The sequence below is a fragment of the Candidatus Amarolinea dominans genome, from assembly GCF_016704685.1.
In the GTDB taxonomy this organism is placed as follows: Bacteria; Chloroflexota; Anaerolineae; order SSC4; family Amarolineaceae; genus Amarolinea; species Amarolinea dominans.
In genome coordinates, this window is the sequence record NZ_JADIZS010000018.1 from 115,344 (window position 1) to 156,896 (window position 41,553).

The following is a 41,553-nucleotide window of genomic DNA, read 5'->3' on the forward strand; positions in this document are numbered from 1 at the left end:
TAGCGCAATTGGCGTTCGGCCAGTTTGCCCTGGTCGGTTAATTGCTGGCGCCGCGCCAGCGCGTAGTTGAACCAGCGTTCGGCCTCCTGCAGACGGCCGCGCTTGAACAGGAGTTGCCCCAGGGCCACCGCGCTGTTGGCATCGTCTGGGCTATCGTCCAGCGCCGCGTGCAGCTTTTTTTCCTCCGTGGTGTAATCCGGTTTGAGGCCGAAGCCAATATCGAACACCTGGTCAGGGTCGTAGCGTTCCGCCTTGTGACGGATGAGGGCGCGGGCACGCGGGATGATAAAGTCGAGTTGGCGCACGATCTTGATGTTCAGCTCGATGTCGGCGCCGGCCAGGGCGGGCGGCAGTTCCAGGGCCAGGTCTTCATCGGCATCGAGCACTGCGTTGATGGACATCTCCTGCTCGGCGGCGGTGACAGTTTGCAGCAGCAGGGAGTTCTTGCCGGCGTTAGCCAGGTAGAGCGATTTGCCGCTGCGATTGACGCGCAGGAAGGGCGTTTCCAGCCCGGCGCCAGGTGCAGCCATCGGGTGCTTTTGCGTGATGGGGAAATGAATATCCAGCATCTCCAGGAAATCGGCCGTGTAGTCGCGCAGAATACCGACATGTTCGTAGACGGTATCGCCTTCGGTCAGCTCGACGACGACCTTGACGCCCACGTAGTGCTCCAGCAGCGAGTCGTACTCCGTACCGGCGTAACCGATCAGGTTGCTGCCCAGGCTGGTGAAGTATTCCTGGCTCTCTTCGGTCACGAACTTCGATCCTCGGGCCTTGCTGCTGCCCACAATGACGCCGATGGCCTGAGCGAGAGAATCGGACGCGAGGCTGATGAAGTTGCGCAGACGCCGGCGCAGGCGCGCGCCAGGCCGCGGATGAAAGACTTTGTCAATCATCGCCTGACGCCGCTGCAGCTCATCTTCATCCATGTCGTCACAGTAGCGATAGATCGCCTGAATCTGCGGGAATTCATCCTTGTAGAGGAGATAGGTCGTTTCGATATGCTCTTGCACATCGCGATGATCGCTGGCATAGATCAACTCGATGCCGGTAGGCTCCACGTGCAGGCGGCCCCAAATCTGGCGGCCGCCGAGCAGTTCGACGTTGACCGGGTCGCGCTCGAAGTGCGCCAGGCAGCGGTCGCGGCGCTTGCCGTTGAGATACGCGCCCACCAGCGCGCTCAAGATGACAATGATGAGCGTAATGAGGAGGGTTGGATCTGCCATGATGATGTCCTGATGAAGTGAAATGGAATACGTGCGGCCCATTGTAATCGAAAGCGTCCGGCCAGACAACATTCGATCGTATCTGGGCGCGGATTGCCGGGCCGGTTGCTGCGACTCACCATTTATGGGAGACCAGCTGTGATCATCGTCCGAAAGGCGGCCTGCAAACGGCGGGTGAGCGGGCCAGGCTCTCCGCGGCCAATGGGCTGACCATCGTACCAGGTGAGCGGCGCCAGTTCGATCAGGGAGTTGGTCAGGAAGGCTTCTGCGGCCTGCAGAAGCTGTGCGCGGGGAAACGCGCCTTCGACCACCGGTAGTTGCAGGCCGGCGGCCAGGGCCAGGACGAACGCACGCGTCACGCCGGGCAGCGGCCCACAGGCCAACGCCGGGGTGAAGAGAGCGCCGTCGCTGACCCAGAAGAGGTTGCTGGCGCAGCCTTCCACCAGGTGACCGGCATGGTTGAGGAAGATGCCTTCCGTAGCCCCGGCGGCGTGAGCGGCCTGGCGTCCCAAAATCTGCGGCAGGTAGTTGAGGGTTTTCAGCCCGGCCAGCGGGGAAGCCGCGTCCCAACGAAAGGGGACGCTGATCGCGGTCTGCGCGGCGGGGGCTGCCGCGGCCCAGGGTGCGGCGGTGATGACCACCGTGGGTGTGGGCTGCGCTGGAGGTAACAAGCCGCGCGGGCCAGCGCCACGCGAGACAGTCAGGCGCAGCATCGCGTCCTGGGCCTGCAGGCCGTTGGCCGCCAGGGTGTGCCGCGCGGCGGCGGCCAGTTCCGCGGCGGGCGGTGGGTCGAAGCCCAGGACGTTGGCCCCATGCTGCAGCCGGGTCAGGTGTTGATCCAGGCCCAGGATGCGGCCGCGATACGCGACCAGCGTCTCGAAGAGGCCGTCGCCGAGCAGGAAACCCCGATCACGCGCCGATACCTGGGCGCTCTGCGCGGGTTGCATTTGCCCGTTGACATAAACAAGAGACATCCTTGAGCCTCCTAGGGCAAAGTCAGGCCGGCCAGCAGCCCGGCTGCCTTGTGCAAGGTTTCGGCATACTCGGCTCGCGGGTCGCTGTCGGCCACGATGCCGCCGCCGACGCCAAAGCTGAGTTCATGCGCGCTGGCCACCGCGGTGCGGATGGCGATGCTGCTATCGAACGCGCCGTCGAAGCCGAGGTAGCCCAGCGCGCCGCAGTAGACGCCGCGGTCGGTTGGCTCCAGTGCGGCGATGATCTGCATGGCCCGTACTTTGGGCGCGCCGGTGATCGAGCCGCCGGGAAAACAGGCGCGCAGCAGGTCTACCGCATCCAGACCAGGGCGCAGGCGACCGATCACGGTGGAGACCAGGTGATGCACGGTGGCGTACGACTCGATGGCGAACAGTTCGGGCGTCTGCACACTGAAGGGCCGGCACACTTTGGAAAGATCGTGACGCAGGAGGTCAACGATCATGACGTTTTCGGCCTGGTCCTTGGCGCTGGCGATCAACTCAGCCCGCAGCGCGGCATCCGAGGCGGCCGTGCGTCCGCGCGGCCGCGTCCCTTTGATGGGCCGCGTTTCAACCTGACCCTCCTGCACGCGCAGGAAGCGCTCCGGCGAGGCGCTGAGGATGGCGCCGCCCGCGTGCGGCAGGGCGAAGTACGCGGCGAAGGGCGCCGGGTTGATCTGGCGCAGGCGTTGGTAGTACACCCACGGATGCGCGGTCAGGGGCAGGTGCAGGCGCTGCGTCAGGTTGACCTGGTAGACGTCGCCGGCGCTGATGTGAGCCAGCACGCGTTGCACGGCCTGCAGGTAGCTGGGCCGGCGAAACGTGGAGGTGACGCCGGGATGGCCGGGCACAGGGAAGCGGGGCGTCTGCTGGTACGAATCTGCGACCGGCAATTCCCACGAAACCACCCAGGGCGGCAGGGGCGGGGCTGGCTGGGCGATGAGGGCCAAGATCTGTTCGGCGCGGCGCTGTGCGTGCAACCGGCGGGCAGACGCCTCGCCAGCCGGCCAGCCGCGGCAGATCAGCCAGCAGCGGCCGCCCGCGCGATGGTTTTTTGCGAAAACGCCGGCGGGCAGATGATCCCAGGCCAGCACCCAGTCGTAAAAGCCCAGAGCCATGTCAGGAAGGGAAGAAGGTGCAGGGGCGATTCCTCGCGGTCGTTCAGCGGCGGGGCGAGTCTCCGCGCGAACCCCGGCAAACGGACTCTTTTCCAGGCGATGCGCCAGCTCGTAGCCCCAGTAGCCGGCCACACCGCCCTGGAATGGCGGCAGGCCGCTGTGGGTTGGCTGCGCAAACCGGCGCCAAGTCTCTTGCAGCAGGGTGAACGGGTCCTCGGTACTGACGGTGGTCAGGCCGCTGTCGGTCTGTGTGAACCCGGTGCGCTCGCCGTGGCTGACCAGGGTGGCGAACGGGTACGCGGTGATGAATGAGTAACGTCCCAGGGGAGCGATGGGAGCCTGGTCATGGGCGGCCGGTGGGCGCGCGCTTTGCTGCGCAAAGGCCGGCGTTAGAAGGGCGCTGTCAAGAAACAAGGCAAAGGGGTCATGCGCCAGGTGTTGAAATACCGCCACTGGATCGGGCGGCGGGTCAAGCTCCAGAAGCCACGGCCACTCGCTCATGAATGTTGCCTAGTCCTCCACGTCCCACGCGCGGGCGCGGCTGATGGCGCGCTGCCAGCGCGCGAAGCCGGTCTCGCGTTGATCGTCGGTCAGTCGCGGCTCGAAGCGCGTAGCCCCCTCCGGCAGGGGCGGCAGATGATCGGGCGATTTCCAGGCGCCGCTGCCGATCCCCGCCAGCATGGCGGCCGCGCGCGCGGTGGTCTCGGTGAAGTGTGGGCGGATGGTGGGGATGCCGATGAGGTCGGCCTGAATCTGGCAGGCTTCATCGCTGGCCGAAACGCCGCCCCCCAGGTGCAACCGGTCCACATGCAGGCCGGTTTCGGTCTGGATCGTCTCCAGGATCGCGCGCACCTGGTAACCCAGGGCTTCGAGGAAGGCGCGCACGATGTGGGCGCGCGTGCTGCCCAACGTCAGACCCAGGATGGTGCCACGCGCGCGGTGATCGTTGTACGGCACGTTGAGGCCGGTGAAGGCGGGGACGAAGACGACGCCGCCGGCGTCGGGCACAGAGGCGGCCAGCGGGCCGACTTCATCGTCACGATCGAACAGCCGCGCGTTCTCGCGCATCCAACGGATGGCCGCGCCGGTGACGGCCGTGTCGGCTTCCAGGCAGTAGGTGAAGGCCGGGTCAGGGTCAACGCCGTTAGCCAACGCCCACGCCACGTAGACGTTGATTTTCTCCTGGTCAGGGGCATGGTTGCCCAGGCAGACGTCCACGAAGGAGGCGGTGCCGTGCGTACATTCGGCATCACCGGGGCGGCGGCAGTCATAGCCAAACAGAGCTGCCTGCTGATCGCCGATCATCGCCAGAACCGGTACGGCCGCGCTCGCGCCGTCGGGCGCATGGACGCGCAGGTTGCCGAACTCATGCACGGTGGGCATGGCCGCCGGCAGCGGGTCCTCGGGCACCCCCAGGCGCTCCAGCCAGGCTTGCCAATACTGGCGCGCGCGGAAATCGTAAAGCCCCATGGCCTGTACCAGGGAAAAGTCCATGGCGTGCTGCGCCGGCTGCCCCAGGGCCACCAGCAACCAGGCGGCGGACAGACCCAGGCGGAGGTTTCCGGCTGCGGCCGCGTCAATCAGGGTTTGGTCGGAGCGCAGACGCCAGGCGAGGTGCAGCGCCGAGCTGTAAGGGCCGGGGGAATAGCCCAAGCGGCGGCGGCTCTGCGGAAACAGTTCCCACGACCGCAGTTCATCGAGCAGGGGCAGGGTGCGCAAATCTTGCCAGGTGATGGCGGGGGCCAGAGCCTGACCGCTGGCCGCGTGCCAGGCAAAATCGGTGTTGCGTTGGCAGGCGATGCCGCAGGCGGCGATCTCGGCCGGATGACAGCCGGCGCGCCCAATGGCCTCGGTGATGGCGGCAGCCAACGTTGCGGCGACGGCCAGCGGGTCTTGTTCGACCCAGCCGGCCTGCGGATAGATGCGCGGCAGGGGCTGGTAGCCGTAGCCATGCACCTGCCCCTGGTCATCCAGGATCAGGGCACGACTGCCACTGGTGCCCTGGTCGAGTCCGAGCAAAAAAGGTTTGGTTGGCATAGGTTTCAGATCGCGCCCGGCAGAAGATCGGCCAACTGGTGCAGGACGAAGGTGGGGCGCAGGGGCGAGGCGTCCAGCATGGCAGCGGAGGTGGCGCCGGTCAAGGTCAGCGCGGCTGCCATACCGGCATCAAGCCCCATTTTTACGTCGGTTTCCAGGCGGTCGCCGGTCATGATACACCGATCGGGCGGCAGCGTCAAGACGCGCAGAGCCGCAGCGGCCATGTGCTGAGACGGTTTGCCCACGACTACCTCGACACGGGTGTTGGTGCAGGCTTCGATGGCGGCGATGATCGCGGCCGCGTCGGGCTGACCGCCGCCGGGCACCGGGCAGTAGCGGTCGGCGTTGGTGGCGAAGAAGCGCGCGCCGGCGCGGATGGCGTCGAAGGCGACCTGCAGCTTGCGGTAGACGAGGGTGCGGTCGAAGCTGGCGATGACGGCATCGGTGCGGGATGGGTCATCTATCAGCTCGAAACCGGCCGCTTCCAGGTCATGGCAGAGCGGCGCTTCGCCCAGCACAAAGAGGCGGGCGCCGGGCAAATGCTGTTGCAGGAAATCCACCATGACCATCGAGGAGTTGATGATGTCTGACAGGGGGGTGGGCAGGCCCAGGCGCGCCAGGCGGGCGGCGTAGTCCTGCTGGGAGTGGGTGGGGTTATTGGACAGGAAGATGGTGCGCTTGCCCAGGCCGCGCAGACGGGTGATGGTTTCGCCGGCGCTGGGCAAGAGCGCATCGCCCAGATAGACGGTGCCATCCAGGTCGAAGATGTACGCGTCATACAACTGCGTTGGGGTAGGGTAGTTTGTCATCGTGTCAACTTCCGGGCGGCGCGCAGAGCGGGCGCCATTGCCATGCACAGAAAAGGCGGCCAGGCCAGCGGCTGCGCAAGGCAAGCCGGCAGCCTGGTCGGCTGCTATTTGAGACCGGTGGTGGCGATGCCTTCGACAAAGTAGCGCTGGGCTAAAATGTAGACAAGCACCGTGGGCAAGATGGCGAGCGTGGCGCCGGCCATGATGTAGGGCACGTTGGCGTGGTAGCCACCCTGCAGGTCGGCCAGACCCTGGGTGACGACGTACATCTCCTTGTTGTGGATGACCACCAGCGGCCAGATGAAGCTGTTCCACGCGTACAGGAAGCTGATGGTGGCCAGGGTGGCGATGGCGGGCAGTGAGAGCGGCACGAAGATACGCCACAGGATCGTAAATCGGTTGGCGCCATCAATCACCGCGGCCTCTTCCAACTCATTGGGAATGTTGCGGAAGAACTGACGCATCAGGAAAGTGCCGTAGGCCGTAAAGAGCCACGGAATGATGAGTGACTCATAGCGGTCAACCCAATTGAAAAGCAGCATGAGCTTGTAGGTGGGGATCAGGATGACCATGAACGGGATCATGATCGTGCCGAGGTAGGCGCGGAAGAGCGCCTCGCGGCCGGGAAATTTGATGCGGGCAAAGGCATAGCCGCCCATGACCGAGGTGAAAATCTGGCCGATGACCACGCAGATGGTGATAAAGGCCGTGTTGAGCATGTAGCGCCCCATGTTGATGGTGCTCAAGACGGCCCGGTAGTTGGCCCATTCGAGGGAAGGGCCAAACGGGGCCAGGATGTTGGCGAAGGCGGACTGGTTGTCCTTGAGCGAGGTGGTGACCATGAAAAAGAAGGGGTAGGCCATCACCGCGCCGACGATCGCCAGGAAGGCGTAGAGCAGGAAACGCTGCACCAGCGACATGTTTTGATTGCGACCAAGCATAGATGGGTCTCCCTTCTAGTCTTCGACAACCCAGCGTTGTGACATGCGGAACTGAATGCTGGTGATGATAAAGATGATGGCGAACGACAGCCAGGCCAGGGCGCTGCCGTAGCCCATCTGGAAGCGCTGGAACCCTTTCTGGTACAGGTACATGACGATGGTCAGGGTCGAGTTGGCCGGACCGCCGCGCGTCATGATGTACGGCTCGGCAAAGATCTGCAGCACTTCGATGAGATTGGTGACGAGAATGAAAAAGATGGTGGGGGTGATGAGCGGAATGATGATCTTGCGCAAGATGGTGCCGCGGGTGGCGCCATCTACCAGGGCGGCTTCGGTCAGGCTGTGGGGCACCCCCTGCAGCGCAGCCAGGAAGATCACCATGTCGTAGCCCACCGTGCGCCAGGCGCTCATCAGAATCAGTGAGAAGAGCGCCCAGTCAGGGTCATTCAGCCAACCGATCAGCGGCTTTGCCAGGTTGGCGCCCACGAGCCGATTGATCAGGGTGGTGATGGCGCCCAAGACAAAGTTGATGGCGCCGCTTTGGCGATCGAACACCCACAGATAGACCAGTGAGATGCCAACGACGGATGCCACCACCGGCAGGTAGTAAAGTCCCCGGAAGAAGGTCATGCCGCGCAGTTTGGAGTTGAGCAGATAGGCCAGAAAGAAGGCGGGTAGCACGGATAGGATCAACACCCCGCCGGCGTAGACAAACGTGTTGCGCAGCGCGACCCAGAAGATGGGGTCATTCGCGACGATCAGTTTACCCAGGGCGCCGAGGAAGCCTGCTCCCTGTTCCAGCGCGACCTGATAGGCCTCTGGCTTGAGCTGGAAGCCAAGCGCCTGCACGAAGTTGTCAAGCCAGATGAATTTGGGCGTTGTGAATAGATCCCAGTTTGTCAGGCTGTAATACAAGGATAACACCAGGGGGCCGGCAAAGAAGATCAGGAATCCCAGGATGTTGGGCAGCAGAAAGAGAAACCCTTCCAGGGCCTCGCGCCGCTGCCGAGATGCCGCCGTGGACGTTGGAACCGTGGCCGAAGCTGTCATGGACTTGCCTCCTGGATGAGAGAGATCAGGGATCGGAGATCAGAGATCAGAGATCAGGGATCAGGGACTTCGGGAGTCCGGCGGCGCAGGGCGGGGGGGGGGGCGCCGCGGGGGTGGGACTCCCGAAGTCGGGTCGGTCGGGTTACTTCTTGAACAGAGGGTTGGCGGCTGCGCAGGCTTCTTTGGCGATTTCTTCTGCGGTTGCCTTGCCATTCAGCAGCTTGTCCACGTTGGGCTGGTAGATGGCATCCACGATGTCACCCCAGTTGCCGGTCCACAGCGGAATTTCGGCCACGGCATAGTCCGCGCCCTTGATGAAGGCGGAGTTGTCTGCCGGCGGCTTGGAATCGAGGAACGCCTGCTTGGCGCTGGCGGCCTTGTTGGACGGGATGTTGCTGCCGAGCGCCGCAACCTTCGCCTGCACTTCGGGGCTGGTCAGTTCTTTGATGACCTGCCAGGCCGCATCGGCGTTCGCTGTCTTGCCGCTGACAACGTATGGGCCCCAGAAGAGCCAGGTTTTCTTGCCGCCCGGCCCTTCGGGCATTTCCACCACGCCCCAGTTGAACTTGGCGTTCTGGCGCATGCCAGGGGTCATCCAACGGCCGTTGGGGAACATACCCACCTTGCCGGCCAGGAAGTCGGTCTCGCCGACGCCACCTTCGGCGCCCGGAGGCGGTGCAACTTTGTACTTGTTGAACAGGTCGGACATGAACTGCAGGCCGGTGATGGAGCCAGGCTGATCCAGGCCACAGGCGGTGCGATCGGCATTGAACAGGCTGCCGCCGCCGCTGTAGGCGAAGAAGCCCCACAGACCCCACCAGTTGCTGAAACTGAAGCCGTAGGTGCCGGCGCTCTCATCGCGGATGGCCTGGGCCGCCTTCAGGAAGTTGTCCCAATTCCATTCGCCCTTCGCGGCCTGCTCGGCCGGGTCGGGCAAGCCCTTCGCCTTGAAGAGGTCCATGTTGTAGTAGATGACCATCGTGGAGATGTCGCGCGGCAGGCCCCACAGTTTGCCATCGTGCTGAAGTTCGGCCATCGGTGCATCGTAGTAATCGGTCAGCTTGAACGCGCTGTCCTTGCTGGCCATGGGCATGAGGTCGAGCAAAACACCCTTGCTGGCCAGGTCCGCCGTGCTGGCGCCGGGAATCCAGGTGATGTCCGGGGCGGTGCCGGCGGATAGTTCCGTGGTCAGCTTGTCCATGTAACCCTGAACCGGGGCCGGGTCATAGACCAGCTTGACGTTCGCCAACTTGGCGTCAATTTCGTCGCTGATCTTCTGGTAGACGTTCTGCTCTTCCTGGTTGTCGGGGCGGGTACGCCAGCGGATCGTAACTTCCGCGGCTGGTTGATTGGGCGTTGTGGTGGGCTGTGCCGCGCCGCCACAGGCAGTCAATAAGGTGGCAGCGATGACTAATAGTACGAGCAACTTCTTCATGATGGTAGACGCTCTCTTTCTTGCAGACGCAAACATAAACATGACGTAGCGGTGATTGCTGAGACCACAGATGGTGTCCGCTTCGGCGCAGACATCTGGGGAGTCAGTCGAATCGTTCTCTCTTCTCGCCTGGCATGGTGCCTGGTGTGGGTAATTTTTGCTCCCGGTCAGCCTCCTTTCGTTGTCAAGAGTCAGGTAAAGATCGTAACTTGCCTGGGCGAACGGGGCGTTGTCCAGCGGGCAAGCGGTCTATATCAACGGTAAATGCAGCCTGGCCAGCGGCACGCCCGCGGGCCAGCGCTTGCCTTATGCCAGCGCACGCGTCGAGTTGCGCGGCACAAAGGTGGTGGCCAATACCAGTGGTTCGAAACGCTCTTGGGTCCGTTGCACCAGGTCCAACAGGCGCTCGCCAGCCATGCGCCCCATGGCCAGCGACGGCTGGCACACGGTGGTCAGGCTGGGATGCGAGAAGGCCGCGGCCGGAATGTCGTCGAAACCAACGATGGACAGATCGGTGGGAATCGTCAAACCAGAGGCCTGGGCGTAGGCCATGAAACCGAGCGCCATACGGTCGTTGACCGAAAAGATGGCGGTTGGTCGTGCTGGCTGCGCCAGGATGGACGCGGCCGCGGCAAAGCCGCTCTCCTGCGTAAAGTCGCCGGCGGCGCGCAGGTCGGGCGCGAGGCTCAGTCCATGCTCGGTCAGGGCATCGGTAAACCCCTGGATGCGCCGGCCCACCGCAGTGATCTCCAGCGGGCCGCCGATGAGGCCGATACGACGATGACCGAGGGCCAGCAAGTGTTCAGCCGCGAGACGGCCGCCCAGGTAGTCATCCGCATGAATGGTGTTGTACACACCCAGGGGTGAATGATAGCCCAGGGCCACGGTTGGGTAGGTGCGGTGCCGCAGCTCGGCCGTGATGGGCTGCACGCTCTCCATGCCGACCACGATGGCGCCATCCACATAACGGGTGTGCAGCAGGCGACGTAACCCACCCGCAGCGTCAGCCGCGCCCGCAGTCATCAGAAGGATGCTGTAGTCATGCGTGGTGGCGATGTTTTCCACCCCGCGTAAGAACAGCATCAGGTGGGGGTCTTCGAAAAGATAGTCGGACGCATAGGGAAAGGCCAGCCCGATGATCCCGGTGCGGACCTGATTCAGGCTGCGAGCCGCAAGATTGGGCACAAAATCGAGGTCCGAGACGACGGCCAGCACTTTGGCACGCGTCTTTTCACTGACGTAGGGCGTGTTCGACAGCACCTTGGAGACGGTTGCGGTCGAAACATCGGCTTGCCTGGCTACATCGTAGATCGTCACCGACACGGTTGCGCTCCTGCTGCGTAGCAAACTGCGGCCAGGGCGTCCAACGTGGCGACGCACCCTGGTCATTCCAGTTCGACGCCTGGGCACACGGGCACAGGCGTCGTGGGTTCGTTAAGCGGTTTACTATCGTGTGGAGAAAAGAGCGGCCCTTTCGGAAACCGCTTAACTACGAACAGTTTAGCACACGCAACGCGGTTTGTCAAGACCCAAAAATGAGGAAATTCGACAGCTCACATGGCGCGAAACGCCTATTCATAGCGCAGTGCGTCAATCGGGTTGAGGCGGGCGGCGCGGTTGGCGGGGTAGAGGCCGAAGAAGATGCCGATGCCCAGGGAGACGGTTAGGGCCAGGATGATGCTCTGCGGCGTGACGAGGGCGCGGCTACCCCCCAGCAAGGGTGTGATGATCTGGGCGCCGCCCACACCGAGCAGTACGCCGATGATCCCTCCTGTACTGCTGAGGACGACGGCTTCGGTCAGGAATTGCAGCAGGATGTCGCTGCGTTTGGCGCCGACCGCCTTGCGCAGCCCCACCTCACGCGTGCGCTCGGTCACGCTGACGAGCATGATATTCATGATGCCGATGCCGCCCACGAGCAGCGAGATCGCGGCGATACTGCCCAGCAAGGTGGTGAAGGTACCGCTGGTCTGCGCCACGCTGTCGAGGATGTCGGCCTGGTTCTGCACCGTGAAATCGTTCTCCGCGCCGGTCTGCAGCCCGTGCAGGGCGCGCAGAATCGCGGTAACCTGCGCCTGCGCCAGGTCCATCTCCTCGGCGGTGCGCACCTGCAGGCTGATGGAACGCACTTGCGTGGTGCCGGCGCCGCCCAATTTGACCTGCGCGGTGCGCAGCGGCATGAAGACGGTGTTGTCCTGGTTGTTGAATCCGCTCTGCCCCTTGCTCTTGAGCACGCCAATCACCTCATAGGGCTGCCGGTTGATACGCACCACCTCGCCTACCGGGTTGACTAACGCGCTGCCGAAGAGGTCTTCGACCACGGTCTGCCCCAGAACAACCACCAGCGCCAGGTTGCTGGTGTCCTGCGCGCTGACGAAGCGCCCGCGATCCACGCTCCAGTTGCGTACCGTGGCATAGTCGGCCGTCACGCCGCTGATGCTGGTGTTGGTGGTCTTGCCCTGGTAGACGACGGTGGCATTGGCGCTGTAGTCGGGCGCCACCAGCTTGACGGCGGTAGCCAGGGCACGGATGGCCTCCACATCCTTGTCGGTCAGCGGCCGCGTGTTTTGCTGCAGGCCGCTGCGCGAAAAGCCGAAGTTGGTGCCGGCGCTGACGGTCAGCAGGTTGGAGCCAAGCGCCTGAAACTGGTTGATGATCTGCGCCTGCGCGCCTTGCCCCACGGCCACCAACGCAATCACCGCGGCCACGCCGATCACGACACCGAGCATGGTCAGGATGGAGCGCATCTTATGCACGGTCAGCGCGGTCACGGCCACGCGCAACCCCATCAATAGTTTTCTCATGACGATCTGCTCCTCTCAGCGGCCGATGGGCTGGTTGCGGGAACCGCCGACGTTGCTGCCCTGGCCAGGGCCAACAAGGATGCCGCCGGCTCCGCGCACGCCGAAGGGGTTGGTGGATTGGGTGGCGGCGATCTGGATGACGACCTTGTCACCGGGGTTGAGGCCGCGCACGATCTGGGTGTTGACGCCATCGCTGAGGCCGATTTCGACGGGGACGGCCTGCGGTTCGGCGGTCGGATCGTTGGGGTTGGGGACCAGTACCTGCACCAGGCCGCCGCTGCGTTGCAGGGCCATGGTGGGAACCAGCAGGGCGTTGGTCGCCTGACCGAGTTCCACCTTGACGTTGGCGGTCATGCCGACCAGCAGGGGCAGGTCAACCGCGCCGGTGAGGGTGATGGGAACCGAATAGACCATGACATCGCCCTGCAGCGCGCCTTGTAAGGGCACGGAGGCAACCTGGCCGCGCAAGGTGCGACCGGGGAAGGCGTCGAAGGTGACCTGGGCGGTCTGGCTGGCGGCAACCTGGCGGATGGTGGTCTCGTCCACGGCGGCGACGATCTGCAGCGTCTGCAGGTTGGCGACGGTCAGGATGCGGGTGTTGGCGGCGACGAGATCGCCTGGCTCAACGTGGGTCTGCAGGATGGTGCCGGCGAAGGGGGCCATGATCTGGGTGGCGGCGAGCGCGGCCTCGGCATCCGTCACGGCCAGGCGCTTTTTGTCCAGGTCGGCCTGCGCGGTTGCCAGTTTGACCGTGTCCGGCCCTGCGTCCAGTTGACTGCGGTTCTCCTGCGCCTCGGCCTGGGCGACCTGCGCCTGCTGCACGGCCAGGCGGGCCTTGGCCAGGGTCAGCTTGTCGCCTCCGGCTTGCGCCTCGGCCTGCGCTTCCTGCGCATCCGCCAGGCTGGCCTGGGCCTTGACCACGGCCGCCGCGACCGCCTGTTGATTGAGCTGGCGCTGCGCCTGCACGTGCGCCAGGTCGGCTTGCGCGTCGCCCAGCGCGGTCCGCTCGTCGCTCAACTGCTCGATCTGCTCGGCGTTGGCCTTGCCATTGGCCACCAACGCCATCAGGTCTGTGATACGGCGCTCATGCCAGTTGACGGCGTACTGCAGGTCGCGCTCGCTCTTGGCCGCGGCGTCATGATCGGTCAGGGTTTGCTGCGTTTGCGCCAGGGCGAGGGTGTCCTGCGCATCCTGGACCACGCCGCGCAAGCGCGCCAGGTCGGGCGTCTGCGCCGATTTCAAATCTTCCGCGGCCTGTTGTTGATCGTAGTCCGCTTTCGCCACGGCCAGGTCGGCCCTGGCGCGGGCAAGGTCGGTAACTGGCGCCTGGAGATCGGTCAGGCGTTCCGCGGCCGCCTGCAGATCGCTGCGCGCCTGATCGAGCGCTTGTTGATAGGGCGCGGGGTCAATCGCAGCCAGCACTTGTCCGTTCGTCACGGTGTTGCCCGCGGCCACGGCCAGGGTCAGCAGCTTGGTCGTGCCGCTGAGCCGGGTGAAGGTCAAATTAGCCTGCTGCACCGCCTCCACCTGACCGACGACGCTCAGGCTGGCGCTGAGGTCGCCCACCTGCACATCTACCACTTGCGTGTAACCGCTGCTGGCGGTGGTGGCCCCCCCCTCCCCCCCAGTTTGGGGGGTGCGGCTGCGGATGAATAGAAAGCTGCCCACGGCTACAACAGCCAGCAGGACCAACACCCACGGCCAGAATCGTTTGGATTGTTGCATATGTGCGATTCTCCTGTCAGCGGCCGATGGGCTGAATGCGCGGAGCGTCGCCGCCGACGCCGCGGAAGTTGAAGGGGTTGGTGGATTGGGTGGCGGCGATCTGGACGACGACCTTGTCACCGGGGTTGAGGCCGCGCACGATCTGGGTGTTGATGCCATCGCTGAGGCCGATTTCGACGGGGACGGCCTGCGGCTCGGCGCTGGGATCGTTGGGGTTGGGAACCAGCACCTGCACCAGGCCGCCGCTGCGTTGCAGGGCCATGGTCGGGAACCAGCAGGGCGTTGGTCGCCTGACCGAGTTCCACCTTGACGTTGGCGGTCATGCCGACCAGCAGGGGCAGGTCAACCGCGCCGGTGAGGGTGATGGGAACCGAATAGACCATGACATCGCCCTGCAGCGTGCCTTGTAAGGGCACGGAGGCAACCTGGCCACGCAAGGTGCGACCGAGGAAGGCGTCGAAGGTGACTTGGGCGGCCTGGCCGGCGGCAATCTGGCGGATGGTGGTCTCGTCCACGGCGGCGACGATCTGCAGCGTCTGCAGGTTGGCGACGGTCAGGATGCGGGTGTTGGCGGTGACGAGATCGCCTGGCTCAACGTGGGTCTGCAGGATGGTGCCGGCGAAGGGGGCCATGATCTGGGTGGCGGCGAGCGCGGCCTCGGCATCCGTCACGGCCAGGCGTTTCTTGTCCAGGTCGGCCTGCGCGGTTGCCAGTTTGACCGTGTCCGGCCCTTCATCCAGTTGACTGCGGTTCTCCTGCGCCTCGGCTTGGGCGACCTGCGCCTGCTGCACGGCCAGGCGGGCCTTGGCCAGGGTCAGCTTGTCGCCTCCGGCTTGCGCCTCGGCCAGCACTTCCTGCGCATCCGCCAGGCTGGTTTGCGCCTTGCGCAGTTGGCTCTGGGCCTTGAGCAGGTCGGCCTGCTGTTGCAGCTCGGCGGTGATGCGTGCATCGCGGGCATTCATCATGGTATTGAAAGCCACGCGCAGCCGGTCCTGGTGAAAGGTATCGTTATAGGTTTCGGCCGCCAGGCGCGCGCGCTCGGCCGCGGTCGTGGCCTCGGTCTCGCGCAACTTGTCCAGGCGAGTGGCAGCCGTCCTATCGGATTGCAGTGACGCCAGGCTGGCCTGGGCTTCGTTCAGCGTACGTTGGGCGTCGGTGACCTTGATCGTCAGACTGGCGATATCCGGGTGCAGCAGGTCCGTCAGCGTGTCTTGTGCGGTCTGGTTTTGGAGGTTGGCCTGCGCCACGGCCAGATCGGCCTGGGCGCGGGCGAGGTCGGTCACCGGCGTCTGCAGATCGGCCAGGGTTTCCTCGGCCGCTTGCAGGCTGCTCTTGGCTTGATCCAGGGCCTGCTGATAGGCCGCGGGGTCAATCGTGGCTAACACCTGGCCGGCGGTCACGGTGTGGCCCGCGGCCACAGCCAGTGTCAGCAGCTTGGTGGTGCCGTTGAGGCGGGTAAAGGTCAGGTCTTCCTGCTGTTCCGCTTCCACCTGGCCAACCACACTCAGACTGGCGCTGAGATTGCCCACCTGTACGTCCACAATCTGCGTGTACCCGCTGCTGGCGGCCCCCCCCCCCTCCCCCCCAGTTGGGGGGGTGCGGCTGCGGATGAAAAAGAATCCGCCCGCGGCCACGGCCAGCAAAATGAGCGCCAACGCCCCGTAGCGCGCTGTTTTCATGTCAACTCCCGGCTTTCTGCTGCGCCTGGTCGTCTATTGGCCGATGGGAACAACGAAGTCCCCGCCGCCAGGGCCGAAGCGACCGGCGGGCGCCACCTGCACCGAGCGTGCGGTGATGCTGCCGTCACTGCCCGGCGTACCTGAGACGATGACCGTCTCGCCGGTGGTCAGCTCAGCCACCGTGACCGAGGCATTCTTCTCGATCAACGTTGTTTCGGTAACCTTCACTTGCGTCTGCTTGCCGTCGCTGTCGGTGATGACCAGGACGCCTTCGCCGATCTCAGTAATCTGGCCGAACAGGGAGCCGGCCTGGGCATTACCGCGGCGCTGGCTTCCGGCCTGATTGGGGTCCACGGGGAGACCGCCCACGCCGCCGGGTACGGCGCCAGTGCGGCGGGCGAGGAAATTCGCCTGCGCCTGCCCCTGACCGTAGAGCATGCCGCCATAAAAGCTGCCCCCGGCCACCGCCAACAGGAGAACAACACCCAGGGTGATCTGCAGCGTACGATTCATTGTTTACTTGCTCCTCTGAAAATTGGCGCCCGCTGACGCGGGCAATGCCAACCCTGATTTTAGCATCTCGATGTTAAGATTAGATGAAGATGGTGTTTTTAGAATTGACAACTTTCGGGTCAGAGGGGATTGCACGGCCCATTTGCATCTCTCTCCGATCAGTCTATAATAGCGCCCTGACCGCGAGACACCAACCTTGCGCCGCGTGCATGGGGGTGGTGTCTTTTTTTGGGGAAGGCACCTTATGCTTGTGGCAGAATCCATCAATAGTTTTGGCGCTATGCTCAAATACCTGCGGCGCAGCGCTCAACCAACGCCCTGCACTGCTCTGCTTCGACGATGTTCACCTGGCTCTCGCCGACGCGACCATCATGAGCGTCCTGCGTTTTCTCAGCGCCTCCACACCGGCCACCCTCCTGCTCACCAGCCGCGAAGATGTGATGCTGCCCGCGCTCGCGCAGGTCAACCTGGCAGGGCTGGAACCGGAGGAAGCACAGGAGTTGGTCAGCCGCCTTGATCTGCAGGCGGCTCCGCCGTTGCGCCAGCGCCTGTTGGCCAAGACCGGCCGCAGCCCCATGCTCCTGCGCCTGGCAGCCGGGGGGCTGTTGGGACAGGAAACCAACGCCGCCGACTTCATCGAACACTTGCAGACGCAGCCGCAGGTCTCCGCCTACATCCTCGACACGATGCTGCGCGATCTTTCCCCGGCCGCCGCCTGGCTGGCAGGGCTGATCGCCGTCTTCCGCCAGCCCGTTGACCTCTTCGATGAAACCCTGGGCGACCTGCTGCGCCTGACGCTGCGCATTGGCGAGGCCGAGTCCAGCTATCGCGAGGCGCTGACCCTGGCCGGCCGCCGCGCGTCCGTGCGCGCCGACATTGCCGCACGTTTGGCGCAGAGCCTGCTCCTGCGCGGGCAGGCCGAGGAGGCCCTGCGCTGTTGTCAGACCGCCGCCGCCGATCTGCCGCCCGCGGATGTCGTGCTGCTGTCACCGGCTATCAACTCTACGTTGTGATGGCCGCGCGTTTGCGCCTCGGCCTGACTAATCGGCTGGCGCCGGCCGCGCTGGTGCGCTGTTTGGCGGGGGAGAGTGGCCTCACCTCACCCCCTGGCCCCCTCTCCTCTCCAAGTATGGAGAGGAGAGGGGGAGGAGAGAGTGATTACTTGGTGGGCGGTAGGGCGATTGGGCCGCGTGTGGCTACATCGGCGATGAGGTCGAGTGTTTGTTCGAGATCGCTCTCGACTTGTTTGTTACGCAGGCGCAGGACGATTAGTCCGCGTGCTTCGATTTCTTGCTGTCGGATTTGATCGTAGGCCTGCTGGTCGGGGTGATGATGAACGGAGCCATCCAGTTCGATTACAAGGCGTTTTTCGGCGCAGTAAAAATCAGCGATGTAGCGGCCCAGGGGATGCTGTCGCCTGAATTTCAGGCCGTTCAACATGCGGTTGCGCAGGCACATCCACAGGAGTTCTTCGGCACGTGTTTGCTGCTGGCGCAGCTTGCGTGCCAGTACGACAACATGGCTGGGGACCTTCGCGTGGAGAAGTTTGGCCCACAACTCTGTCTCCGCGCTACTGAGAGTAGGCGCCTCGCCTGCTCCTTCCTCTTCTCTTCGAACTCCGGAATCGGCAAAATCCGTTGTGCTCAATCTTCCCTCTTTTCTCCGAAAGCCCGTTTCGGCAAAACCCATCGCGTCCACACCCCCCTCTCCTCTCCATACCTGGAGAGGAGGAGGAACCGGCGGAGCGGAGAGGCCCCTCACTCCCCTCTCCTCTCCATACCTGGAGAGGAGGAGGAACCGGCGGAGCGGAGAGGCCCCTCACTCCCCTCTCCTCTCCATACCTGGAGAGGAGGAGGAACCGGCGGAGCGGAGAGGCCCCTCACTCCCCTCTCCTCTCCATACCTGGAGAGGAGGGGGGGGGCCCTCCTCCCCTCTGGGGGGGCCCCTCTCCTCTCCAACCTGGAGAGGAGGGGGGAGGGAGGCCCCTCACTCCCCTCTCCTCTCCATACTTGGAGAGGAGAGGGGCCGGGGGTGAGGAGAGGACAAGCCTCTCTACTCCCCTCTCCCCGCCTTCGCGTCCTCGATCCACTTTTGCCATTTCGTATTGTCCGCACCCAACTGGAAGTGGGCTGCGGCCACGCTGGCTCCGTCGAAGGTCACGTCCAGGTGTTCGCCTAAACCGAGGAAGCCCATGTCGCGCGGGGTGATCGTGCCTACCTGCGTCAGCGGCACGTCCAGCAGCAGCTTGTGAAGTTCCTCTGAGGCGGTGGTGATGAAGAGGAACTTCTTGGTCGCCACCTTCTCGTTCTGCTCGAACAACAGCCGCCGCGTGGTCAGGAAGATGAAACCGTCGGGGTCATCGTCGGCCTTCTTGTCGCCATGGCGGAACCAGGAGGCGCGCTCCACCGCCACCGGCGATTCGCCCGGATGCAACTTGAAGGTCGCCTCGCCAAACAGCTTGAGCATGTCAGTGATGTCATCGAGCTGATCTGTGAGCGCCTTGACCTTGTCCGCCGGCGCCTTGAGCAGAGCGGCGATGCTCTCCTCCAGCGCCTTCAGTCGGCCTTCCACCGCCTGCAGCGTGGTCTTGACCACTGCCACCATCGGCTGCGCCACGGTCGGGTTGGTGGACGCGGCCACCATCATCAACATGCGGTTTTCCAGCGGCTGCAAGCTCGACGCCAGGGCAGGCGCCTGCTCGTCCAGTTGTTTGCCGACTGCGCTCTGTGTCTGCGCCCACTCGCTGCTCAAACTGCGCACGCTGACATCGAGAGCCTTGTTCAGCGTATAACCGCGTCCACGCGCGGCGGCCAGCGTGTCAGCCACGCCCTTGACCTGGCCTGCAGTCTGACTGACCTGGCCGCGCAGGTGGTTCAATTTGACCTTGTTCTGCAAGTCCTCATAGCGCGCCTGCAAGTCGTTGATGTCTTTGGCCAGTTGCTCCATCGGGCTGAGGGTGGACGCCGGTGCAGGGGTCTGCGGATTACCTGTTTCAGTTGACATAATGCGATTTACTCCTATGGTTTCTCATCCAGCCAGGGCACCCTGGCCTGATCTTCGACCACAGTATACCGTATCAGCGTAAAGAAATCGTAAAAACGATCAGGCAACCACACGACCGCGCGGGTCTGGGCTTTGTTTTGTTTTGAGTTTGCCGGAGTCAGGGAATGATGAGCAGCGTCACTGATTCAGCGGGCAAGAGGAGCGGTGCATCGAGAGGGGTGTCTGCGATCTGCGTGCTGTTGTGTTGACGATCCAGGCGCCAGGTAGCCGCGGCTGCAGTGGCCGGGTGACCGGCCAGAACGAGCGGGGCGCTGACATCGTGCGGGCTGCGGTTGACCAGGATCAGCGTCAGCGCGCCATCGGCCCGACGCGCGGCCACGGCCAGGACCTGGGGGGCGCGGGTTTCCGCGTAGATTTGTTCTTCGCCCAGGCGGGCATAGAGTGGATAGACGTAGTAGATCGGGCGCGGTGCATCACGGGCCAGCAAGCCAATTTCGCCGCTGCCCGGCAGGGTGGTGAGGCAAAATTGCGCCACGATGGTCGTTTGCTGGCGGATCAGGCGCCCCAGCGCGTCGGCCCACCAGAGCGCGTTGTAGAAGGTTTCGGGAGTCGCCTCACCGCCACTCACATTGGCCCAGTTCGAGTTGATCTCGGTCACGGCTACGGGCAGCTCACGCCCGGTGGTGGCGCGTACCAGTTGTTTGAGCGCGGGAATGAGACGATCGTACTCCTCGCTGCTTGCTAACAGCTCGGCCGCGCCGGGCAGCGCGCGCTGATCGCCGCCTTTGGGGAATGGATAGCGATGCACCGCGACGATCCCCACCAGGTCGCCGTTGGCCTGTAGGAATGAGGTCAGCCAATCGGCGCCGGTGGCGTCTTTGGGATTCGAGGCCAAATCGGCCGTAAACTGATGCGTGTCCGGCCCCACGAAGACGATCTGGTCGTCCACCGCGGCCATGGCCAGGGCTACGGCGCGCCACTCACGGTTGAAGCGGGCCGTGTCGTAGTCCTTGTACAGACTCGGTTCGTTGCCGATGCTCCAGTAGCGGATGGCATAGCCCTTGTCCACGTTGGCATAGCGCACCAGGGCGGCCGCCTGCTCTGGCGAACCGCCGCGCAGGCGCACACTGACGGCCGGCTCGGCCCCGAGCTGGCGCGCCAGGGCCACGAACTGATCGAGCTGCCAGGTCTCGATGTCGTTCAGGTCGCCCCAATTGCCGCCCGGAAAGCGCAGGTAGCCCAAGCCGGCGGCCGCAGCCAATGGCTGCACCTGCGGGTTCAGGAAAGTCCAGGGGCCGTGGTTGCTGCCCAGAACCCAGGGACTGATCGCGCCCAGGCTGCGGCTGGCATCCACAAGGATGGCATTGGCGGGCAGCACCGTGGCGGTTGGCGCTGCGGGAGGAGCTGAGCAGGCCCCCAGCAGCAGCGCCAGGATCAGCAGGGTCAGTAATTTTGCCATGACGTACCCGGCCCTACTTGTCTACGCCGGTGATGACGATGCCCTGCATGAACTGTCGCTGGGCGAGAAAGAAAATGACGACCGGCAGGGCAATCGCCATGATGGCCGCGGCCATCAGCATACCGGGCTGCGTGGCGTAGATGTTGTTGAACTGGGTCAGGGCCACCGAGATGGGATACAGCTCCTCGCGTCCCTGCAGATAAACCAGCGGCTTGAAGAAATCGTTCCAGGCAAAGAAGAAGTGGAACATGGCCACTGCGGTCAGGGCCGGCCACGACTGTGGGATGATGACGTTGAGCAGGATGCGCAGAGGGCTGGCGCCATCAATGGCCGCGGCCTCATCCAGGTCCTTGGGAATGCCCCTGAAATACTGGCGTAACAAGAACACATTGTAGGCGTTGGCGAAGAAGTGCGGAATGATCAGGGGCCACCAGGTGCCGCCCCAACCGATCAGCCGAAAGAAGACGTAGGTGGGGATCAACGTCACTTCGCTGGGCAGAATGATCGTCGCCATCAGGACCAGGAAGATCACATTGATGCCTGGGATCCGAAAGCGAGCGAAGCCGTAGGCCACGACGATGGATGAGAGCAGGGTTCCGATGGTGCCGGAGATGGCGATGATGAAGGTGTTGCGAAACAACAGGCCAAATTTGATCTGGTTCCAGGCCAACGGGAAATTATCGTAGGTCGGATCCGTCTTGTAAACCGCCTCCAGGACGCGCCAGCGCCCAACCCATTGAATCGGTTCGGCCTCCAGGTTGGCGGGGTCAAGGAATTGGCTATCCTCTCGTCCTGCGGTGAGCAGTGCCAACTGGCGGACGCTGCCGTCCGGCATAGGCACATTGAGCAACGGCAGCTGCTTGCCCGCGTAGTCCACCGTCACCGGGCTGGAGGGCAGGAACTGCGAATGAGGGTCCTGAATCTGCTTGAGGCTCTTGAGCGAGGTGACTGACATGTAACCGAGGGGCAGCAGAAACGCCAGCAAAATGAGCAGGCCGAACAGGGTGACGGACCCGGCGCCTGTGAGCTTGCGCAGTTGATGGGCCGGTGTGGCCAGGGAGCGCGAGCGGGTGATGGGTTGAATCTTGGTAGACATGGCCTAATCATTGCCTCCAGCGTAATAAACCCAGCGGTTCTGGGTCTTGAACAGCAGCACGGTGAGTAGGAGGACGACGATGAACATCATCCAGGCCAGCGTGGCGCCATAGCCCATGTCCAGAAAGGCAAAGGCGGTCTTGTACAAATAGAGGTTGTAGAACATGGTGGCGCCGTTCGGGTCGCCGCGCCCGTTGCTGATGATGTAGGCCTGGGTGAAATACTGAAAGGTGCCGATCAGTGAAAGCGTCAGGTTGTAGAAGATGATCGGGGAGATCATGGGCACCGTGATGGAGAGGAACATGCGCGGCGCGGTGGCGCCATCTACCTTGGCCGCTTCGTACAGTTCGGTCGGTACATTCTGCAGGCCGGCCAGCATGATCAGCATGGTGTTGCCGACACCCCAGAACCCCATGATAGCCAGGGCGGTCAGAACCCAATTTTCGTCTTGCAGCCATTGCGGGCCTTGCACCCCGAAAGCCCATTGCAGAAAGCGATTGAGCCAGCCCGAATCACTGTTGAGAATGCCTCCCCAGACCATGACGCCGGCCACAACCGGGATCATGTAGGGCATGTAAAACAGTGTACGGAAGACGTTCTTACCCAAGAGCTGTTTGGCGTTGACGAGCAGGGCGAGACCGAGGGGGAGAATGATACTGAGCGGGACTGAGATCAGCACAAACCGCAGCGTGACGCCGACGGCATTGAACACCTGCGGATCGTCGAAGATGCGACCGTAGTTCTGGAAGGCGACAAAGCGGGTCGCGTCTGCCTGAATCGGGTTGTAATTGGTGAACGACATGACCAGCGAGACAACCATCGGAATGGCTGTGAAGATCAGGAAGCCCACGATCCAGGGGCTGAGGAAGATCAACCCCCAGTTGATCTCACGTCGCTGCCCTGGGGTCAGCGGGCGTTTTGCCGGCGCGGCAGGCTTCGGTTTCGTCAGAATGTTCATGCCTGGCTCCTCCTCAGACAAGAAAGAGAGGCGGGCGGGTCCCTGTGTTTCGCCCGCCTCTCCTCAGCTCAACCACGAAGCGGGATCAGGGTTTTTCCTTGAGCACCTTGTCAAGTTCGGTCTTGAACGTCGCGATGCGCTCGTCGAATTTCAGGTCGGGATTGCTGCGGAAGTCGCTACCGAGCGAACTGAACAGATCGAAGGTCTTGGCATAGTTCGGAGTGCCCAGTTCATGGTTGGGTACGTCCATGAAGGGGATGCTGTCCAGCGCCACTTGCCAGTTGGCTTTCACTGGCGCAAACTTCTCGTCCAGGCTGGCGAAGAAGTCGGTTTGCTGACTCTTGCGGGCCGGCAGACCACCGTAGATCTTGTACAGGTCGGCCGAGCCGGTGGTCAGCATGTAGGTGTAGACCTTGAAGGCTTCCTTCGGGTGCTTGGTGCCGCCCAGAATGGCGAAGGTGTCGCCGTGCATCTTGGAGGTGACCTTGCCGTTGTAGGATGGCATCACGGCGACGTTCCAACTGGGCACGGTGGCCTTGTCAATACAGCAGGTGTACCACAGGTGGGTGGTGGCCATGGCGACCTTGCCGGAGCTGAAGGCGTTGCCCTTGAGCAGATCGCTGTCAATCGCGGCCTGGTTCGGCTGGAAGGGCTGCTTGCCCCACATGCTGTCGTAGTACCACTTCCATGCCGCCACGGTCGTGTCAGGAATGGAGCCGTTGCCGCTGCTGTCCACTGGATAGAAGGCGCCGAACAGCGAACCGGTGGCGCGCGGATGCTCGGACCACTGCGTGATATAGCCGTACTGCACGATGTTCTTGGCGTCGAAGCCGGCCTGGGTGGCGTCATTGCCCTGCGCATCCACGGTCAGGCGCTTGGCTACTTCGGCCACAGTGTCGAAGTTCCAATCCACCTCTTTGCCGTCCAGCGTATACTTATCGCCATACTTCTGGGGCGGATAGGCCAGCTTGGCCTCGTCGAACAGGGCCTGGTTGTAGTAGACGAACTCAGGGAAGATGGCAAACGGCAGTCCGACCAGTTTGCCTTCATCTTTGTAGAACTGCAGGAAGGCCGGGTCAATGTCGCTCGTATCGTAATTCGCTTCTTTGATCAGCGGCTCGATATCGAGGAAGGCGCCGGGGAAAGCGGCGCGGCCGGCCGTGCCCACCGGGCCAACGACGTCGGGCGCGTTGCCGGCGGCAATCTGCGCGGTCAGGTTGTCGCGCGCGTACTTGTTGTCCACGATGATCGGGATGAGCTGAATTTCGTTCTGGGACTTGTTGAACTTCTCGACGAAGTCCTTCTCCAGTGGGATTTGCGCAGGCTGCGCACCCGCGCCCAGGCCAATGTACCAGGTGATCTGCACACGATCCGGCGCCGGCGTGGACGTAATCTCGACGATCGTGGTGGCTTCGACCACTTTCTCCACGATCTTGGTCGCTTCCACGATGACGGTTTCCTTGACAATCTGCACCTGGGGGGTCGGCTGCGCACAGGCGGACAACAAGAGGCCGGTCACAATGACCAGGGCCACCACAACGAACCAACGAGTCTTCATGTTTCTTCTCCCACAGCAAAGCAAAGTAAGTAAATGGGACAAACGTCAAACGGGGGATGAAGAGAATCTCAGCCGTGAACCGGTTCCGGTTGGGGTGTACCTCCTTTGATGTGACGCGTGTGGCTGTCTCTGGCGTCTGGTTGACGCTGCGCCGTCGCAAACCGCGACTGCTGCCCGCAGGATGCGCGTACGACCAACTCGGTCGGAAGTACAATGCGTGTGGCCGTCGCCTCGCCGCCGCGATCGCTATTCCTGAGCCTGTCAATCAGGACCGACGCGGCTGTGTATCCCAATTGATGAATCGGCTGGCGTACGGTGGTGAGCGGTGTTTCCAGGGACGACGCCAGCGGAATGTCGTCGAAACTGACCAGCGCTATATCACCCGGTACCTGCATCCCGGCCGAACGAATCACTTTGAGTGCGCCGATCGCCATGGCGTCGCTGGCGATGAAGACCGCCTGTGGGAGCGAGGCCAGGCTCAGGAGGGTTGACATACCGCGCTGTCCACTCCATTCTGACCAATCGCCTTCCTGCACATACTCAGGCGGAGGCGTTGTGCCCGCAGCGCGCAGCGCCACGCGGAAGCCCTCCAGGCGATCCATGCCGGCAACCATGTCTTGCGGGCCGCTGATGGTGGCAATGCGTTTGTAGCCCAGGCGCAACAGATGTTGGGTCGCCATCGTGGCCCCATGCACGTTGTCTGCGTCTATGGTCGTGATGGGCGCCTCACTCAAGCTGCGTCCGATCAACACGAAAGGGAAGTTCTCTATCAGCAGGCGATCCACGAAGGGGTCCGTTGCCAGCGCCGAGGCCACAATCACGCCATCCAGGTGCCCCCCGCCGACCAAACGCCGAAACGTGGTGGGCGATTGTGCTCTGACGAGGGAAAGCATCAGATAATACTCCTGCTCTTCGCAAGCGGCTGCAATACCCTGGATGAGGATCGGAAAATAGGGGTCGGAAAAAACGGTGGACAGCGCTTGAGGAATGACCAGGCCGATCATCTGACTGCGACGGCTGGCCAGGGTGCGAGCGGCGTTGTTCGGATGAAAACCATGCTCGTGGATCACGCCCCAGACCGCCTCGCGCGTTTCCGCGTTCACATTGGGATGATCGTTCACCACGCGCGACACGGTCGAACGTGATACGCCTGCCAATGTGGCTACTTGTTCCAACGTGAGCGCCATCTGCTTGCCCTCTTCTTGGGAGCGTTACCAGAAATTTCAACGAGAACAGGTCAAAATGCCGCAATGGTGCGCTGCGTGGAGCTGAAAAACCCGACTCAATGACCATATCGTACCATAAAACGGCAGCAGGTCATTCGACGGGGTAAAGGTCTTGGGAGCGCTCCCAATTGCTGCTCCTACTATACTATGTCTGTGGAAATCTGTCAAATCGTGCCATGAAAACAAGAGACCTGCTCAAGCCCATTCAATGGCTCTCGCAGGTCTCCACCTCTCACCCGTAAGGCGCAATCAATTCACCCCTCACGCATCGTTCAGCGTTCCTCGTTCATCGCCTCCCACACCCTCTGTGCGCTGATCGGCATCTGATCAATCCAGACGCCAACCGCATCGGTCACCGCGTTGGCGATGGCGGGCGCGGTGGGCACCATGGCGTGTTCGCCGATACCACGTGCGCCATAAGGCCCGTCGTCCTGCGGCACTTCCACGATGATGGACTCGATCAGCGGCGGTGCATCAATGGTGGTGGCAATGCGGTAGTCGGTGAAGTTTGGATTCAGCGGCTTGCCCTTGACCAGCTTGAGTTCTTCCAGCAGCGCGGTGCTTAGGCCCTGCACCGCGCCGCCTTCCATCTGCGTCCTGACCATGTCCGGGTTGATGGCTTTGCCCACATCGAACGCGGCCACCATGCGCAGCACGCTCACCTCACCGGTCTCGGTGTCCACTTCCACCTCCACCGCCTGCGCGCCCGTGGTGAAATGCACCACCGCGCGCGGCCCCTGACCCGTCTCCGCGTTGAGCGGCGTCACATACTGGGGCATGAAGCGCCCCTTGCCCACCACCGGGCCACCGATCCAGGTGCCATCCGGTCGCTGCATGCCGTAGATGACGATGTTCTTCAGCGGGATGGACTCCTCCGTGGCGTAGCTGACCACCTGCCCTTCGATGATGTCGAGGTCCTGCGGATTCTCACTCCAGGCTTCGGCCACCATGTCCAGGATTTGCATCTTCGCTTCCTGCGCAGCGTTCAGGATGGCGTTGCCCATGCTCCAGGTCAGGCGACTGGCGACAGTCTGCCATTCATAGGGGCTGTAGTCGGTATCCACCGTGTTGACGCGCACGTCGCTGATGGGCAGGCCCAGGCCCTCGGCCGCCAACTGCGCGGCGATGGTCAAGGTGCCCTGGCCCATGTCCACGCCGCCCACGTTGACCAGCGCGGTGCCATCTTCATTGAAGCGAATGGTGGCGGCCGAACCGGGGTTGGGCGGCATGGCCGGCGCCTTCCACATGCAGCCGATGCCCATCCCGCGCACCTTATGCGGACCGCTGGCCGGCCGCGGCTTGCCCCAACCGATCGCGTCGGCCGCCTTCTGAATGCACTGGCTCAGGCCGGTCGGGTGCATGATCATGCCCGTGACCGTTTCCTGGCCCTCTTTGATGCAGTTCAGCAGGCGCACCTGCACCGGATCGAGACCCAACTGCCGCGCGGCGCGGTCAACGTGCTGCTCGATGGCCCAGTGGATTTCGGGCATGCCGAAGCCACGCATCGCGCCGCCGATCGGGTGGTTGGTGTAGACGCACTTCGAGTCGGCCCACACGTTGGGCACATAGTACGGCCCGGTGGAGCTGTAGCCGGCCGCGCGGGTAATGTTGACCCCGTACTCGGTGTACGCGCCGCCATCCCAGTAGTAGGTGTTCTTCATCGCCAGGATGCGCCCGTCCGGCAACATCCCCAGCTTGACGATGGCAACCAGGCCCTGGCGCACGAAGGTGGTGTAGAACTCCTCTTCGCGCGTCATCACCAGTTTCACGGGCCGGCCCTTGGATCGCATCGCCATGCCCACGCACGCGCCTTCCATCGAAACGCCGGCCTTGGCCCCGAAGCCGCCGCCCACGTAAGGCGTAATCACCCGCAGCCGTGAATGGCTGAGGTCCAGGGCCTTGGCGATCAGGTTGCGCTGGGCAAAGGGCGACTGGCTGGAGGCCCAGAGGGTAATCTTGCCGTTGCCGTCCATCTGCGCCACGGTCGCGTGCGTTTCCAGCGGCACATGCTGCACATGCGGCACGCGGTACTTGTGTTCGAAGACGATGCCGCCCGCCGCTTCAACCTCGGCAAAGGCTTCATCCACATTGCCTTTGCGTACCTTGAACCAATTGGAGACGTTGGTTCCCTCCTGCGGAAAGATGAAGGGCGCGTACTTGTAGGTGATCAAGTCTGGATGGAGCAGCGGCGCGTCCGGGCTGGCGCCAAACTCAGGATCGAAAACGCCAGGCAGGTCCTCGTATTCCACTTCGATCAACTTGACCGCCTGCTCGGCAATCTCCTGGGTTTCTGCAGCCACGCCGGCAATCGGCTCGCCGACGAAGCGCACGCGATCCACCGCGAACATCGGCCGGTCGGAGAGATAAAGGCCGGTCAGCCCCGGAAAATCGTTGCCGGTCACGATCACGCGCACGCCGGGCAGCGCCTGCGCCTTGCTCACATCCAGCCGGGTGATCAGCGCGTGCGGGCGCTCGCTGCGCTTCAACAGGCCGTAGAGCAGGTTCGGCCCAAACTGCATGTCGTCCACATACTGCGCCGCGCCGGTCACTTTGGAGCGACTCTCGACGCGTGGAAAACTGGTGCCAACAATCGTTGTTTTTTTGATACTCATGGGTGACGCTCCTTGGCCTCAGGCCACCTGACCGCGCTGCGCCGCGGCTTGCACGGCGACCACGATGCGCGAGTAGCCCGTGCAGCGGCACAGGTTGCCCACCAACGCCATGCGGATTTCATGGTCCGTCGGGTGCGGATTGCGATCGAGCAGCGCGCGCGCGGCAATCAGAATGCCCGGTGTGCAAAAGCCGCACTGCGTCCCGCCCGACTCGATCATCGTCTCCTGCACCGGGTCGAGCTGCGCGTCATGGGCCAGCCCTTCCACCGTCACGATGTCGTGGCCGTCAATTTCGGGCGCCAGCACCAGGCAGGAGTTGACCGGTACGCCGTCCATGAGCACGGTGCAGGCGCCGCATTCCCCGGCCGAGCAGCCGTTCTTGGTGCCGGTCAACACCAGGCGATCGCGCAGCAGGCGCAAGAGGGTGTAATAGGGTGGAACGTCCAGGGAATAACGCTCGCCGTTGACCGTGAAATTTACAAGATATGCCATAAAATCCCTCGTTTGGTAGCCCTAAAAGGGGAGGTGGGCCAGCACGGCCTCGATGGCGCGGCGGGCCAGAACGCGCACCATGGCCTGGCGATAGGCCCCGCTGGCGCGCACATCATCAATCGGACGGCAGGCGTTCATCACCGCGGCGGCCGCAGCGTCCACGGCCAGATCATCCGTCTCCTGGGCGAGCAGCGCTTCGGCGGTCGGCGCCAGCAGCGGTGTGGGACCAACCGAGGCCAACGCGATGCGCCAGGCGCTGCCCGATGGGTTGCTGCGCTGCGGCCAGCCCAGGACGCCGACGCCGATGACGGCGATGTCGCCCACTTTGGTGCGCCCCAGTTTGTTGTAAATGCCAACCGCGCCAGCGGGCGACGCGGGCAGTTCCAGCGCCTGCAGGAATTCACCCGGCTTCAGGTCAGTCTTGCCAGGCCCTCTGAAGAAGTCGAAGAGCGGCAGGCGGCGTTCGCCGGCCGGGTTGTAGATGACGGCGGTTGCGTCATAACAGAGCAGCGCCGGGATGCTGTCGCCGGCCGGGCTGGCGTTGCACACGTTGCCGCCGATGGTGGCGCGGTTGCGTAACTGATACGAGCCGACCGTTTCGCAGGCGTCGGCCAACATCCGGTAATGGGCCAGGATCGCAGGATGGGTCGCAACCTCGTTCATCGTCACGGCCGCGCCCAGGATCAGGCCATCATCGGGGTTGAACGCCACGTCCCGCATACCGGGCAGGCCCTTGAGGTCCACCACGATCTTGGGATGGATGAAATCGCCGCGCATGCGGATGATGAGATCGGTGCCGCCCTGCAAGATGCGCGCGGCGCTGCCCTCGGCCGCCAGAATGGCGCTGGCCTCGGCCGGGGAGGATGGTTTGATATACTCGAATGGTTCCATGAATGTCACCTCGACCATGACAGGCGCGCCGGCCGGGGTAGCCCGTTTGCGGCAGCGGTTGCCGGCCATTCACGCCTAGAGCTGGGGACGCTGGCAGATGCAGTCGCCGTGTTTGGTCAGCGCCTGGGACGCCTTTTTCGCCATCAGCTCGGCGTAGCGTTCATCGTCCACGTAAGCCACGATGCGCGCGATGCACGATTCGCCGTCCACGAAGCGCCAGGGGAAGCAGCCCACGTCGACGCGCTGGTTGAGCAGCAGGTCAATGTCGCCGCCCAGGCATTCGGCATGGATGATGCCGTAGGGGAACATCTCGATGTGCATCAGTTGGTACTTGTCGTCGGTGAAGACGCCGGCCAGGCCCTGGCCGTACTTGCGCTGGAAATGCGTCTCGGCCTCAGCGGCCTGGCGCGGCATCCACTGGCGGATGATGGTGTTCATGGGGTGATCCGCGCTGCCGCAGTCCACCGCCAGCCATTTGAGCTTCTTGGCCTTGCACCATTCGGCGAACTCGCGATCGGGGCCGGGGTGCTTGACCATGTAGCGGATTTCGTCCGCGCGCGGCTGATCCCATCCGTAGCGGTGATAGCCGGTGTGAATGATCAGAATATCGCCCTCATGCACATCCACCCGATCCTCCACCATCTTCGAGGTGTAGATGTCATAGTCGCCGCAGACATCGGACAGATCAACGATGGCCGCGGGGCCGGTCAGAAAATCGAGAGTGAGGCTGGCGATGTCCTTGCCTGGGGTGTAGAAGTGAATTTCGCCATCGAGGTGCGTGCCGAGGTGATTAGAATGGGTGATGATCTGGCCGTTGGCGCCGTTGGGCGCCAGGCGCTTGAAATACTTGATTTGCAGTGGTTCGTAGGTCGGCCAGGCCGGCGTGCCTACACCGAGGGGAATCGAGAGATCAACAAACTTCATCGTTTCGGACCTCCAAGAGAAAAAATGACCCTGACATCAACGCCAGGGGAGTCTTCTGGCAGCCATGAGCGGGATGGGAGGATTATAGCGTCATTCGAGTAACAGGCAATATGACGCAGGTCAGAAAACCGGCTATACGGTTCATCTTTACGCAGAACGTCGTTGATAGGCCTGCAACTCGGCCACGGTCAGGTCCTGGGTATTCACCAAGCGATAGTGCTTTTCGGCTGAGACACCGATTCCCGTCTCAGTTCTCTCAAGCTCAAACAACGCAATCAAGTTGGCGTCCATGAATTGAGTTGCGATCGGTCTACAGATCAGCCCAGGGAACTTGATTTCACACACGGCCATGTCTTGCTCTATCTGGACGACGCCGATTTTGTCCCTTCCACCTTTGGCCTGCACCGGCAAAACATAATGGACGCCGCGCTTATCGATACCGACATAGACCTCGTCCGTCTCAACCTGTCCAAGTCCCCTTACGGTAGTCCGTAGATGGTTCTGCAATGAATAGCAAGTGAGTCCGGTAAAGATATCAATCAAGCGGTTGTAGCGCAGGCGCGCCAGCAGCGACTGCTCGTCATTCAGCGCATAGCGAGCGATGACGCCAGGCGTAGCATCGAGAATTTTCGTTTCGACGAGTATGGCGGATGGCTGAATGGCGGCGCTCGCCGTGAGGGCAATCGTGTAACGCGCACGTCCCGCCGGTCTGATGATCCATTCAGACCCCGGTGGCGCCTTTTCCGTAATGGATTCCGGCAACGCATTACGATAGCGAAAGGTGTACAATATGTCGCCCAGGTTCTTGGGCAACTGGATTCCGAGTCGTTCGGCAGTAATGGCGATGTCCGATCGTTCAAAGGTTACCTCGTTCGCTCCCTCCTGATAGCGGGCCAGAAAGATGGCTTCTATCAACTGGGAGTAACGGTTTGCCGACTGCGTCATAGTTTACCCCTCCTGTGGGCCGTTCCAGCGTAGTACAACGACCTCTTCTCGCAACTGCTCCCTGGTCGCAGTCGCAAAGCGAGTGCGAAACAGATCAATCCGTTGCACTTCATAGCCGAGGGTCTGCGCGATATCCGCCAAGATCTGCCCGGTGCGAATCATAACCCGCAGGTACGATGCTTGGTCGCCGACCACGTAGGCTAACTGAGCCCCCGGACGCAAGACAGGCCGTAAATCCGCCAGATGCCGCGCCATGCCGCCAAAATAGAGGCGCGTGACCTTCGCGTACATCCGCTCGAAACCGGAGTTCTTGCCCAATTCGATGCGGCGTGCTTCGATAGCCTTCGCAATACGGTCGATCTCTGGATGCTGATCGACCCAGGCGTCATCGTTGTCTGCCACGTAGACGCCGCGCGTGTTGGAGCGCAGGAGCGTCTTCTTCAATGACCTTAGCTCGGCCCTGTTTTTGACAAAACCAAGAATGACCGACTCCAGGCGGGTCGTCCGTGTGTAATCTTTCTCGTTGGGATATGGCGGCGAGGTTATGACGGCAGCAATCGAGGCCGGGCACAGGAAGGCCCGTGCGTTGCGCGCGTCTGCCAGGTGTACGACGGCCGGCGGATAGGCTTCACCCGCGACCACACGTAGATCGTTCACCATATTGGCGATTTCAGCCAGCCAGGCGCTCACGACCGGAACATCGTTTTTGAGCTTACCCACGCCGACTTCAGGCCCAAAATGAAGATTGCTAATCTTGAAAACTAAGGCGCTTGCAAGCGCCAACAGACCGTGCCTGAAATAACGCGCGTGCTGTGCTGATTGAGGCAGTCCAGGAGCACCAACGTCTTGTGCAAGGGGAGCGGGCTGATCGAATTAGTAAGCAATAGTCGTTCTGCTTCGGGGTCAAGCCGTCGCAACGGTATGTCCATGTGAGGCGTGGCAAAGGGGGCGTTGTCTCCGATGCCCTGGGCGGCCAAAATGCCTAAGGCCGTGTGCGCAATCTCTTGTGCGGCTAACAGCAACTCGTCAGGCGAAAGCTCCCAGCCGATCTTCACGCTGCTGGCGAAGTGTGCAAACGGGTTAGCTTCCAGACCAATGCCGCTCAGGTGACGACGGCGAGCTTCGATGACGGTCGTGCCGGTGCCGCAGAACGGGTCGAGCACGGGATCTTCAGGGCCGACATTGAAATCATCCAGGTAGTGGCGCACCAAATGAGGTGGAAATGAGAGCACGAAGCGATACCAATCGTGGAAGGCGCGATCCTCCACTGCTAAACGGTTGGCTCTGTCGTTCGACCGTTGATCGCCATTCGCGGCCGCCGGTTCTATGTGCGCAGCCATCGGCCCGGGCAATGATAACTGAGCGGTCGATGGTTGGGTGGTCATTGGCTCACTTCGTGTTGACTCGTGCTGGTGATAGCCGCCCAGTGCAGCCTGCGTCCGACTCTTGGAGATCGGAAGATGAGGTTATGATAGCATAAGCACGCGTTTTTGACGAAACGATTGTTGTAGTTTTCGAGGGAGAAGACTGTTCGTCAGATGGTTTCGGCCTAATGGTCGGGCATACGCGATTTGATGAAAGTGGGCCAACGCGCCGGCCGACTGGCGATGGACGGGCGCTGCGCTTTGTGTGCCGTGGCGGGGCGTGCTATACTGTGGCGCAGAAGCACTACAGGTGTTGCGGAGACGAAGACATGCCGAAGATTGACCATTACGCGCTGCCTGCTGGAGGCGAGGCCAGGGAGATGCTTCGCACAAAGGGCCAATTCTGGACGCCTGACTGGATAGCGGAGGCAATGGCCGAATATGTACTTGCTGAACAAGGTTCGATGCTGTTCGATCCGGCGGTTGGCGCAGGTGCATTCTTTCGCGCAGCCAAGACTGTGGCCGATGAACGAGGGTTTCGCAGTATCGCACTGAGCGGTATGGACATTGACCAAGCGGCGTTAGCGCAGGCCCTTGATTACGGCCTGACTGAGAGCGACCTGGCATTCGTTACCATTGGCGATTTTGTCCTCCAGCCACCCCAGGCGAAGTTCTCCGCCATCGTGGCAAATCCGCCCTACATTCGCCATCACCGCATTCCTCTCGAAACCAAGGAACGACTCAAACGCCTGAGCCTGCAAACCATTGGCAAAACCCTGGATGGGCGCGCGGGTCTCCACATCTACTTTCTGATGCGTGCCCTGACATTGCTTGAACAAGAGGGGCGTCTGGCATTCATTATGCCAGCGGACACCTGTGAGGGTAAGTTCGCCCAGAATTTATGGCGCTGGATCTGTGCGCACTATGCTCTGGATGCCGTGGTGACGTTTGCTTCCGAGGCCTCGCCGTTTCCTCGGGTGGACACCAATCCGCTCATCTTCTTCATTCGCAACTCGGAGCCAGGAACCACGTTTGTCTGGGCGAAGTGCTATGAGCCGCGGACGGACCTGCTCAGGGCGTGGGTGCGCTCTCGTTTTCCAATCGACTCCCAGGAACCTCTGCTTGCAGTTGAGCGCGGTTTGGCGGAGGGACTGTCCACAGGTTTCTCGCGTCCGCCTATTGCGAGCCAGACCGGGTGTTATGTACTCGGAGACTTCGTACACATCGTGCGCGGCGTCGCCACCGGCGCCAACGAGTTCTTCTTCTTGACCGATGAACAAGCACAGAAGATGGGCATCCCGCGTGAGTATTTTGTCAGGGCCGTGGGACGAACCAGGGATGTTCCTACCAACGAAATCACTCAGGAGACGATCGAGTCTCTGTGTGCGCATGGTCGCCCCACGCTGCTTCTGACGCTCAACGGCCAACCCCCAGAGACCTTTCCTGAATCGGTCAGAGATTACTTGAAAACTGGCGAAGCGCTCGGTTTGCCACAGCGGCCTTTGATCTCTCAACGCAAGCCGTGGTATCGGATGGAAACACGCGTCGCGCCCCCCTTCCTCTTTGCCTACCTGGGGCGTCGCCATTCTCGCTTCATTCGCAACACGGCCGGCGTCATTCCGCTGACCGGTTTCTTGTGCGTCTACCCCAAAAGCAACGATCCTGATTACCTGAAGCGGCTGTGGGGGATCTTGAGCCATCCTGACACTATCGCCAATCTAGCCATCGTTGGTAAATCGTACGGTGATGGCTCCATCAAGGTGGAACCTCGTTCCCTGGAGAAATTGTCAATCCCGGATCACGTCATTGCGGAATTTGGTCTGCCGTCGCAGATGCGGCTGTTCGAGCAATCAGTGACCTATGACGCAAGCGCTTTTCTGTGTCGCCGTCCCGCTGAACCCCCACGCAATCCCGGCTCTAATCATCATGCCCCACCCCGCGGATGCCGGCTGCTGCGTCTGCGCTGCTGCGCTCCACCGGCGGCAGGCGGAAGCGGTCGCTGCTGTCGGCCGCATGCAGTGACCGCACGCGGCTGGCCGGCGCAGGCGCTTCACCCAGGATGGTGTCGCTGGCGAAGGCAGCGCCCGGCGCACTTTCAGCAAAAACGGGCGTTTCCGTGGGCGCCGGCGACTCGGGCCGGCCCTGGCCCCAGTAGATCACCTGTTTCCACGCGGCCTGCACATCGTCGGCAAAGATGACGAGCAGATCCCCGGTCTGCGCCGTCGCCAGGGCCGCGGCGATGGCCTCCGTCTCGTCCCAAATCTCGACGATCCGCTCCTCCGCCAGGCCGGCCGCGGCCGCGGCGCGGTGAACCAAGCCCGCCACCTCGCCTGGCGCGCGGCCGCGGTGACTGTAGTCCTCCCGGCAGAAGAGTAGATCGAACGTGCGCCCCGCAATCCCGCCAATGGCCTGAATATCCGCATCGCGGCGGTCGCCCGGCGCGGCCACCACGCCAATCGCGCGGCCTTTACGCGGCAGCGCCTGCACCAGGTCGGCCATGGCCTGCACGGCCGGCGGGTTGTGCCCGTAATCCACGATCACGCGGAAGGGGTGATGATCGTAGACGTTGAGACGCCCTGGCACCTGGAAATGACTGCTGTCGAAGGTGCGCAGCCCCTGGCGAATGTTCTCCACCTTGACGCCGAGCGCGCGCGTAATCGCCGCCGCAGCCAGGGCATTGGCCACATTGAAGCGCGCCCGCCCTTCCAGCGTGGCCGGGATCAGGTGCGACCAGAGCAGCGGAATGTGCTGGTTGCGTTCGTACAGGGTCAGCATCTGGCCGTTCAGCCCTTCTTCCAGCACGATGGCGCGGCCGCCCCGGCGCACATGCGCCTGCACCACCGGATTGCGCAGATCGAACGTGAAGTAGAACGGCTCGCCCTCGCTGCGCTCTGCCATCGCCACAGTCAGCGGGTCATCAGCGTTGAGCACCGCGTAACCGCCCTCCCTGACGACCTCCACCACCAGCGCCTTGACGGCCGCCAGGTCTTCCAGGGTTTCCACCCCTTTCAGCCCCAGGTGGTCGCCGGCCACGTTGAGCACCGCGCCCACATCCACCCTGTCATAGCCCAACCCTTCGCGCAGGATGCCGCCGCGCGCGGTTTCCAGCACCGCGGCGTCCACCAGCGGGTGTTTGAGCACCACGCGGGCCGACCAGGGCCCGGTCATGTCGCCGGACAGATAACGCTCGCCGTCAATGTAAATACCGTCGGTGGTGGTCAGGCCCACGTAATGGCCCGACATCTTCAGGATGTGCGCGACCATGCGGGAGGTGGTGGTTTTGCCGTTGGTGCCGGTGATGGCGGCCATGGGGATGCGGCTGGCCGCGCCAGGCGGGAAGAGCATGTCCATCACCGGCCCGGCCACGTCACGCGGCGTCCCTTCGCTGGGCGCGACGTGCATGCGAAAGCCCGGCGCCGCGTTGACCTCGACGATGCCGCCGCCCACTTCGCTGATCGGATGCGCAATGTCCGGCGTGATGAAGTCAATGCCGGCCACGTCCAGCCCCACCACCTGCGCGGCGCGGATGGCGATCTCCTTGTTCTCATAGCAGATCTCATCGGTGCGATCAATCGCGGTGCCGCCGGTGCTCAGGTTGCCGGTGGAGCGCAGATAGAGCACGCGGCCGGTCGCCAGCACACTTGCCAGCGTCAGGCCGGCCTGCTCCAGCAAGCGCAGGGCCTGATGGTCAACCAAGAGGCGGGTCAGCACCTTTTCATGGCCCACACCGCGGCGCGGGTCGCGGTTGACGATGTCAATCAGCTCCTGCACCGTATGCTCGCCATCGCCCACCACGTGACCGGGCACGCGCTCGGCCACTGCCACCACATGGCCGTTGACGACGAGCACGCGGTAGTCACGGCCGGGGATGAACTTCTCGACGATGACGTAGCTGCGATGCTCCTGCGCCTTCTGGAACGCCAGGCGCACCTCGGCTTCGTTCTGCAGGTTGAGCGAAACGCCGCGGCCGTGGCTGGCGTCCAGCGGCTTGACCACCACCGGGAAGCCGATGGCGTGGCTGGCTTCGGCGGCGGCGCCCTCCTCGTTCACCACGCGCTGCCGCGGCACCGGAATGCCCATATCGTCGAGCAGGCGTGCGGTCAGCTCCTTGTCCTGCGCAATGTCCACGGCAATGTGCCGCGTTTCACTCGTCACTGTGGCCTGGATGCGCTTCTGATACCGGCCGTGCCCGAACTGCACCAGGCTGCCCTCGTTCAGGCGAATCCAGGGAATGTTGCGCTCCTCGGCCGCCTTGACCAGGCTGCCGGTGGATGGTCCCAGCGCGACGCGATCGGTCAGCGCGGCCAGTTCTTCCAGCTCCAGGGTGAAGTTGAACGCGGCGCGCTCCGCCTCCGGCAGGGCGCTGGGCAGATCGGCCGGCAGCAGGCTGCGCAGCACGCGCTCGGCCAGGCGTCCCGCGTCCAGGCCCACCTCCTCCTGCTGGAAGGAGTAGACCACGTGGTAGACGCCGATTTCGCCCGCGCCGCGCGTCTTGCCAAAGGTGACGGGCGTGCCGGCCAGGCACTGCAGCTCGATGGCGACATGTTCGAGCACATGCCCCAGCCAGGTCCCCTCCTCCAGGCGCCGCACGAAGCCGCCGGGCGTGCCGTAGGAACAGCCGTGCTCGTGCAGGGTTGGGATCAGGGCCAGCAGCGCAGCCGTGAAGCCGGGAAGTTCGCTCGTGGGGTAAGCCTCCAGCTCTTCCAGGTCGAGTGTCAGACGGATGACCGGCCGGTAGGAGTAGTAGTTCGGTCCGCGGTAGACCTTGCGTTCGAGAATCTTCATGGGCGCCGTCCTTGTGGTTGGTAGATCAGAGATCGGAGATCGAGTTGAGCCAGCTGGTTCACACGTGTACGATATGCACACCTTCCTCGGACATGTATTTCCGCAGCAGTGACTCTTCAAACGTGGCAACGAGCGCCTGTTTGAAACTGCCGCGTTTGGATGCGTCAATCAAGAAACGAACTAAGGATCGTCGGTTGATGGGGTCCAGGTGTTCTAGCGGCTCGTCAACGAGTAAGAAATCGCTCTGGAAATGTTGGGGGATCGTGTGCACAGCGGGGGGGGGTCTCTTTCGCCACCGCTGAACTGGCTCAAATCAAAAGGCCGGCCCTCACGGCTGGGGGGGGTGGCATACCTTTTTCGTCCAATTTCACCTGCCAGTTCTCTTTGCCGGAAAATGCCGCCCATACTTTGGAAACTTGAGCATAGATGGGCTGCAAATCAGCATCGCGCAAAGTTGCTTGCACTGAGGCTCAGCTGCGTGGATAGCAGCGTGAGAGACCGCATTTCCAGATCAATCAGTGCTCGTCTGGCTTCAGCGACTGTGTTAAATCCAAGTGCCTTTAATCTGCCGTTTATTTCGGCATACTCGGCTCGTTCGTTATCAAGGCGGGCCAGTGCTTCTTTTGCTGCATTCAGTCGTGCGTCCACAACCGATACAACGGATTCTGCTGCGTCTTTGGCTTCCTGGAACAAGGGTATCAACTGCTCCAGCGTAGTATCCGGGGAGATTGACCGAATTCTACCGTGGACAAGTGCATCGTAAATGTCGGATACGCTCTTGGGATCCTCTCTTAACTCGGTAACTCTCTGCCACAGCACATCGGATTGTCGTTCAGTTCCTCCTTGCGGCCTCGCAAGCGTTCGGCTTCTACATCGACTTGCTTAGGTCAATCTGTGATCGCTCGTTCATTGTGATCGGTTTGGCACAGACCGGACAAGGCACCGTTGCCTCTTTGGAAAGATCTTCGCCAGATCATGCGCAAGTCCAGAGCTTATATTCTCCCATGCGCCAATTGCGCCGCTCACCCAGTCAATATGTGCTAGAAGCTCACCGATGTCATTTTCTGCAACGCCCTCCACCTCCTCATAATAGGAAGATATCTGAGGTATTGTGAGCTCCATAAAGAAATCTAAGCCGGGAGGGCGTTTTTGGGCCGTCTGTGAGATATACGTCAGCCACGAGCGCATCCGTTGCAGGTGTTGTTGCTCCTCCTGCTCACGAGCGGCGTGCTGCTGTATCAAGCGCAGATCCGCCAATTGCTGCAACAATTGGTCGCGTCGGGCATCCAGAGCTTCTAGGCGAGAAGCGAAATCCGCGCCATCATTTCCCGGCTTGTCTACGACCGCTATCAACTCCTGAATGGGTGCGATTCTATCGTCTACTGCCTTCTCCGCTTGCGTTATGGCGGCCACAAACTGATCCATCTGGGTCAGGCCAAGGACGTTGCGAATTGCTGACTCAAAGGCCCGGCCAGGCTCGCCTGGTTCATGAAGCGGAATACATCACCTTCGGACATATAGACAATTCGCTGCAAGAAATCGGCCGAAAGTCCCATCGGTCGCTCGACGTACTTGGTAACTAGGGCGTGTGTGCTGGCCAGGACGTGCCCAGATTGGATGTCAATCAGCTTGGCGCTTCCAGCTTTATTGGCCAACTGAGTTCTCTCGATCTGAAACTCCTTACCGCCTACTGTGAAAGATAAGCGGATAAGGGCTGGCTGCTCGGGCTCGCGCATAAATTTACTGGGCTCTTTCACGGTAGTCGGTTCCCCAGTCAGCGCATAGATGATTGCTTCCAGAATCCGAGGTCTTCCCGGCGCCGTTTGGACCCATGAGGAACGTAATGCCGGAATCAAACACAATCTTGCGCGATGTGTAGGCACGCCAATTGATCATTTCCAACGTTGTGATCATATATCACCTCGGCGTATGGGATGAGCCAGTCGAGCGACGAGGTCGGTCGGCTCCGCACCACTCAAGGCGTCTTCCAGTACTTGAAGGACGAGCCGGCGCTCCACAGATAATCTGTACTGCTTGGCAGCTTGGCGTCGTTCGGTGAACTTGTATGACCGGCCGCATTCCCGGTCAATGGCCTCGTCCAGGGCCACCTCGAACAAACGACGAACACCGCCCGGCTGTGGGGCAGGCGCCGATGATTTGTCTATACTCACGTCCCAGTCTCTCACCTGGTTCGTTACGAGTATCCGCAGACGGTAGACAGAGTTCGCACTCGTTCACAAGCAAATTCAACTCCAGTGGATGCTCAGAAGGCGTCGAATGTGGGATGCGGTCAACGGTAACAGCCAACAGGTCGTCGGTCGTCCAGACTAAAATCACGGCCAATGTACTTGGATTTGCTTCCAGCAGGGCAAGCAGCCTGGGCAATTGTTCAATCTCCAGGACTGGCTTACCTTCCGGGGTGTCAATCAACTCAAGACGCACATCATAATCGTCAATCTGCAAGAGGAAGTCGGCGCCCGATTCACCGGCCAGCCGGTTATCGGGAAGGATACGTACTCGCTCTGCCTGGTGACTTTCGACGAATTCATCGGCGAGCAGCCCAATGAGCCGCTCAGTGTTGATGCGGCGTAATATGGCATCATGGCCTGCGACAACCAATGCAAGGGCTTTAAGTTCGCTCAAAGAACGAATCGACTTGAGAAAGATCCTTCGGTCATACGTTGGTGATCCTTGCTTGCGCCTTAATTTGAGCAGACTCAACGAGGCTTGTGGTGATATCCATCAAACTCTGAAAAATCGCTTCTCCTTTTAGTTTTCCTAGATCTTCCCTGGCGACATGCTCTCTCATGTAATACTTGAGCAGTTGCCACATGTCATCTGTCGCAATGCTGCAACTTTGGTGAACCCATTCCAGGTAGGCAAGACTCTGCAGTCCCTGTAGCAGCGACGGATTCGCCCACCGCTGGCGCAGTTCAGCTTTCGCACGACGCGCCCATGTCGAGAAGTCGACAAGATCCTTGTCGTTACTCAGAATATAGACGGATTCCCCTTGATCCGCAAGGTGAAGGCCGAGGGCGACAAGTGACAGATCCGGATCGCTGACACCCCCAGGCCCGATCAGTTTTCTCGGGGCAGTTGGCAACTCACGCAGAAAAGAAAGATATCTGAAATCAATTTGGGATTGGTTCAAGCGGCTACGAACATCCGCTGCAAGATTTCGATAATCGTTTTCATTGCGTCCAAGCACTGAATAAAAGGCCAGCCTAGCAACCGGCTTGTATTCAGCAACCACGCAATCTGTGCAGTGAATGCGCTTATCTGGAGTCAACTCGCCCAGAATGTTGAGTAAATTGCTGATCCATTGACCAGTTTTTGATCAAGCTGCGTCCAGAAACTGGCTTCTATAGGTATCACAGCAGTAGTCTGTGAGCATCGCTGAGAATTATTATCGACTCCGGGTAGGCTAGAACGGATACCCCGATGTGCGCATACGTCCCCTTGTGACCTCCCAATATATATGATCCACTTATCGTTGGGTGCATAGTCCGTACCCGGCGAAATTGCCATCTCATTCGGCACATCCAGGGCCAGCGGGGCATGATCCGTGCATACCTTGGTAGATCGCCATGCGGATGCGCAGGTCAGCCCGTGCTCTCAGCAGGTAACGCAGCGCGGTTTGAATAGTGCCCCCTTCGTTCTGGAAAAGACCGGCCTTGACAAAGTCTTGAATCTGAATCATTACGCCCTCCACGTCACGAGTGTGGAAAAGTCGGCGTTTGGGCGCCTGCCGCGGCATAGATTCTACTGCGAACGGCGACGCTGCGCCAATTCGCGTTCTCACCCGGACAAGCAGGCATCCGATTCTTGCCACGAATAGCACGAACTTGACAAATTGTGCTGCGTGTCGTGCGTGAAATTCGTGGCAGGAAATCGCTGTTGAGCATTGTGCCAATGGGAGTCAGCGGAAAA

General features: G+C 62.0%; 34 protein-coding genes and 1 pseudogene (1 of these 35 cut by a window edge). 2 read left to right on the top strand and 33 right to left on the bottom strand.

Going from position 1 to position 41,553, the window contains the following annotated elements:
• The 13 genes from IPF85_RS13760 to IPF85_RS13820 all read right to left on the bottom strand — a co-directional run.
• Positions 1-1,226: the 5' portion of a hypothetical protein gene (locus IPF85_RS13760; RefSeq protein ID WP_343408653.1), read on the bottom strand. It extends 34 nt beyond the left edge of the window; 1,226 of the gene's 1,260 nt are visible here — the first part of the coding sequence; the start codon lies at positions 1,224-1,226; its stop codon lies off the left edge, out of view.
• A gap of 122 nt (positions 1,227-1,348) precedes the next feature.
• On the bottom strand, positions 1,349-2,200 hold the full coding sequence (locus IPF85_RS13765; protein ID WP_343408654.1) for an aminotransferase class IV: 852 nt from the start codon (positions 2,198-2,200) through the stop codon (positions 1,349-1,351).
• 11 nt (positions 2,201-2,211) lie between these two features.
• Entirely contained in the window at positions 2,212-3,819 is a 1,608-nt protein-coding gene (gene pabB / locus IPF85_RS13770; protein ID WP_343408655.1) for an aminodeoxychorismate synthase component I, read from the bottom strand.
• Positions 3,820-3,828: 9 nt separating this feature from the next.
• On the bottom strand, positions 3,829-5,355 hold the full coding sequence (locus IPF85_RS13775; RefSeq protein ID WP_343408656.1) for an FGGY family carbohydrate kinase: 1,527 nt from the start codon (positions 5,353-5,355) through the stop codon (positions 3,829-3,831).
• A gap of 5 nt (positions 5,356-5,360) precedes the next feature.
• The gene (locus IPF85_RS13780) at positions 5,361-6,164 is read right to left on the bottom strand and encodes an HAD-IIA family hydrolase (protein WP_343408657.1); all 804 of its coding nucleotides are present in this window, start codon (positions 6,162-6,164) and stop codon (positions 5,361-5,363) included.
• Positions 6,165-6,268: 104 nt separating this feature from the next.
• A complete protein-coding gene (locus tag IPF85_RS13785) occupies positions 6,269-7,105 on the bottom strand; it encodes a carbohydrate ABC transporter permease (protein WP_343408658.1) in 837 nt (278 codons plus the stop codon).
• Between the two features lie 15 nt (positions 7,106-7,120).
• Positions 7,121-8,155: a sugar ABC transporter permease gene (locus IPF85_RS13790; RefSeq protein WP_343408659.1), complete on the bottom strand. Its 1,035-nt coding sequence runs from the start codon at positions 8,153-8,155 to the stop codon at positions 7,121-7,123.
• A gap of 142 nt (positions 8,156-8,297) precedes the next feature.
• A complete protein-coding gene (locus IPF85_RS13795) occupies positions 8,298-9,590 on the bottom strand; it encodes a sugar ABC transporter substrate-binding protein (protein WP_343408660.1) in 1,293 nt (430 codons plus the stop codon).
• Positions 9,591-9,896: 306 nt separating this feature from the next.
• A complete protein-coding gene (locus tag IPF85_RS13800; protein ID WP_343408661.1) occupies positions 9,897-10,913 on the bottom strand; it encodes a LacI family DNA-binding transcriptional regulator in 1,017 nt (338 codons plus the stop codon).
• Between the two features lie 248 nt (positions 10,914-11,161).
• Positions 11,162-12,394: an ABC transporter permease gene (locus tag IPF85_RS13805; RefSeq protein ID WP_343408662.1), complete on the bottom strand. Its 1,233-nt coding sequence runs from the start codon at positions 12,392-12,394 to the stop codon at positions 11,162-11,164.
• A 15-nt stretch (positions 12,395-12,409) separates the two neighbouring features.
• Entirely contained in the window at positions 12,410-14,119 is a 1,710-nt protein-coding gene (locus tag IPF85_RS13810) for an efflux RND transporter periplasmic adaptor subunit (protein ID WP_343408663.1), read from the bottom strand.
• 116 nt (positions 14,120-14,235) lie between these two features.
• Positions 14,236-15,798 carry an HlyD family efflux transporter periplasmic adaptor subunit gene (locus IPF85_RS13815; protein ID WP_343408664.1) on the bottom strand — a complete coding sequence of 521 codons (1,563 nt, stop codon included), beginning with the start codon at positions 15,796-15,798 and terminating at the stop codon, positions 14,236-14,238.
• A gap of 33 nt (positions 15,799-15,831) precedes the next feature.
• The gene (locus IPF85_RS13820; protein ID WP_343408665.1) at positions 15,832-16,311 is read right to left on the bottom strand and encodes a hypothetical protein; all 480 of its coding nucleotides are present in this window, start codon (positions 16,309-16,311) and stop codon (positions 15,832-15,834) included.
• Between the two features lie 272 nt (positions 16,312-16,583).
• Here IPF85_RS13820 and IPF85_RS13825 point away from each other — a divergent pair, with 272 nt between their 5' ends.
• Positions 16,584-17,324 carry a hypothetical protein gene (locus IPF85_RS13825; RefSeq protein WP_343408666.1) on the top strand — a complete coding sequence of 247 codons (741 nt, stop codon included), beginning with the start codon at positions 16,584-16,586 and terminating at the stop codon, positions 17,322-17,324.
• A gap of 145 nt (positions 17,325-17,469) precedes the next feature.
• On the opposite strand, the gene IPF85_RS13830 is transcribed toward IPF85_RS13825, so the two are convergent.
• From IPF85_RS13830 to IPF85_RS13895, 14 genes are all read right to left on the bottom strand, one after another.
• Positions 17,470-18,000 carry a DUF559 domain-containing protein gene (locus tag IPF85_RS13830; RefSeq protein WP_343408689.1) on the bottom strand — a complete coding sequence of 177 codons (531 nt, stop codon included), beginning with the start codon at positions 17,998-18,000 and terminating at the stop codon, positions 17,470-17,472.
• A 363-nt stretch (positions 18,001-18,363) separates the two neighbouring features.
• Positions 18,364-19,314 carry a hypothetical protein gene (locus IPF85_RS13835; RefSeq protein ID WP_343408667.1) on the bottom strand — a complete coding sequence of 317 codons (951 nt, stop codon included), beginning with the start codon at positions 19,312-19,314 and terminating at the stop codon, positions 18,364-18,366.
• 157 nt (positions 19,315-19,471) lie between these two features.
• Positions 19,472-20,773 (bottom strand): hypothetical protein, encoded by a 1,302-nt coding sequence (locus IPF85_RS13840; protein WP_343408668.1) that lies wholly within the window; start codon positions 20,771-20,773, stop codon positions 19,472-19,474.
• Between the two features lie 13 nt (positions 20,774-20,786).
• A complete protein-coding gene (locus tag IPF85_RS13845; RefSeq protein ID WP_343408669.1) occupies positions 20,787-21,869 on the bottom strand; it encodes a carbohydrate ABC transporter permease in 1,083 nt (360 codons plus the stop codon).
• Positions 21,870-21,872: 3 nt separating this feature from the next.
• A complete protein-coding gene (locus IPF85_RS13850) occupies positions 21,873-22,826 on the bottom strand; it encodes a sugar ABC transporter permease (protein ID WP_343408670.1) in 954 nt (317 codons plus the stop codon).
• Positions 22,827-22,911: 85 nt separating this feature from the next.
• Positions 22,912-24,384 carry an extracellular solute-binding protein gene (locus tag IPF85_RS13855; RefSeq protein ID WP_343408671.1) on the bottom strand — a complete coding sequence of 491 codons (1,473 nt, stop codon included), beginning with the start codon at positions 24,382-24,384 and terminating at the stop codon, positions 22,912-22,914.
• Positions 24,385-24,452: 68 nt separating this feature from the next.
• Positions 24,453-25,571, bottom strand: a complete 1,119-nt coding sequence (locus IPF85_RS13860; RefSeq protein ID WP_343408672.1) for a LacI family DNA-binding transcriptional regulator — start codon at positions 25,569-25,571, stop codon at positions 24,453-24,455.
• A 311-nt stretch (positions 25,572-25,882) separates the two neighbouring features.
• Entirely contained in the window at positions 25,883-28,222 is a 2,340-nt protein-coding gene (locus tag IPF85_RS13865; RefSeq protein WP_343408673.1) for a xanthine dehydrogenase family protein molybdopterin-binding subunit, read from the bottom strand.
• Positions 28,223-28,240: 18 nt separating this feature from the next.
• On the bottom strand, positions 28,241-28,714 hold the full coding sequence (locus IPF85_RS13870; RefSeq protein WP_343408674.1) for a (2Fe-2S)-binding protein: 474 nt from the start codon (positions 28,712-28,714) through the stop codon (positions 28,241-28,243).
• Positions 28,715-28,735: 21 nt separating this feature from the next.
• A complete protein-coding gene (locus IPF85_RS13875) occupies positions 28,736-29,674 on the bottom strand; it encodes a xanthine dehydrogenase family protein subunit M (RefSeq protein WP_343408675.1) in 939 nt (312 codons plus the stop codon).
• A 6-nt stretch (positions 29,675-29,680) separates the two neighbouring features.
• On the bottom strand, positions 29,681-30,529 hold the full coding sequence (locus IPF85_RS13880; protein ID WP_343408676.1) for a cyclase family protein: 849 nt from the start codon (positions 30,527-30,529) through the stop codon (positions 29,681-29,683).
• Positions 30,530-30,676: 147 nt separating this feature from the next.
• Positions 30,677-31,474 carry an endonuclease gene (locus tag IPF85_RS13885; protein ID WP_343408677.1) on the bottom strand — a complete coding sequence of 266 codons (798 nt, stop codon included), beginning with the start codon at positions 31,472-31,474 and terminating at the stop codon, positions 30,677-30,679.
• Positions 31,475-31,477: 3 nt separating this feature from the next.
• Positions 31,478-32,257, bottom strand: a complete 780-nt coding sequence (locus tag IPF85_RS13890; protein WP_343408678.1) for a hypothetical protein — start codon at positions 32,255-32,257, stop codon at positions 31,478-31,480.
• Positions 32,236-32,859, bottom strand: coding sequence for a DNA methyltransferase (locus IPF85_RS13895; RefSeq protein ID WP_343408679.1), 624 nt, complete (start codon positions 32,857-32,859; stop codon positions 32,236-32,238). Before IPF85_RS13895 ends, IPF85_RS13890 begins: the two co-directional genes overlap by 22 nt.
• A 359-nt stretch (positions 32,860-33,218) precedes the next feature.
• On the opposite strand from IPF85_RS13895, the pseudogene IPF85_RS13900 reads away from it, so the two are divergent.
• Positions 33,219-33,833: pseudogene (locus IPF85_RS13900) on the top strand (N-6 DNA methylase); the annotation flags it as partial.
• A 922-nt stretch (positions 33,834-34,755) separates the two neighbouring features.
• On the opposite strand, the gene cphA reads toward IPF85_RS13900, so the two are convergent.
• The 6 genes from cphA to IPF85_RS13930 form a co-directional block, all read right to left on the bottom strand.
• Positions 34,756-37,623: a cyanophycin synthetase gene (cphA, locus tag IPF85_RS13905; RefSeq protein WP_343408680.1), complete on the bottom strand. Its 2,868-nt coding sequence runs from the start codon at positions 37,621-37,623 to the stop codon at positions 34,756-34,758.
• Between the two features lie 906 nt (positions 37,624-38,529).
• Positions 38,530-39,048 (bottom strand): hypothetical protein, encoded by a 519-nt coding sequence (locus IPF85_RS13910; protein WP_343408681.1) that lies wholly within the window; start codon positions 39,046-39,048, stop codon positions 38,530-38,532.
• Positions 39,049-39,053: 5 nt separating this feature from the next.
• Positions 39,054-39,380 (bottom strand): hypothetical protein, encoded by a 327-nt coding sequence (locus IPF85_RS13915; protein ID WP_343408682.1) that lies wholly within the window; start codon positions 39,378-39,380, stop codon positions 39,054-39,056.
• A gap of 328 nt (positions 39,381-39,708) precedes the next feature.
• Entirely contained in the window at positions 39,709-40,266 is a 558-nt protein-coding gene (locus IPF85_RS13920) for a hypothetical protein (protein ID WP_343408683.1), read from the bottom strand.
• A gap of 31 nt (positions 40,267-40,297) precedes the next feature.
• Complete coding sequence (locus IPF85_RS13925) at positions 40,298-40,876, bottom strand: hypothetical protein (protein WP_343408684.1); 579 nt, start codon at positions 40,874-40,876, stop codon at positions 40,298-40,300.
• A 276-nt stretch (positions 40,877-41,152) separates the two neighbouring features.
• Positions 41,153-41,323 carry a hypothetical protein gene (locus IPF85_RS13930; RefSeq protein WP_343408685.1) on the bottom strand — a complete coding sequence of 57 codons (171 nt, stop codon included), beginning with the start codon at positions 41,321-41,323 and terminating at the stop codon, positions 41,153-41,155.
• Positions 41,324-41,553 lie beyond the last annotated feature (230 nt).

Bases quoted from the DNA above. Each gene is read 5' to 3' on its own strand.
- IPF85_RS13765 (WP_343408654.1), bottom strand. From the start codon at position 2,200: ATGTCTCTTGTTTATGTCAACGGGCAAATGCAACCCGCGCAGAGCGCC.
- pabB (WP_343408655.1), bottom strand. From the start codon at position 3,819: ATGAGCGAGTGGCCGTGGCTTCTGGAGCTTGACCCGCCGCCCGATCCA.
- IPF85_RS13775 (WP_343408656.1), bottom strand. From the start codon at position 5,355: ATGCCAACCAAACCTTTTTTGCTCGGACTCGACCAGGGCACCAGTGGC.
- IPF85_RS13780 (WP_343408657.1), bottom strand. From the start codon at position 6,164: ATGACAAACTACCCTACCCCAACGCAGTTGTATGACGCGTACATCTTC.
- IPF85_RS13785 (WP_343408658.1), bottom strand. From the start codon at position 7,105: ATGCTTGGTCGCAATCAAAACATGTCGCTGGTGCAGCGTTTCCTGCTC.
- IPF85_RS13790 (WP_343408659.1), bottom strand. From the start codon at position 8,155: ATGACAGCTTCGGCCACGGTTCCAACGTCCACGGCGGCATCTCGGCAG.
- IPF85_RS13795 (WP_343408660.1), bottom strand. From the start codon at position 9,590: ATGAAGAAGTTGCTCGTACTATTAGTCATCGCTGCCACCTTATTGACT.
- IPF85_RS13805 (WP_343408662.1), bottom strand. From the start codon at position 12,394: ATGAGAAAACTATTGATGGGGTTGCGCGTGGCCGTGACCGCGCTGACC.
- IPF85_RS13810 (WP_343408663.1), bottom strand. From the start codon at position 14,119: ATGCAACAATCCAAACGATTCTGGCCGTGGGTGTTGGTCCTGCTGGCT.
- IPF85_RS13815 (WP_343408664.1), bottom strand. From the start codon at position 15,798: ATGAAAACAGCGCGCTACGGGGCGTTGGCGCTCATTTTGCTGGCCGTG.
- IPF85_RS13820 (WP_343408665.1), bottom strand. From the start codon at position 16,311: ATGAATCGTACGCTGCAGATCACCCTGGGTGTTGTTCTCCTGTTGGCG.
- IPF85_RS13830 (WP_343408689.1), bottom strand. From the start codon at position 18,000: ATGGGTTTTGCCGAAACGGGCTTTCGGAGAAAAGAGGGAAGATTGAGC.
- IPF85_RS13835 (WP_343408667.1), bottom strand. From the start codon at position 19,314: ATGTCAACTGAAACAGGTAATCCGCAGACCCCTGCACCGGCGTCCACC.
- IPF85_RS13840 (WP_343408668.1), bottom strand. From the start codon at position 20,773: ATGGCAAAATTACTGACCCTGCTGATCCTGGCGCTGCTGCTGGGGGCC.
- IPF85_RS13845 (WP_343408669.1), bottom strand. From the start codon at position 21,869: ATGTCTACCAAGATTCAACCCATCACCCGCTCGCGCTCCCTGGCCACA.
- IPF85_RS13850 (WP_343408670.1), bottom strand. From the start codon at position 22,826: ATGAACATTCTGACGAAACCGAAGCCTGCCGCGCCGGCAAAACGCCCG.
- IPF85_RS13855 (WP_343408671.1), bottom strand. From the start codon at position 24,384: ATGAAGACTCGTTGGTTCGTTGTGGTGGCCCTGGTCATTGTGACCGGC.
- IPF85_RS13860 (WP_343408672.1), bottom strand. From the start codon at position 25,571: ATGGCGCTCACGTTGGAACAAGTAGCCACATTGGCAGGCGTATCACGT.
- IPF85_RS13865 (WP_343408673.1), bottom strand. From the start codon at position 28,222: ATGAGTATCAAAAAAACAACGATTGTTGGCACCAGTTTTCCACGCGTC.
- IPF85_RS13870 (WP_343408674.1), bottom strand. From the start codon at position 28,714: ATGGCATATCTTGTAAATTTCACGGTCAACGGCGAGCGTTATTCCCTG.
- IPF85_RS13875 (WP_343408675.1), bottom strand. From the start codon at position 29,674: ATGGCCGGCAACCGCTGCCGCAAACGGGCTACCCCGGCCGGCGCGCCT.
- IPF85_RS13880 (WP_343408676.1), bottom strand. From the start codon at position 30,529: ATGAAGTTTGTTGATCTCTCGATTCCCCTCGGTGTAGGCACGCCGGCC.
- IPF85_RS13885 (WP_343408677.1), bottom strand. From the start codon at position 31,474: ATGACGCAGTCGGCAAACCGTTACTCCCAGTTGATAGAAGCCATCTTT.
- IPF85_RS13895 (WP_343408679.1), bottom strand. From the start codon at position 32,859: ATGACCACCCAACCATCGACCGCTCAGTTATCATTGCCCGGGCCGATG.
- cphA (WP_343408680.1), bottom strand. From the start codon at position 37,623: ATGAAGATTCTCGAACGCAAGGTCTACCGCGGACCGAACTACTACTCC.
- IPF85_RS13910 (WP_343408681.1), bottom strand. From the start codon at position 39,048: ATGGATCAGTTTGTGGCCGCCATAACGCAAGCGGAGAAGGCAGTAGAC.
- IPF85_RS13930 (WP_343408685.1), bottom strand. From the start codon at position 41,323: ATGATTCAGATTCAAGACTTTGTCAAGGCCGGTCTTTTCCAGAACGAA.